The sequence below is a fragment of the Streptomyces sp. NPDC002845 genome (assembly GCF_053591955.1).
In genome coordinates, this window is record NZ_JBSFUU010000073.1 from 1 (window position 1) to 51616 (window position 51616).

At 69.9% G+C, this 51616-nt stretch carries 54 protein-coding genes and 1 pseudogene; 33 read left to right on the top strand and 22 right to left on the bottom strand.

The features are described from left to right. Together ACWD3C_RS36820 and ACWD3C_RS36825 are read left to right on the top strand one after the other, a co-directional pair. On the top strand, window positions 1-733 hold a 733-nt coding region (locus ACWD3C_RS36820; RefSeq protein WP_451150995.1), incomplete at its 5' end, for an IS701 family transposase. Window positions 734-959: 226 nt separating this feature from the next. Further along, the gene (locus ACWD3C_RS36825; RefSeq protein WP_451150997.1) at window positions 960-1127 is read left to right on the top strand and encodes a hypothetical protein; all 168 of its coding nucleotides are present in this window, start codon (window positions 960-962) and stop codon (window positions 1125-1127) included. A gap of 57 nt (window positions 1128-1184) precedes the next feature. Here ACWD3C_RS36825 and ACWD3C_RS36830 read toward each other — a convergent pair whose 3' ends face one another. Both ACWD3C_RS36830 and ACWD3C_RS36835 read right to left on the bottom strand, forming a co-directional pair. Then, complete coding sequence (locus tag ACWD3C_RS36830; protein ID WP_451150999.1) at window positions 1185-1670, bottom strand: hypothetical protein; 486 nt, start codon at window positions 1668-1670, stop codon at window positions 1185-1187. After that, the gene (locus tag ACWD3C_RS36835; RefSeq protein ID WP_451151001.1) at window positions 1667-2143 is read right to left on the bottom strand and encodes an ATP-binding protein; all 477 of its coding nucleotides are present in this window, start codon (window positions 2141-2143) and stop codon (window positions 1667-1669) included. The genes ACWD3C_RS36830 and ACWD3C_RS36835 overlap by 4 nt, the downstream gene beginning before the upstream one ends. Window positions 2144-2308: 165 nt before the next feature. Here ACWD3C_RS36835 and ACWD3C_RS36840 point away from each other — a divergent pair, with 165 nt between their 5' ends. From ACWD3C_RS36840 to ACWD3C_RS36850, 3 genes are all read left to right on the top strand, one after another. Continuing rightward, window positions 2309-3175 (top strand): helix-turn-helix domain-containing protein, encoded by an 867-nt coding sequence (locus tag ACWD3C_RS36840; protein WP_451151003.1) that lies wholly within the window; start codon window positions 2309-2311, stop codon window positions 3173-3175. After that, a complete protein-coding gene (locus tag ACWD3C_RS36845) occupies window positions 3172-3381 on the top strand; it encodes a DUF397 domain-containing protein (protein WP_451151005.1) in 210 nt (69 codons plus the stop codon). The genes ACWD3C_RS36840 and ACWD3C_RS36845 overlap by 4 nt, the downstream gene beginning before the upstream one ends. 131 nt (window positions 3382-3512) lie before the next feature. Then, the gene (locus tag ACWD3C_RS36850) at window positions 3513-4739 is read left to right on the top strand and encodes a cytochrome P450 (protein WP_451151007.1); all 1227 of its coding nucleotides are present in this window, start codon (window positions 3513-3515) and stop codon (window positions 4737-4739) included. 167 nt (window positions 4740-4906) lie between these two features. Here ACWD3C_RS36850 and ACWD3C_RS36855 read toward each other — a convergent pair whose 3' ends face one another. Genes ACWD3C_RS36855 through ACWD3C_RS36865 form a run of 3 tightly spaced genes read right to left on the bottom strand, consistent with a single transcriptional unit; the run spans window position 4907 to window position 7909 of the window. Next, window positions 4907-5266 carry a hypothetical protein gene (locus ACWD3C_RS36855; RefSeq protein ID WP_451151009.1) on the bottom strand — a complete coding sequence of 120 codons (360 nt, stop codon included), beginning with the start codon at window positions 5264-5266 and terminating at the stop codon, window positions 4907-4909. A 49-nt stretch (window positions 5267-5315) separates the two neighbouring features. Then, the gene (locus ACWD3C_RS36860; RefSeq protein WP_451151011.1) at window positions 5316-6977 is read right to left on the bottom strand and encodes an ABC transporter permease; all 1662 of its coding nucleotides are present in this window, start codon (window positions 6975-6977) and stop codon (window positions 5316-5318) included. After that, a complete protein-coding gene (locus tag ACWD3C_RS36865; protein WP_451151013.1) occupies window positions 6974-7909 on the bottom strand; it encodes an ATP-binding cassette domain-containing protein in 936 nt (311 codons plus the stop codon). Before ACWD3C_RS36865 ends, ACWD3C_RS36860 begins: the two co-directional genes overlap by 4 nt. Window positions 7910-8012: 103 nt before the next feature. Here ACWD3C_RS36865 and ACWD3C_RS36870 point away from each other — a divergent pair, with 103 nt between their 5' ends. After that, complete coding sequence (locus tag ACWD3C_RS36870) at window positions 8013-8510, top strand: GbsR/MarR family transcriptional regulator (RefSeq protein WP_451151015.1); 498 nt, start codon at window positions 8013-8015, stop codon at window positions 8508-8510. A gap of 224 nt (window positions 8511-8734) precedes the next feature. Continuing rightward, on the top strand, window positions 8735-9364 hold the full coding sequence (locus ACWD3C_RS36875) for a Uma2 family endonuclease (RefSeq protein WP_451151017.1): 630 nt from the start codon (window positions 8735-8737) through the stop codon (window positions 9362-9364). 1 nt (window position 9365) lies between these two features. Here ACWD3C_RS36875 and ACWD3C_RS36880 read toward each other — a convergent pair whose 3' ends face one another. Further along, on the bottom strand, window positions 9366-10226 hold the full coding sequence (locus ACWD3C_RS36880) for a diacylglycerol kinase (protein ID WP_451151019.1): 861 nt from the start codon (window positions 10224-10226) through the stop codon (window positions 9366-9368). A gap of 218 nt (window positions 10227-10444) precedes the next feature. Here ACWD3C_RS36880 and ACWD3C_RS36885 point away from each other — a divergent pair, with 218 nt between their 5' ends. Together ACWD3C_RS36885 and ACWD3C_RS36890 are read left to right on the top strand one after the other, a co-directional pair. Next, a complete protein-coding gene (locus tag ACWD3C_RS36885; RefSeq protein WP_451151021.1) occupies window positions 10445-11728 on the top strand; it encodes an adenylosuccinate synthase in 1284 nt (427 codons plus the stop codon). A gap of 236 nt (window positions 11729-11964) precedes the next feature. Next, window positions 11965-12255: a hypothetical protein gene (locus ACWD3C_RS36890; RefSeq protein ID WP_451151093.1), complete on the top strand. Its 291-nt coding sequence runs from the start codon at window positions 11965-11967 to the stop codon at window positions 12253-12255. Window positions 12256-12267: 12 nt separating this feature from the next. Here the strand turns inward: ACWD3C_RS36890 and ACWD3C_RS36895 are convergent, their stop codons facing one another. The 4 genes from ACWD3C_RS36895 to ACWD3C_RS36910 form a co-directional block, all read right to left on the bottom strand. Then, a complete protein-coding gene (locus tag ACWD3C_RS36895; RefSeq protein ID WP_451151023.1) occupies window positions 12268-14139 on the bottom strand; it encodes a serine/threonine-protein kinase in 1872 nt (623 codons plus the stop codon). A gap of 129 nt (window positions 14140-14268) precedes the next feature. Further along, window positions 14269-14919: a hypothetical protein gene (locus tag ACWD3C_RS36900; RefSeq protein WP_451151025.1), complete on the bottom strand. Its 651-nt coding sequence runs from the start codon at window positions 14917-14919 to the stop codon at window positions 14269-14271. A gap of 284 nt (window positions 14920-15203) precedes the next feature. After that, a complete protein-coding gene (locus tag ACWD3C_RS36905) occupies window positions 15204-15905 on the bottom strand; it encodes a GntR family transcriptional regulator (protein WP_451151027.1) in 702 nt (233 codons plus the stop codon). A gap of 190 nt (window positions 15906-16095) precedes the next feature. Next, a complete protein-coding gene (locus ACWD3C_RS36910; protein ID WP_451151029.1) occupies window positions 16096-17451 on the bottom strand; it encodes an aminotransferase class III-fold pyridoxal phosphate-dependent enzyme in 1356 nt (451 codons plus the stop codon). Between the two features lie 208 nt (window positions 17452-17659). Between ACWD3C_RS36910 and ACWD3C_RS36915 the strand changes: the two genes are divergently transcribed. The 3 genes from ACWD3C_RS36915 (at window position 17660) to ACWD3C_RS36925 (ending at window position 20789) form a co-directional block, all read left to right on the top strand. Further along, on the top strand, window positions 17660-18307 hold the full coding sequence (locus ACWD3C_RS36915; RefSeq protein WP_451151031.1) for a DJ-1/PfpI family protein: 648 nt from the start codon (window positions 17660-17662) through the stop codon (window positions 18305-18307). Continuing rightward, complete coding sequence (locus tag ACWD3C_RS36920; RefSeq protein ID WP_451151033.1) at window positions 18304-18801, top strand: MarR family winged helix-turn-helix transcriptional regulator; 498 nt, start codon at window positions 18304-18306, stop codon at window positions 18799-18801. Before ACWD3C_RS36915 ends, ACWD3C_RS36920 begins: the two co-directional genes overlap by 4 nt. Window positions 18802-18887: 86 nt before the next feature. After that, window positions 18888-20789, top strand: a complete 1902-nt coding sequence (locus tag ACWD3C_RS36925; protein WP_451151035.1) for a serine/threonine-protein kinase — start codon at window positions 18888-18890, stop codon at window positions 20787-20789. Window positions 20790-21028: 239 nt separating this feature from the next. On the opposite strand, the gene ACWD3C_RS36930 is transcribed toward ACWD3C_RS36925, so the two are convergent. After that, on the bottom strand, window positions 21029-21814 hold the full coding sequence (locus ACWD3C_RS36930; protein ID WP_451151095.1) for an SLATT domain-containing protein: 786 nt from the start codon (window positions 21812-21814) through the stop codon (window positions 21029-21031). Between the two features lie 339 nt (window positions 21815-22153). Here ACWD3C_RS36930 and ACWD3C_RS36935 point away from each other — a divergent pair, with 339 nt between their 5' ends. From ACWD3C_RS36935 to ACWD3C_RS36955, 5 genes are all read left to right on the top strand, one after another. Beyond that, the gene (locus ACWD3C_RS36935; RefSeq protein WP_451151037.1) at window positions 22154-22513 is read left to right on the top strand and encodes a YbaB/EbfC family nucleoid-associated protein; all 360 of its coding nucleotides are present in this window, start codon (window positions 22154-22156) and stop codon (window positions 22511-22513) included. A 59-nt stretch (window positions 22514-22572) separates the two neighbouring features. Continuing rightward, a complete protein-coding gene (gene recR, locus ACWD3C_RS36940; protein WP_451151039.1) occupies window positions 22573-23172 on the top strand; it encodes a recombination mediator RecR in 600 nt (199 codons plus the stop codon). After that, window positions 23165-23824 carry a DUF5063 domain-containing protein gene (locus tag ACWD3C_RS36945; protein WP_451151041.1) on the top strand — a complete coding sequence of 220 codons (660 nt, stop codon included), beginning with the start codon at window positions 23165-23167 and terminating at the stop codon, window positions 23822-23824. The genes recR and ACWD3C_RS36945 overlap by 8 nt, the downstream gene beginning before the upstream one ends. A 463-nt stretch (window positions 23825-24287) precedes the next feature. Beyond that, a complete protein-coding gene (locus tag ACWD3C_RS36950; protein ID WP_451151043.1) occupies window positions 24288-24731 on the top strand; it encodes a hypothetical protein in 444 nt (147 codons plus the stop codon). An 18-nt stretch (window positions 24732-24749) separates the two neighbouring features. Then, on the top strand, window positions 24750-24908 hold the full coding sequence (locus tag ACWD3C_RS36955) for a hypothetical protein (RefSeq protein ID WP_451151045.1): 159 nt from the start codon (window positions 24750-24752) through the stop codon (window positions 24906-24908). 81 nt (window positions 24909-24989) lie between these two features. Here ACWD3C_RS36955 and ACWD3C_RS36960 read toward each other — a convergent pair whose 3' ends face one another. Both ACWD3C_RS36960 and ACWD3C_RS36965 read right to left on the bottom strand, forming a co-directional pair. Continuing rightward, window positions 24990-25553 (bottom strand): N-acetyltransferase, encoded by a 564-nt coding sequence (locus ACWD3C_RS36960; RefSeq protein ID WP_451151047.1) that lies wholly within the window; start codon window positions 25551-25553, stop codon window positions 24990-24992. Next, a complete protein-coding gene (locus tag ACWD3C_RS36965; protein ID WP_451151049.1) occupies window positions 25550-26422 on the bottom strand; it encodes a Tat pathway signal protein in 873 nt (290 codons plus the stop codon). Before ACWD3C_RS36965 ends, ACWD3C_RS36960 begins: the two co-directional genes overlap by 4 nt. 552 nt (window positions 26423-26974) lie before the next feature. Between ACWD3C_RS36965 and ACWD3C_RS36970 the strand changes: the two genes are divergently transcribed. The 8 genes from ACWD3C_RS36970 (at window position 26975) to ACWD3C_RS37005 (ending at window position 32442) form a co-directional block, all read left to right on the top strand. Next, a complete protein-coding gene (locus tag ACWD3C_RS36970; protein WP_451151051.1) occupies window positions 26975-27562 on the top strand; it encodes a hypothetical protein in 588 nt (195 codons plus the stop codon). After that, a complete protein-coding gene (locus ACWD3C_RS36975) occupies window positions 27559-27984 on the top strand; it encodes a DUF6415 family natural product biosynthesis protein (RefSeq protein ID WP_451151053.1) in 426 nt (141 codons plus the stop codon). The genes ACWD3C_RS36970 and ACWD3C_RS36975 overlap by 4 nt, the downstream gene beginning before the upstream one ends. Continuing rightward, window positions 27981-28313, top strand: coding sequence for a helix-turn-helix domain-containing protein (locus tag ACWD3C_RS36980; RefSeq protein WP_451151055.1), 333 nt, complete (start codon window positions 27981-27983; stop codon window positions 28311-28313). The genes ACWD3C_RS36975 and ACWD3C_RS36980 overlap by 4 nt, the downstream gene beginning before the upstream one ends. 377 nt (window positions 28314-28690) lie before the next feature. Beyond that, window positions 28691-29662 (top strand): hypothetical protein, encoded by a 972-nt coding sequence (locus ACWD3C_RS36985; RefSeq protein WP_451151057.1) that lies wholly within the window; start codon window positions 28691-28693, stop codon window positions 29660-29662. A gap of 29 nt (window positions 29663-29691) precedes the next feature. Then, window positions 29692-29988: a CopG family ribbon-helix-helix protein gene (locus ACWD3C_RS36990; protein ID WP_451151059.1), complete on the top strand. Its 297-nt coding sequence runs from the start codon at window positions 29692-29694 to the stop codon at window positions 29986-29988. A 50-nt stretch (window positions 29989-30038) separates the two neighbouring features. Beyond that, window positions 30039-30617 carry a Uma2 family endonuclease gene (locus ACWD3C_RS36995; RefSeq protein ID WP_451151061.1) on the top strand — a complete coding sequence of 193 codons (579 nt, stop codon included), beginning with the start codon at window positions 30039-30041 and terminating at the stop codon, window positions 30615-30617. Window positions 30618-30702: 85 nt separating this feature from the next. After that, window positions 30703-31638, top strand: coding sequence for a M56 family metallopeptidase (locus ACWD3C_RS37000; protein WP_451151063.1), 936 nt, complete (start codon window positions 30703-30705; stop codon window positions 31636-31638). Window positions 31639-31917: 279 nt separating this feature from the next. Next, window positions 31918-32442 carry an SgcJ/EcaC family oxidoreductase gene (locus tag ACWD3C_RS37005; protein ID WP_451151065.1) on the top strand — a complete coding sequence of 175 codons (525 nt, stop codon included), beginning with the start codon at window positions 31918-31920 and terminating at the stop codon, window positions 32440-32442. Here the strand turns inward: ACWD3C_RS37005 and ACWD3C_RS37010 are convergent. Both ACWD3C_RS37010 and ACWD3C_RS37015 read right to left on the bottom strand, forming a co-directional pair. Then, on the bottom strand, window positions 32408-33769 hold the full coding sequence (locus tag ACWD3C_RS37010) for a HAMP domain-containing sensor histidine kinase (RefSeq protein WP_451151067.1): 1362 nt from the start codon (window positions 33767-33769) through the stop codon (window positions 32408-32410). The genes ACWD3C_RS37005 and ACWD3C_RS37010 overlap by 35 nt on opposite strands. 158 nt (window positions 33770-33927) lie before the next feature. After that, window positions 33928-34611 (bottom strand): annotated as a pseudogene (locus ACWD3C_RS37015) (response regulator transcription factor); the annotation flags it as partial. A gap of 339 nt (window positions 34612-34950) precedes the next feature. Between ACWD3C_RS37015 and ACWD3C_RS37020 the strand changes: the two are divergent. The 4 genes from ACWD3C_RS37020 to ACWD3C_RS37035 all read left to right on the top strand — a co-directional run bounded on the left by ACWD3C_RS37020 (window position 34951) and on the right by ACWD3C_RS37035 (window position 39716). Continuing rightward, a complete protein-coding gene (locus ACWD3C_RS37020; protein WP_451151069.1) occupies window positions 34951-36243 on the top strand; it encodes an aspartate kinase in 1293 nt (430 codons plus the stop codon). Beyond that, the gene (locus tag ACWD3C_RS37025) at window positions 36243-37313 is read left to right on the top strand and encodes an aspartate-semialdehyde dehydrogenase (RefSeq protein ID WP_451151071.1); all 1071 of its coding nucleotides are present in this window, start codon (window positions 36243-36245) and stop codon (window positions 37311-37313) included. Before ACWD3C_RS37020 ends, ACWD3C_RS37025 begins: the two co-directional genes overlap by 1 nt. A gap of 436 nt (window positions 37314-37749) precedes the next feature. Next, entirely contained in the window at window positions 37750-38364 is a 615-nt protein-coding gene (locus ACWD3C_RS37030; protein ID WP_451151073.1) for a SigE family RNA polymerase sigma factor, read from the top strand. 287 nt (window positions 38365-38651) lie between these two features. After that, the gene (locus tag ACWD3C_RS37035; protein WP_451151075.1) at window positions 38652-39716 is read left to right on the top strand and encodes a hypothetical protein; all 1065 of its coding nucleotides are present in this window, start codon (window positions 38652-38654) and stop codon (window positions 39714-39716) included. Here the strand turns inward: ACWD3C_RS37035 and ACWD3C_RS37040 are convergent. The 4 genes from ACWD3C_RS37040 to ACWD3C_RS37055 all read right to left on the bottom strand — a co-directional run bounded on the left by ACWD3C_RS37040 (window position 39686) and on the right by ACWD3C_RS37055 (window position 42961). Beyond that, window positions 39686-40513 carry an SURF1 family protein gene (locus ACWD3C_RS37040; protein WP_451151077.1) on the bottom strand — a complete coding sequence of 276 codons (828 nt, stop codon included), beginning with the start codon at window positions 40511-40513 and terminating at the stop codon, window positions 39686-39688. The genes ACWD3C_RS37035 and ACWD3C_RS37040 overlap by 31 nt on opposite strands. A 165-nt stretch (window positions 40514-40678) precedes the next feature. Next, the gene (gene sigJ / locus ACWD3C_RS37045; RefSeq protein WP_451151079.1) at window positions 40679-41632 is read right to left on the bottom strand and encodes an RNA polymerase sigma factor SigJ; all 954 of its coding nucleotides are present in this window, start codon (window positions 41630-41632) and stop codon (window positions 40679-40681) included. 64 nt (window positions 41633-41696) lie between these two features. After that, a complete protein-coding gene (locus ACWD3C_RS37050) occupies window positions 41697-42443 on the bottom strand; it encodes an SDR family oxidoreductase (protein ID WP_451151081.1) in 747 nt (248 codons plus the stop codon). 62 nt (window positions 42444-42505) lie between these two features. Beyond that, the gene (locus ACWD3C_RS37055; protein ID WP_451151083.1) at window positions 42506-42961 is read right to left on the bottom strand and encodes a hypothetical protein; all 456 of its coding nucleotides are present in this window, start codon (window positions 42959-42961) and stop codon (window positions 42506-42508) included. 164 nt (window positions 42962-43125) lie between these two features. On the opposite strand from ACWD3C_RS37055, the gene ACWD3C_RS37060 reads away from it, so the two are divergent. The 3 genes from ACWD3C_RS37060 to ACWD3C_RS37070 all read left to right on the top strand — a co-directional run bounded on the left by ACWD3C_RS37060 (window position 43126) and on the right by ACWD3C_RS37070 (window position 46837). After that, window positions 43126-44943, top strand: coding sequence for a S9 family peptidase (locus tag ACWD3C_RS37060; RefSeq protein ID WP_451151097.1), 1818 nt, complete (start codon window positions 43126-43128; stop codon window positions 44941-44943). 122 nt (window positions 44944-45065) lie between these two features. Continuing rightward, window positions 45066-46094 (top strand): permease, encoded by a 1029-nt coding sequence (locus ACWD3C_RS37065; RefSeq protein WP_451151085.1) that lies wholly within the window; start codon window positions 45066-45068, stop codon window positions 46092-46094. Continuing rightward, window positions 46091-46837, top strand: coding sequence for a TIGR03943 family putative permease subunit (locus ACWD3C_RS37070; RefSeq protein ID WP_451151087.1), 747 nt, complete (start codon window positions 46091-46093; stop codon window positions 46835-46837). The genes ACWD3C_RS37065 and ACWD3C_RS37070 overlap by 4 nt, the downstream gene beginning before the upstream one ends. On the opposite strand, the gene ACWD3C_RS37075 is transcribed toward ACWD3C_RS37070, so the two are convergent. Next, a complete protein-coding gene (locus ACWD3C_RS37075; protein WP_451151089.1) occupies window positions 46794-47129 on the bottom strand; it encodes a DUF397 domain-containing protein in 336 nt (111 codons plus the stop codon). The two genes, ACWD3C_RS37070 and ACWD3C_RS37075, sit on opposite strands and share 44 nt — an antisense overlap. Further along, complete coding sequence (locus ACWD3C_RS37080; RefSeq protein WP_451151099.1) at window positions 47126-47941, bottom strand: helix-turn-helix domain-containing protein; 816 nt, start codon at window positions 47939-47941, stop codon at window positions 47126-47128. Before ACWD3C_RS37080 ends, ACWD3C_RS37075 begins: the two co-directional genes overlap by 4 nt. A gap of 229 nt (window positions 47942-48170) precedes the next feature. Between ACWD3C_RS37080 and ACWD3C_RS37085 the strand changes: the two genes are divergently transcribed. Continuing rightward, window positions 48171-48644, top strand: coding sequence for an ATP-binding protein (locus tag ACWD3C_RS37085; protein ID WP_451151091.1), 474 nt, complete (start codon window positions 48171-48173; stop codon window positions 48642-48644). 13 nt (window positions 48645-48657) lie between these two features. Here ACWD3C_RS37085 and fxsT read toward each other — a convergent pair whose 3' ends face one another. Continuing rightward, window positions 48658-51420: an FxSxx-COOH system tetratricopeptide repeat protein gene (fxsT, locus tag ACWD3C_RS37090; RefSeq protein ID WP_451151101.1), complete on the bottom strand. Its 2763-nt coding sequence runs from the start codon at window positions 51418-51420 to the stop codon at window positions 48658-48660. Window positions 51421-51616: the final 196 nt, after the last annotated feature.

Here is a 51616-nt window from a genome sequence, read left to right on the forward strand (position 1 = left end):
CCGGGAGCGCTGCCGGAGTGCGCGCATCCCCGACACCGTGGCCTTCGCCACCAAGCCCCGCCTGGCCGAGCGGATGATCGCCCGGATCCTGCCCGGCCTGCCCGAAGGGCTGATGTGGGTGGCCGCCGACGAGGTCTACGGACGCGACGGCTCCTTCCGCGCCTTCCTGGAGGAACACCGGCTGCCCTACGCGGTCAATGTGCAGGCCAACCAGACCGTGCTGCCGCGGCCCGGCTGGCGGCACGCCGCCCGGCTGGTGGAGCGCACCGCCGGCGAGGACGAGTGGGTCGAGCTGCCGGCCGGCCCTTCCCAGCTCGGCTCACGCCTGTGGCAGTGGTGGGTGCGCCGGATTCCCGACCCCGACACGGAGACCGGCGGCGGGGCCTGGGTGAGGTGGTTCATCGCGCGGCGCCGCCCCGAGGCGCCCGGCGAGCGCGACTACTACCTCGCCTGGGGCCCGCCCGGGACACCGGTGGAGGAACTCGTCACCGTGCCCGGCGCCCGCTGGCGCGTCGAGGAAGCAATCAAGCTGGCCAAGTCTGCCTGTGGCCTGGCCGACTACGAGGTGCGCTCCTTCCACGGCTGGTACCGGCACATCACCCTGGCCCAGCTGGCCGCCGCGTTCCTTGCCGTCCAGGACGCGGCGGCCCTGCGCGAGCAGGGCCCCCTCGCCTCGGAGCACTTCCGCCAGGAGGCAGCACAGTCCGCCGACCACACAGGGGGACGAAGCTGACCCCACCGGCCCCGTCCCGCCCTTGCGCTTCACCGCCTACGAGATCCGCCGCCTCGTGCGAGTTCTCAGCTGGCCATGGGTTTCTCCGGTAGTACCGATCAACCGTCACAAGATCTGCCGCTGTAGTACTCGGCAGCTTGGCAGGGCCCGGACCACGACCGACGGCACCGTCGGCCGCAGAGTCCAGGACCTCTCCGGCAGCCTCGCCCAGCCGGAGGGAAGGCAGATGCTGAAAAGGCAGTACTGGGGAGTCACCACGCTCTTCGTCACCGTGGCGTTCAGCTACATCGGTTATCGCCTCAACGACCGGCATCCCAGCCTGCCGTGGATGATGGGAGGACTGGCGGCCGGGGCGGGCGCGACCGTTGTTCTGTATAGGGTCGGGAAGGAGTAGGCCCGACTCCTTGCGGTCCACACGGCACGGCAGCGGCGCGTGACGACCGAGCGGGGCTCAAGAGCCCGAGATCCCGCATCGTGCGCGGGACGCGGTTGGTGACATCGGGGCGAAGCGGGCCGACGGGGGAGCGGGGGCGGTACTTCTGTGGTCGGCCCAGAGGACCTGTCTGGTCAGGTGCTGTTCCTGGCCCGGGGTTTGGAGTACATAGAGGCGTACGACTTCGTCGCGGGCGTCGGGGTCTTCCCGCCACCAGGGACTGGGCGGGAGGCGCATGGCCAGCTGCCAGCACTCTTCCTCGGGCAGGGGCATGGCCGTCGGGTGGCCTGCCGAGGGGAATCGCTGTGTTCGTCGATACCAGCGCCGCCAGCGTGCCTCGTACAGGTTCGGCATGCTCCACACGTACGGGTCCGGCATGCGCGGTGCCCGGTCGGTGTCTCGGGTGTCCGGTGCCGTGTGGGTGTCGTGGGTGTCGTGCCGCCGTGGGCGGGGCGGCAACAGAGCGGACAGCTTGGCGGTCAGCCAGGTGGTGGCTTTGCTCATGTCACGTCCCCCTGTTGACTGTTGGTCCACCTGTCCGGCAGTGGAAAAGTCGCCCACGCGCACTTCGTGAACCGGCGCAGGTCGTACCCCCAGTGTTCGGCGAGCGCGGCGACCACGGTCAACCCTCGCCCGCCCTCGTCCTGTTGGACGGAGGCGCGCTGTTCCGGGACCTTCTCCTTGTCGGGGTCGGACACCTCAAGCAGCAGACGGTCACCCTGAATGGACACGGACACCTCGACCTGGGCGAACGTCACACGGCAGTGCCGTACGGCGTTGGTCACGTACTCGGTCGTCACGACGACGACGTCGGTGGAGAGTTCGCCGACGAGGCCCCAGTTCGCAAGGATCTTGCGGACCTGTGTGCGGGCGTCGGGGACGTGTCTCGTGTGCTTCGGGATGCGGAAGGTGGCTTGGCGGGGCTGGGCTGATGCTGGTTCGGGCATGGCGGTGCGTACCCCCTGACGCTCAGTCAAGTGCGCGCTCTGTGGTGGCGCGTGAGGATGAGGCTAAGCAGACATTCGCGACCTCCACAATGAGAACGTCTGCATGTATGCAGTCATGTGCCTCTATCGTGTGAATGTGATGTGGTGGCGGCGCCCGATATGGCACTGTGGCCGCCGACGGAGAAGGGAGAGCCCATGCCCGCAGGGGGACGGCCGACCGTGCGCAGCAGGCGCCTCGGCGTGGCGCTCAAGAGGTACCGGCTCGCCGCGAAGCTCGACCAGCCGCAAGCAGCCGAGGTGATCGCGACAAGTCAGGCCAGGATCAGCCGTATCGAGAGCGGCCACACGAGCGCTCGCGTCATCGACGTCAGGCTTCTGCTGGACGCCTACGGAGTGACGGACCAGGAGGTCCGGGACAGGCTTGAGGGGCTGGCCAAGCAGTCGAACCGGCGCGGTTGGTGGCTCGAACATGCCGAGCACCTGCGGCCGGACTACCTCGATCACATCGCGCTTGAGGACGAAGCGACCTACATCCGGGAATGGCAGCCGGTTCGGTTCCCCGGCCTCCTGCAAACCCCTGCCTACGCGGAAGCGGTCATCACGGCGGGACCCAACCACGTCGCCCCCGAACGGGTTGCCCATCTGGTGAAAGCGAGGGAGGGGCGACAGGCGAAGATTGATGAAGGCGGGACGGCGTACACCGCCATCCTCTGGGAAGTGGTCATCACGCACCCTTTGGCGAGCGCCGAGATTCACCGGGAACAGCTCTCATCCCTGCTTGAGGCAGGGATGAGGTCGAATGTGACGGTGCAAGTGCTGCCGTTCACGGCGGGAGCCCTGGCAGGCTTGTCCGCCTTCTCCTCCTTCAGCTTCGACTCGCAACCAACAGTCGAAGCGGTGACGCTGGAGAACTTGAGGGGTACGTCGGTCCTTGAGGGTGCGGAGGATCTCGCGGCTTACTCGAACGCGTTCGACCTACTACGATCGTCAGCACTGGCGCCGGACGCGAGCGCACGGCTCATCCGGCGCGTACTGCGGACCAGCGAGGAAGACGCATCGTGACCGAGCTCATAGGCCCCTTCCGGAAGTCGTCGTATTCCGGGCAGGAGGGCAACTGTGTAGAGGTGGCCCCCACGGTCGTGGGCGGTCGTGCCATACGCGACAGCAAGGACCAGGCAGGCCCGATCCTCCTCTTCGCCCCCGGGGGCTGGCAGGCCTTCCTCGCGGGAACCAAGTCAGGGGAGCTCGGCCACTCGACGGGGGTCTGAGAGGGCCGGTGCCGAGGGGCGTACGCCGCCGAGCAGGATCGTGCGGGTGCGGTGACTTCCCCATGAGGCATGAGAGGTCTGGAGCCGGACACCCCTGGTCAGCCAGGGGCGTATCGGGTTAGCGTCCGTCCATGGCAGCCCCTTCCGACACCGCCCTCGCCTTCGACCCGTGGGACCCCGACTTCGTGGCCGACCCGTACCCCGCGTACGAGGAGCTGCGGGCGCGGGGCCGGGTGCACTACTACGAGCCCACGAACCAGTGGCTGGTGCCGCACCACGCGGATGTGTCGGCGCTGCTGCGGGACCGGCGGCTGGGGCGGGCGTACCAGCACCGTTTCACGCACGAGGAGTTCGGGCGGACGGCGCCTCCGGCGGAGCACGAGCCGTTCCACACGCTCAACGACCACGGGATGCTCGACCTGGAACCGCCGGACCACACGCGGATCCGGCGGCTGGTGTCGAAGGCGTTCACGCCGCGTACGGTCGAGCAGCTGGTGCCGTATGTGCGGCGGCTGGCGGGTGAGCTGGCGAACGGGCTGGTCGAGGCGGGCGGCGGGGATCTGCTGACCGATGTCGCCGAGCCGCTGCCGGTCGCGGTGATCGCCGAGATGCTGGGCATCCCCGAGTCCGACCGGGCTCAGTTGCGGCCCTGGTCGGGGGACATCTGCGGGATGTACGAGCTGAACCCGTCGGAGGAGACGGCTAAGCGGGCGGTGCGGGCGTCGGTGGAGTTCTCGGCGTATCTGCGGGAGCTGATCGCGGCGCGGCGCGCGGAGCCGGGGGAGGACCTGATCTCGGGGCTGATCGCCGCGCACGACGAGGACGACCGGCTGACCGAGCAGGAGATGATCTCGACCTGTGTGCTGCTGCTGAACGCGGGGCACGAGGCGACGGTCAACGCGACCGTGAACGGCTGGTGGGCGTTGTTCCGCAACCCGGACCAGCTGGCGGCGCTGCGTGCGGACCACTCGCTGGTTCCCTCCGCCGTGGAGGAGCTGATGCGGTATGACAGCCCGTTGCAGCTCTTTGAGCGGTGGGTGCTGGATGACGTGGAGATCGACGGGACGACGATTCCGCGGGGGGCGGAGATCGCGATGCTTTTCGGTTCCGCCAACCATGACCCGGCGGTCTTCGCCGACCCGCGGCGCATGGATCTGGGCCGCGTGGAGAATCCGCACATCTCCTTCGGGGCGGGGATCCACTACTGCCTCGGTGCGCCGCTGGCTCGTATCGAGCTGACGGCGTCCTTGACGGCGCTGCTGGAGCGGGCGCCGGCGCTTGGGCTGGTGGAGGAGCCCAAGCGGAAGCCGAACTTTGTGATCAGGGGGTTGGAGAGGCTGCCTGTGCGGGTGGGGTAACGGGGGTTGGGTTTCGCCCCCGCCGCCCCTACCCGTCCCATCTCCCAGGGGCTCTGCCCCTTCGACCCCGTCGGTAGGGGGTGGGTGGTGGGGGTGTCGGCGGGCTGCGGGTTGTTTGTGGCTTGTCGCGCAGTTCCCCGCGCCCCTGAAGGGGCGCGGACCGGGCGCTACTGAGGGCCTGGTCCCGGTGGGTTCGCCCAGTTGTGCAGCGCCCAGGCCGAGAGCACGAGGGCGGCGAGCGCCGCGGCCATCGGTACGAGGAGCCGGACGGCCTGTGGCTCCCGGTCGCGCAACGGGCGCCCCGCCGCCGTCCATACCACCACCGGTAGCAGGGCGCCCGTGGTCAGGACGAGGGGCAGTTCGGTCCACAGGGCGTTCAGGTCCATGCCCTCGTTCTCGAAGCCGCCGCCCAGCTTCACCTTCGTACGCCGGGAAGTGCCCCACACGTACAGCGCGGTCAGCAGCCCGACCAGCGACAGCAGGCAGCCCCCGCACCCCACGGACTTCTCTGACTCCGTACGCCTCATGATCGGCAGGACGCATCCTGACGACCATGAGGTTCCGTGCCCCGTGGAGCTACTTCGTCTCCAGATCCCGGCGGCGCAGGCCCGCAAGGCCCAGCCAGACCAGGCCCGCGGCGACGAGGGTCAGGAGCAGCAGCGGGGTCCAGGACATGTCGGCGGCGGGGAGCCGCGGGACGTGGCCGAAGGGGGAGAGGTTGTTCATCCAGTCGGGGAACTGGAGGAGCTGCCCGAGGTAGCCGACGACGAACGCGTACACGGGCACGATCCAGGCGGCCGAACTCGCCCGCGGGAGCCACCCGAAGAGCACCATGGTGAAGCCGACGGTGACCCACAGGGCGGGGGCGTAGGCGAGGGCCGCGCCGACCAGCTTCAGCAGCAGTCCGCCGTCACCGGTCGAGCCCGCCCCCGCGATGCCGAAGCCGAGGCCGGCCAGCAGCAGTACCAGCGTGCCGCCTCCCATGGCGACGGCCAGGTGGCTGCCCGCCCAGCGGGAGCGCGAGAGCCCGGTGGCGAGCAGCGGCTCGGCCCGGCCCGCGGTCTCCTCGGAGCGTGGCCGCAGCGCCGCCATCACCACGTACACCGCGGCGACGACCGTGATGACCACCATGACCATCGAGGCGAACGACTCCGCGACGCTGGCGCCGCCGATGCGGTCCAGGGCTTCCTGGATCTGCTCGATGTCCTGCAGCATGTCCTCGGCGTCCCCGAGGATCGACCCGTACATAGCGCCCATCAGGAACAGGCCCGCGGCGAAGCCGACCAGCATGCCGCGGTGCAGCCGCAGCGCGAAGCCGAGCGGAGTGCCGAGCGCCTCGGAGGCGACCGGGCTGCCGAGCTTCTCCGGCCTGAGGCCCGCGCCGACGTCCCGCCGGGTGGAGAGCACGAACCCGGTGGCCGCGCACGCCACGGCGAGGGCGAGGCAGAGCAGCAGCGGCCACCAGCGGTTGTCGACGTAGACGTACGTACGCTGCACCCAGCCGATCGGCGACAGCCAGGACAGGGCGCCGTTCTCACCCGTGTCGCCGGCGGCGCGCAGCACATAGGCGACGCCGATGGCCGTGAGGGCCATGCCGGAGGCGCCGCGTGTGTGCGCGGTGATCTGGACGGTGATCGCGGCGACGGCGGCGAAGACGATGCCGGCGGCCGCGTGGGTCATGCCGTAGAGCAGCGAGCCGCCCGTGTCCATGCCCTCCAGGCCCAGGCCCGACAGGCCGAGGGCCAGCAGGAGCGCCAGGCCGAGGTTGGCGATGACCGCGACGGAAAGGGCGGCCGCGAGGTGGGCGTGGCGGCCCACGACGGTGGAGCGCACCAGTTCGGCGCGGCCGGTCTCCTCCTCGGCGCGGGTGTGCCGGGTGATGATCAGGACGCTCATCAGGCCGACGAGTACGGCCATGAAGCCGATCATCTGGTGGCCGAGCATCGAGCCGAAGTTGTAGTCGGTGAGGTACTCCCGGGGGCCGGACATGGCGAGCCCGGCCGGGGTGTCCATGGTCTCGACGGCGTTGGCCCGGTCCTCGGGGTCGGGGTACAGGGTCTTGTAGTTGCTCGCGGTGGAGAGCGTGCCGAGGAACAGCGCCAGGATCCACACCGGGATCCGGATGCGGTCCCGGCGCAGGGCGAAGCGGATCAGGGTACGGGTGCCGGCCAGGGCGTTGCCGCCGGCCACGGGGCCGGTCGGCGCGGGTGCCTTGGCCGTGGCGGTCGCGGTGGTCATCGCACGTCTCCATTGACCTCTGCGTGTCCGTTGGCGGCCAGCTCGTCGCCGTAGTGGCGGAGCATGAGCTCCTCCAGCGTCGGCGGGTGGCTGACGAGGCTGCGGATGCCGAACTCGGTGAGCTTGCGCACCGCGCCGTCGACCTGGGCGCCGTCGACGGCGAAGCGGACCCGGCCCGCCCCCTCGTCGACGGTCTGCAGGTCGTGGATGCCGGGCAGCACGTCCAGGCCGGTCGCGGGGCGCTCGGTCTCCACCTCGATGGTGGTGCGGGTCAGGTGCCGCATCTCGGTGAGCGTGCCGGACTGGACGATCTGCCCGAGCCGGATGATGCTCACGCGGTCGGCGAGCTTCTCCACCTGGGCCAGGATGTGGCTGGAGAGCAGGACGGTCTTCCCGGCCGACTTCGCCTCGAAGATGACGTCCTGGAAGACGACCTCCATCAGCGGGTCCAGGCCGGCGGTCGGCTCGTCGAGGAGCAGCAGTTCGGCGTCCGAGGCGAGTGCGGCGACGATGGCGACCTTCTGCCGGTTGCCCTTGGAGTACGCCCGGCCCTTCTTGGTCGGGTCCAGGTCGAAGCGCTCGATGAGCTGGTCGCGGCGCCCCCGGTCCAGTCCCCCGCGCAGCCGCGAGAGCAGGTCGATGGCCTCGCCCCCGGTGAGGTTGGGCCACAGTTCGACGTCTCCGGGGACGTACGCGAGGTGCCGGTGCAGCTCCACGGCGTCCGCCCACGGATCGCGGCCCAGCACCTGGGCGGCGCCGGAATCAGCGCGCAACAGGCCCAGCAGGACCCGGATCGTGGTGGACTTCCCGGCGCCGTTGGGGCCGAGGAAGCCGTGGACCTCACCGGGCTCGACCTCCAGGTCGAGCCCGTCCAGCGCGTGTGTCCGTCCGAAGGACTTGTGCAGTCCGGAGACGGTGATGGCCTTGGTCATGATTCCGAACGTACGCTGTCTTCAGAAATTTGTGAAGTTAAGGAAGCGTATAAACCGCCGGTAGGCTCGACAGTGGCGCCTGACCAGGGGAGATGATCCAGAGATGACGGAATCGAGGACCGCGGGGCGAGACCCGGAGGCCGTCTCCCGCTTTGTGGAACACTTCGCGGCCCAACTCGTCGAGGCTGGCGTGCAGCGGATGGCGGCCCGGGTCTTCGCCGCGCTGCTCGCGTCCGACACCGGCGCCATGACCTCCGTCGAACTGGGCGAGCAGCTGAAGATCAGCCCCGCCGCCGTCTCCGGGGCGGTGCGCTATCTGTCGCAGCTGCGCCTGGTGTCGCGCGAGCGGGAGCCCGGCTCGCGCCGGGAGCGGTACCGGGTGCACAACGACCAGTGGTACGAGTCGCTCGCCAATCGCAACGCGATACTCAAGCGCTGGGAGGACTCCCTGCGCGAGGGCGTCGACGGCCTGGGCGCCGACACCCCGGCGGGCCGCCGCCTCGCCGAGACGCTCGCCTTCTTCGAGTTCATGCAGACCGAGGTCGAGGGCATGATGGAGCGCTGGCGCGTCCACCGCGAGAGGGACTTCGGGCGGGGGTAGCGCCGGCGGCGGGGAGCTGAAGGGAGGCGGAGAGATCGTCAGCCAGACCATTGTGGCGAGCTGACTGACGGGCCCCTCGGTGCCGTCGGCGTCAAACGTTCGTCGCCCGTACCTTTGGATGCTGCCACGAAGCTGGCGGGGCTGAAGGACGGGATCGACAGCGGAGGTGTACGCGAGCCACTACTCTGAGTGGCGGTTGGTCCGCATCAGAGGGAGGGCGCATCATGACACTCATGGCAGAGCGACCGGTGATAAGCGGCACCAAGCCCCGCAGCGGCTTCGAAGAGCTTCTGGACCTCCTCGACGAGCTGCACGTGCCCGACGGCTACAAGGCCGAGATCATCAGGGGGAGCATCGTCGTGTCGCCGTGGTCCAAGGGGTACTACCTCGACGTAATGGAGTCGGTGTGTGATCAGCTGCGCGAACACCTCCCCGAAGAGCACCGGATCAGTTACGGCCCGTTCCTGTACGCGTTTCCGGGCTGCGAGCGTGCCTACGGCCCTGATATCCACGCAGCCCACCGGCGTGTACGGCGGACGACCAGCAACCGGTTGGACGGTGAGGCCCTATCGTTCGTCGCCGAACTGACCTCGAACTCCACCAGGGACGAAGGCCTCACCGACAAGGTCGAGACCTACGGGAAGGCCGGTGTCCCGGTCTACCTGGTCCTCGACATGCAGCAGGAGCAGGCCATCGTCTTCGGGTCCCCGTCCGCCAAGGGGTATGAGGTCCGCTTCACCAAACCCTTCGGCGAGAAGCTCTACATCCCGGACCCGTTCGGCTGCACCCTCGACACCGACGGCTTCCACTTCCAGTCCCCTGAAGAGGAGCCCGACGAGCAGGCCGACGACTGACTCACGACGACAAGGGCAACGTCAACCCCAGCGCCCCCTCCCAAACAGTCCACGTCCGCCGCCGCACCGGCCCGGCGACCACCGCGTCCGCCCGGTAGCGGAAGTCCGCGCCTGACACGGTGACGCGGTGCCCGACGGCCCGTAGTGGCCCCGCCTCCGCGCCCACCGACACCGGCCGGACCTCGACCTCCGCACCCCCTGCCGGGCCGCCCGGAGTCACCGACACGGCCTCCACCGGCTGGTCGAGGTCGACGAGGGTCACGTCGTCCACCTCGACCCGCAGCCGTGAGGGGCCGGGCCCGGGTGAGGAGGGGGCGCGGGTGCGGGAGGGGCGGGGGGAGAGGGTGCGGACGAGGGACTGGCAGGTGCGGAGCCAGGAGTGGTGGGGCTCGCCTCGGCCGGTCTCCTCGGCCGGCTCCGGAGTCGCCGCCGGTATCCCCGGGATGCGCAGCGCGCCCAGCACCACCCCGTCGCTGTCGTCGACCAGGAGGTCCAGCCGGCGTACGGCGCCGTCGAGGGCCGCCCGGGCGGCGGCCACCGCGCCCGTCGGCACGCCCAGGGTGTGGGCGAGGCCTATGGCGGGGCCCACCGGGACGACGGACAGTGCGCAGGCGGCCAGCTCCCGCTGACGGTGGAGGAGGGACACCGCCCGCATCAGCGCCCGGTCGTCGCCCACGACCACCGGACGCCGCGAGCCGCGCCGCGACAGCGCCCGCGCGAATTCCTCGGGCCCCTCGGGAAGACAGACCTTCGTACTCGCCGCACCCCCGCTGAGCACGTCTTTCGCGATCCGGACCGCCTCACCGTCCGTACGACGGGCCAGGGGGTCGATGACCACCAGAAGCTGGTCGGGAGTCGCCACCTCGGTCCTGCCTCGCTTCCTCGGGTAGCATCTTTGTGCAAGAGCCCCTTGCGCTATTGCGCCAGGGGCTTCGTCTATTCCGGGGCATCCGGGTCCGACGGGTTCGCGGCCGACGGCGGCCGCTGGTGGCCGACGTGGGTCGCCGGTGTACGCGGCACACACAGTGTCCCGTTCACCCCTGACCTTGGACATGCCCCGCCCGGAAGGGGTGTACGCGCGTGCCCGCACTTGTGCTGCTCGGTGCTCAGTGGGGTGACGAAGGTAAGGGAAAGGCCACCGACCTGCTCGGTGGTTCGGTCGACTACGTGGTCCGTTACCAAGGCGGTAACAACGCCGGACACACGGTAGTCGTGGGCGACCAGAAGTACGCTCTCCACCTCCTCCCTTCCGGAATCCTGTCTCCCGGCTGTACGCCGGTCATCGGCAACGGCGTCGTCGTCGACCCGTCGGTCCTGCTCTCCGAGCTGAGCGGTCTGAACGAGCGCGGCGTTGACACGTCCAAGCTCCTGATCAGCGGAAACGCTCACATCATCACGCCGTACAACGTCACCGTCGACAAGGTGACGGAACGCTTCCTCGGCAAGCGGAAGATCGGCACGACGGGGCGCGGCATCGGCCCGACGTACGCCGACAAGATCAACCGCGTGGGCATCCGGGTCCAGGACCTGTACGACGAGTCGATCCTGACGCAGAAGGTCGAGGCGGCCCTCGACGTCAAGAACCAGATCCTGACCAAGCTCTACAACCGCCGCGCGATCGTCGTGGACCAGGTCGTCGAGGAGCTGCTGGGCTACGCCGAGCAGATCAAGCCGTACGTCGCCGACACGCTCCTGATCCTCAACCAGGCGCTGGACGACGACAAGGTCGTGCTCTTCGAGGGCGGCCAGGGCACGCTTCTGGACATCGACCACGGGACCTACCCCTTCGTCACGTCCAGCAACCCCACCGCGGGCGGGGCATGTACGGGCGCGGGCGTCGGCCCGACGAAGATCAGCCGCGTCATCGGCATCCTGAAGGCGTACACGACCCGCGTCGGCGCGGGCCCGTTCCCCACGGAGCTGTTCGACGAGGACGGCGAGGCTCTGCGCCGTATCGGCGGCGAGCGCGGTGTGACGACGGGCCGCGACCGCCGCTGCGGCTGGTTCGACGCGGTGATCGCCCGCTACGCGACCCGCGTGAACGGCCTGACCGACTTCTTCCTCACCAAGCTCGACGTCCTGACGGGCTGGGAGGAGATCCCGGTCTGCGTCGCGTACGAGATCGACGGCAAGCGCGTCGAGGAACTGCCGTACTCCCAGTCCGACTTCCACCACGCGAAGCCGGTCTACGAGATGCTCCCCGGCTGGTCGGAGGACATCAGCAAGGCCAAGACCTTCGCCGACCTCCCGAAGAACGCCCAGTCGTATGTGAAGGCGCTGGAGGAGATGTCCGGCGCTCCGATCTCCGCGATCGGCGTGGGTCCGGGGCGGGACGAGACGATCGAGATCAACTCGTTCCTCTGATTGTTCCTCTGGTCGTTCCTTTGAGCCGGAACGCGTGTTCAACTGATCGGCCGGTACAGGGACATGGAGAGGGCCGCCGCCTCGCGGCGGCCCTCTCGCGAGCTGCTCCCGCGTACCCACGACGCACTCCCAGAAGTGGGCGCACCTCGCATAACGGTCATAGGCTGAAAGGGCAAACACAAGCAAGGCCCACGTGCGTCGCCGGCGAAGAGCCGGCGAAGGAGAAGGTGAGCCCGATGCGCGTCCTGCTCAAGGCGACCCTGGACACGGAGAAGGGGAACGAGGCGATCCGAAGCGGGAAGATGCCGGAGCTGATCAAGGAGGCCCTGGACCGGATCAAGCCCGAGGCCGCCTACTTCGGGCCCTTGGGCGGCCGGCGTACCGTCCTCCTGTTCCTCGACATGAAGGACAGCTCCGATCTGCCCGTCACCGGTGAGCCGTTCTTCAGCCAGTTCAACGCCGAGGTCGAGGTCACCCCGGTCATGAACGGCGAGGACCTCCAGAACGGCCTGGCCAAGCTGCGCTGACCGGATCGACCGTCACTCGGCCCGCACCAGCGCTCCCGGTTCGCTGCCGGGGTCGTACATCTGGTAGACGAGGAGCCCTCCGTCGTCGGACGGCTCGATGACCTGGCTGCCGTATGCCGCGCTCTCACAGGCGTCGGCGCCGCCGCTGTCGTCGTCGAAGTTGACCTGTTGCGGGCCGTAGCCGAGGCCGTCGTTGATCGTGGCGAGGGTCTGCGTGTAGTCGCAGTCGTCGTCGGGGCTGCCGCCCGTCACGATGAACTGGCCGCCGACACCGCCCTGTTCGATGGTGAGGAACTCGCCCGTGCGGTTGAGCTCCAGATCGATGAACTCCCACCTGCCCAGATACTCGCCGGGGATGGGCGCGTCCCCGTCGGCTGCCCGGGTGAGGGTGAGGGGCGTACCGTCGCCCGCCCACTGCACGGTGTCGTCGGACCGCAGTGCGACGGTCTGCCCGGACGGTGGCGCACCGCACTCCTCCCGGTCCTCGCCGTCGATGGTCTGCTCGGTGACCCAGCGCGCCTCGCCGAGCGTGATCGTGTCGCCGTCGACCGACCGCAGGGAACTGCGGGCTTCGCACAGCGAGAAGTAGCCGAGCCGGGTGTAGGTGGCGACGGGCTGTCGCAGCGCACCCGGCCTGAGTTCGATCCGCACGCGCGGTGTCCTGACCATCCCGTCGTCGGTGCTCTCCCTGCCCTCCCACGCCCCGACCAGCACGGACGGCATCCGCCCGGTGGCAGCGGCCTGAGCGCCGGACGCGGACCCGGACCCGGATGAGGACGCGGAAGGGGCGGCCGGTCCCTTCGTCTCCGGCTGCTCCGTCCCGTCGGTGCCCCCGCCCGACCGCAGTACGACGACCGCGGCCACCGCCGCGAGCACGGTCAGCACGGCACCGAGGACGGCCGACCGCCGCAGGCTCCGGGAGGCGGGTCGTACGGTCACCGGCGTATCTACGGGCGTGGGGGAGGGGGCGTCGACAAGCGTGGGCTCCGGCCCGTCCGTGTCCAGCAGTCGTACGGCGTCGCTGCCGAGCTCGGCCAGCAGTTCGCCCGGCAGCCAGGGCTCGGACGACTCGGTCCGCGTACGTTCGACGAGTTCCGCCACGCCGGGGCGGTCGCCCGGGGCCTTGGCCAGGCAGTCCCGTATCAGGTCCAGCAGTTCCTCGGGCAGCTCGTCGAGGTCGGGCTCGTCCTGTGCGATGCGGAACATCAGGGCGTGCAGACCGATCTCCGAGGTGCCGAAGGGCAGCCGCCCGGTCGCCGCGTACACCAGCACCGAGCCCAGCGAGAACACGTCGCTCGCCTGCGTGACCTTCTCGCCCCGGATCTGCTCGGGCGACATGAACCCCGGCGACCCGATCACCGCGCCGGTCTGGGTGAGCCCGCCGGCCGTCGCGGTGTCGAGGGCGCGGGCGATGCCGAAGTCGATGACCCGGGGGCCGTCCACCGTGAGCAGTACGTTCGAGGGCTTGAGGTCGCGGTGGACGAGCCCGGCGTCGTGGACCGACGCCAGCGCGAGGGCGAGGCGGTGCCCGAGGGCGCGTACGGACGCCGGCGGCAACGGCCCGTACCCGTCGGCGACGACGGAGTCCAGGGAGGGGCCGGGTACGTATCCGGTGGCCACCCAGGGCACCTCGGCCTCGGTGTCGGCGTCCAGCACGGGCGCGGTCCACTCGCCGCCGACCCTCCGCGCGGCCGCCACCTCCCGCGCGAAACGCTCCCGGAACTCCGCCTGCCGGGCCAGCTCGGCCTGCACCAGCTTGACCGCCACGGTCCGCCCACCCGGCGACCGCCCGAGATACACCCGCCCCATTCCGCCGGCCCCGAGGCGTCCGAGGAGCCGGTACGCGCCTATGTGGGACGGGTCGTCAGGGGCCAGAGGCTGCATGGCACCGGATCTTCGCACAGCGCTGCGTGTACGTCCGCACTTTGGCAGAGTCGCTGGTCAGGGCGGTCTTGTCGGCGGTCGGTGAGCGCCGACCGCCGCCGTGGGCAGACGCGTGTGGACGGCACGGCCTCAGCTGAACACGATCATCGAGCCCTGCGCCAGGCTGCGGGTCGCCGCCGCGTGCAGTCCCAGCCAGACGTGCCGTTCGCGGGCGAAGGGGCTCGGGTCGTACGGGGCGGGGACGGCCGGTTCCTCCAACTCCGTGGGGGCGGTGGGGGGTTCCGGGGCCACCGGGGGATTCGCCGGGTCGATGCCGATCGAGGGGGCGACGAACTCCAGTTCGCGGAGCAGGGTCTGGGACGAGCCCAGCGGGCCGCCGCCGGCGAGGAGTTCATCGTTGGAGAGGGGGTGCGGGAACTCGACCGGGACGTAGGCGCCCGCGTGGTCGTAGTGCCAGACCAGGTGCGACTGCTGGGCCGTGGAGTCGAACATCTCCAGGAGCTGTTCGTAGTCGCCGCCCAGTGCGTCGACCGGGGTCACCGCGAGGCCGCAGACCTGGAGCAGATACGCCCGCCGCAGGAAGTGCAGCGCGTCGTAGTCGAAGCCCGCGACCGGGGCCACGTCACCGGACAGGCCCGGCATGTACTGGTACACCGGCACCGGAGGGAGTCCGGCCTCGCCCAGGACCTTGTCGTAGAGAGCGAGTTCCTCTGCGAAGGGGTTGTCGGGCGTGTGGCACAGCACATCGACGAGCGGGACCAACCACAGGTCACAGGCCAACAGAGAGCTCCTCGCGTAGCACGGTGGTGAAGGCAGGGTAATTGCTGGAGTACGTACTCAGTCCCCCTCGTACGGGCTCCCTACCCATGGCGTGGAGGGGATGGCTGAGCTTGGCCGTGCTTGTGCCGCGCTTGCGCTGTTCATCTGGCCGCTCGTCTGGCCGTTCGTCCGGCCGCTCATCTGGCCGTTCGTCCGGCTGCTCATCTGGCCGTTCGTCCGGCCGTTCGTCTGGCCGCTCGTCCGGCTGCTCATCTGGCCGCTCATCTGGCCGTTCGTCCGGCCGTTCATCCGCTCGCCAGGCGTTCGACGAGGGCGAGGGAGTGGGTGTTGTACGCGGCGACGATCTGCTGGGCGTAGTCCGTGTCGCGGCGGGCGAGGGCGTCGACGAGCTCCGTGTGCCCCGACCACAGGTGGCCCTTGAGGTCGGTCGCCCTGCGCAGGTACTGCACCGCGCAGACCCAGGACTGCACGCGCAGCCGGTGCAGGAAGTCGGTGAGGTACGGGTTGCCGAACAGGGCGCCCAGTTCGCGCCAGAAGCGGAGGTCGTAGCCGATCAGGACGTTCAGGTCACCGGCCGTGGCCGCGCGTTCGGCCTCCTCGCCGCGGCGGCGGACGCCGGCGAGGGCGGCGGCCGTGCGGGTGTCGTCGGCCTTCGTGCCGAGGTGATGGAACATGCCGTCCGTGACCATCGAGCGGGCCTCGATCATCTTCGCGTAGTCGGCGAGGGAGTACTCGTGCACCTGGAAGCCGCGGTGTTGTACGGCGTCCAGGAGGCCCTGGGCCGACAGGTCGACCAAGGCCTCGCGGACCGGGGTCGCGGAGACGCCGTACTGCTCGGCGATCTCCTTCACCGTGAACTCCTGGCCCGGTTGCAGGCGGCCGGCCAGCACCTCGTCGCGGAGCGCGTCCGCGAGCTGCTGCCGCAGGGTGCTACGGGTTACGGCGCCGTTGCCGTTGCGGCTCGGGCCGCCGCCGGTGCCGGGCATGGTGGTCTTGTTCCCCCTGTCCGCGTGCGCGTTTTCCTCCGGGCACGTCACCTTACGCGGTGGGGGTGGGGTGGGGGTGGGGCGTCTCGGCGGCGGGGGCTGACCTGGGGATGGGACGGGTAGGGCGGCGGGGGCGAGGAAACCCTCGGGCTCACCCCCACCGCCGCACGTCACCCCACGTCACTCCACATCACCCCACGTACTCGTCCGCCACCCCCAACGCCGCGTCCAACGCCGCCAGCCCCTCCTTCGCCTCCGCCTCGGTGATGTTGCACGGCGGAACGACGTGGGTGCGGTTCATGTTGATGAACGGCCACAACCCGTGCGCCTTCGCGGCGGCGCCGAACGCCGCCATGGCCGCGTTGGCCTCCCCGGCCGCGTTGTAGGGAACCAGCGGCTCCCGGGTCTCCCGGTCCTTGACCAGGTCGAGGGCCCAGAACATGCCGACCCCACGGACCTCACCCACGCAGGGGTGCCGAGAGGCCAGCTCACGCAACCCGGGCTCGATGACCTGGGAGCCGATGGCGGCCGCGTTCTCGACGACTCCCTCCTCCGCCATCACGCCGATCGTGGCGACCGCCGCCGCACAGGCCAGCGGATGCCCGGAGTACGTCAGGCCCCCCGGATACGCCCGCTTCCCGAACGTCTCGGCGATCTTCCCGGAGATGGCGACACCACCGAGCGGCACATACCCGGAGTTCACCCCCTTCGCGAAGGTCATCAGGTCCGGCACGACGTCGAAGAGATCCGCCGCGAACCACTCCCCCGTCCGCCCGAACCCCGCCATGACCTCGTCCAGGATGAACACGATCCCGTACTTGTCGCACAGCTCCCGCACCCCGGCCAGATAACCCGGCGGCGGAATCATGATCCCCGCCGTACCCGGAATCGTCTCCAGGACGATCGCGGCGATGGTCGACGGGCCCTCGAAGGCGATCGTCGTCTCCAGGTGCTCAAGCGCCCGCTCGCACTCCTGCTCCTCGGTCTCGGCGTAGAACCGCGACCGGTAGAGGAAGGGCGCCCAGAAGTGCACCACCCCGGCCGAAGCGCCGTCCGACGGCCAGCGCCGCGGGTCACCGGTGAGGTTCACGGCCTGCTGCGTACCACCGTGGTACGAGCGGTACGCCGACAGCACCTTGGGTCGCCCCGTGTGCAGCCGCGCCATACGCACGGCGTGCTCGACGGCGTCGGCACCCCCGTTGGTGAAGAAGATCTTGTCCAGGTCACCCGGCGTACGCTCGGCGATCAGCCGCGCCGCCTCCGACCGCGCCTCGACCGCGAACGCGGGTGCGAACGTCGTCATGCTCGCCGCCTGCTCCTGGATCGCGGCGACGACCTTGGGGTGCTGGTAGCCGATGTTCGTGTAGACGAGGCCGCTGGTGAAGTCCAGGTAGCGGTTGCCGTCGTAGTCCCAGAAGTACGACCCCTCCGCACCGGCGACGGCGAGCGGGTCGATGAGCTCCTGCGCGGACCAGGAGTGGAAGACATGCGCACGGTCCGCGGCCTTCACGGCAGCGCCGACCTGGGGGTTTGGCTGAGGGGTCATGCCGGTGAGCGTAGGTGACCGGGGCGCGTGCGCGACATCGGCGTCCTGTCTGCGGTCGGCGCGCGAACGCGACAGTCTGTCGCGTGGAACGGGTTCCCGGCACGGGCAGGCCCCCGTCATCCTCCCCTGACGCGCCTTCATTGACAGTATGCTGGCAAAGTGACAGCATGTTGTCATAATCATTCGGCGTGCCCGAGGGGAACCAACCATGAACGACAGCCGCCGCAAGCCCGTCCACCTCGCCGTCTACGACACCTACGCCGACTGGGAAACCGGCCACACCACCGCCTGGCTGGCCCGCGCCGGGTACGAGATCGTGACCGTAGGCCCCACCCGCGAGCCGGTCCGCACCATCGCCGGCGTCCGTATCCAGCCGGACATGGCCCTCGACGAACTCCGCCCCGAGGACAGCGCGCTGCTGATCCTCACGGGCGCCGACCTCTGGACTGAGACATCAGCCGCTACCGCGGCGGGCAGCGATGACCTGGCCCCCTTCGCCCGCAAGGCCCGCGCCTTCCTCGACGCCGACGCCCCCGTTCCCGTCGCCGCGATCTGCGGGGCCACGGCCGGTCTGGCCCGCGAGGGGCTGCTCGACGACCGCGAGCACACCAGCGCCGTCTCCTTCTATCTCGCGGCCACCGGCTACAAGGGCGCGGACCACTACACGGAAGCGGACGCGGTCACCGACAGCAGCGGCACCCTCGTCACCGCCGGCCCGACCGAACCCGTCGCCTTCGCCCGCGAGGTCTTCCGGCTCCTCGGCGTTTACGAGGGCGAGGTCCTCGACGCCTGGTACCGCCTCTTCCACGACTCGGACCCGGAGGCGTACGCCGTTCTTGAGGCGGCCACTCAGTGAGCCGCGAGCGTCAGGACCTGCTCAGCCGGACCGCGCTCACCGTCTTCCGGCTCAACGGCCAGTTCCTCGCCGCCGCCGACGAGATGGCGCGCCCGGCGGGCCTGACCGCGGCCTGGTGGCAGGTCCTCGGCGCGGTGCTGCGCGACCCGCTCCCCGTCTCCGGCATCGCCCGCGTCATGGGCATCACCCGCCAGAGCGTCCAGCGCATCGCCGACCTCCTCGTCGGCCAGGGCCTCGCCGAGTACGTCCCCAACCCGGCCCACCGCCGCGCCAAGCTCCTCACCCCGACCCCGGCCGGCCGCGCCGCCGTCGCCAGGATCGACCCGGGGCACGCGGCCCTCGCCGACCGCCTCGCCGAGACCCTGGGCGAGGACGAGTTCGAGGAGGCCGTACGGGTGTTGGAGCGCCTGTCCGCCGTACTGGAATCGCTGGAATCGCCGGAATCGCTGGATTCCCCCGCGCCGGATTCGCCGGAGCCTGTTACGGAGTTGTAGAGGCGGCCCGACTCGCCTCCCCTGCCCCCGCACTACGATCGGCCTGAATTCCGTCTGTTGCACACGGCGGGGGAAGGGGTGCGGGGGTGGGAAAGCTGGAGGCCGGGGATCCGCAGCAGATCGGGGCGTACCGGCTGATCGGGCGGCTGGGTGCCGGTGGGATGGGGCATGTGTATCTGGCCCGGTCCGAGCGGGGGCGTACGGCCGCCGTCAAGGTCGTACGGCGGGAACTGGCCGCGCAGGACGAGTTCCGGGCGCGGTTCCGGCAGGAGGTGCGGGCCGCGCGGCGCGTGGGCGGGTACTGGACCGCGCCGGTGCTGGACGCCGACACCGAGGCCGTCGTTCCGTGGGTCGCCACCGGGTATGTCGCCGGGCCCAGCCTCCAGGCCGTCGTCGGGCACGACCACGGGGCGCTGCCCGAGCGGTCCGTGCGGACCCTCGCCGCCGGGCTCGCGCACGCGCTGCGGGACATCCACGCGGCCGGGCTCATCCACCGGGACCTCAAGCCGTCCAACGTGCTCGTGACCATCGACGGACCCCGGGTGATCGACTTCGGGATCGCCCGAGCCCTGGAGACCGTCACCGACGGCGGACTCACGCGGACCGGCGCGCTCGTCGGCTCGCCCGGGTTCATGGCGCCCGAGCAGGTCCGGGGCGACCGGATCACTCCCGCCTGCGACGTCTTCTGCCTGGGATCCGTCCTCGCGTACGCCGCCACCGGCCACCTCCCCTTCGGCTCCGCCGACTCCGGTGCGCACGCCCTGATGTTCCGCATCGCGCAGGAGGAGCCCGACCTCGGCCGCCTGCCCGAGGGCCTCGCCGATCTCGTACGCGACTGTCTGCGCAAGGACCCCGCCGCCCGCCCCACGCTCGGCCAGATCCTGGCGCGGACCGGAGCCGAGGACACCGTCCTGGACGGGCGGTCCCGGGACCCGTGGCTGCCGAGCGCGCTGGTGGCCCAACTCGGGCGGCACGCGGTGAAGTTGCTGGATACGGAGGACCCGGAGGGGCCGGGGGGAGAGACGGGAGCGGCCGGGGGAGCGGCTCAAGGTGCCCCCGCAGCCCCCGCAGCCTCCCCGGAGCATGCTCCCGCCGCCCCCGAGGAACGTTCAACCCCCGTCGACCGGCTGCCGACACAAACCGTGGGACCAGGGCACCCGCCCCCACCCCCACCCACCGTTCCGCCCACCATCCCGCCCGCCGTCGCTCCCCACCCCGCGTACGGCGGCCCTCCGCAGCCACACCCCCAGCCCGCGGCGTACGGCGGCTACCCTCAGGGACAGGGACAGGGACAGGGACAGGGACAGGGACCGGGACCGGGATACGGGCCGTACGGTACGGCCGTCGCCCCTCCGCACACGGACGTCGTCCCGTACCCCCAACCCCAACCCCCGCGCGGGACCGGCGGCCGCTCCACGGTCGTGCTCATCGTCGTCGCCCTGGTCGTCGCGCTCGGTGCGGGCGGCTCGGTGTACGCGCTGATGCAGAGGGGCGACGCGGGCGGCACCGGGGGCGACGGCAAGGCGTCCAACGCGTCGCCGCCCGCCGTGGCGTCCACGGCCCCAGGGGCCCCGGAATCCCTGGGCCCCACGACCGCCGAGCCCAGCCCGTCCACCAGCGAACCGCGGGCCCCCGGCGACGGCGGCGCGATCCCCGCCCGGTTCCTCGGCACATGGGACGCCACCATCGACAACGGCACCGGGCGCAACCCCCGCCGTCTGGTCATCCAGCAGGGCGGGGCCGGGGACACGGTGCTGTCGCTCACGGCGGACGGGCCGGGGTACCACTGCGTGTTCCAGGCGGAGCTGGCCGAGGAGCCGGCCGACGGCGGCCCGCTGGCGATCGGCCCGTCCGCGGTCACCGTCGGCGAACCGGCCACCTCCTGCACCCCGGGCGGGGCCACCGAGGTCACGATCCTCCCCGACGGCAGTCTGCGCCGCGTGAACGCGGAGTCGGGGGAGTCGCTGACGTACACGAGGACGAACTGAACGAGGCGGGCTGGGCGAGGACCTGGGGCACCGAGCCCGACCTCGCGGGCTACGAGGTCGTCTGGCGCGAGACCACGGCCCCCGAGTGAACCCCCGTCCTCCCCACCGGGATGTCGGCGGACTGCGGGTTGTTTGTGGCTTTTCGCGCAGTTCCCCGCACCCCTGACGGGGTCGAAGGGGCGGAGTCCCTGGAGGACGGGACGGGTAGGGGCGGCGGGGGCGAAAAACACCCCCACCCCTCACCGCGGCTCCGGCGGCCGCTGCCGAGGCATGTTCGGCCGCGCCCCCGGCGGCATGGGCAGCCGCCCATTGGACCCGGCGTCCTGCCGGGGCACCCCCGCCCCCAACGCCCCCACCGCATGCAACCCCACCGGCACAGGCCCGCTCCGGAACTCGACCATCCAGTCCGCCGTCTCCGCCCGCACCAACTCGGTGACGTCCTCGGAGAACCGCCGCAGCACCCCGAGACACCGCTCCGCGGCCTCCCCCGCCGTCCCCTCCGTCGGCCCCAGAACCTCCCGCACACTCTCCGACGCCCAGTCGAACTGCAGCACCTGAAGCCGCCGCTGCACAGCCTGAGCCGTGGCGACATCCCTCATCCACCCGGAGGTGACCCCGAAGAACCGGTCCCCCGCCACACACGCGACACCCACCAGCAGCGCCAGATACCCCCAGGGAGCCACCCCGCCCATCACCCCGGCGAGGTCGAGCAGCGGAAGCGCGGCCCCGGCGAAGACCCCGACCGCCGCCCCCACCCGCAACGCCCGCGCCCCCCGCCGCTTCCACACCCGCCCGGCGAGATACCACGCCGCCGTCTGCAGCGCCCGCGCCTCCACCCACCGGTACAGCTCGTCCAGCCGTTCCGCCGGCTCCGCCCAGTCCCCCGTAGGAAACGCCCGCCCGGTCAGATCGCCCAGCCCGGTCAGATCGTCACCGGCCCACCCACCCGCGCCGTCCCCCCACCCGTCCCACCCGTCCCGGGACGGGAACGTTCCCTCTGGTCCCTCCGGTCCCTCGGGCCGCATCTCCGGCTGGTGGCTCACCCGGCACTCCCTACTGCTGACTGTCCACTACTGCTGACTGCCCAGCTCGTCCAGCACACTGCCCGCCGCCGCCGAATGTCACACCCCGCGACGCCCCGCGACACCGTGTGACGGTGCCGCCCCCTTTCCTACCTCCCAATGGGTGGCACGGACGGAGTTTTCGTCGTTTTTCACCCCGGACGAGGCGCTTGATCAGGTCTTGATCAGGTATAGGCTCCGGCCGGTCTCACCCGAAAGAGTGCTTGGGCGACGGACGCGCCGACCACGTAGGCTCATGCCAGACGGGAACACACCCCGAATTCGGAAAGAGGCGAGCTGATCGTGATCCCCGGTGGTGGCCAGCCCAACATGCAACAGCTGCTCCAGCAGGCCCAGAAGATGCAACAGGACCTCGCGAACGCTCAGGAGGAGCTAGGCAGGACCGAGGTCGACGGGCAGGCGGGCGGCGGCCTGGTGAAGGCCACGGTGACAGGCTCCGGCGAATTGCGCGCCCTGAAGATCGACCCGAAGGCGGTCGACCCCGAGGCTGCATCCGTTGAAGAGACGGTCGAGACCCTCGCGGACCTGATCGTCGCGGCGGTCCATGCGGCCAACGAGAACGCCCAGCAGCTCCAGCAGCAGAAGCTCGGCCCCCTCGCCCAGGGCCTGGGCGGCAGCGGCATCCCGGGCCTGCCTTTCTAAGCCGGGCCCCGGCCAACTACCGTACGCACTGAAGGAACCCCGGGAAGGACGGCAGTCCGTTGTACGAAGGCGTGGTCCAGGACCTCATCGACGAGCTGGGGCGGCTGCCCGGCGTCGGTCCCAAGAGCGCGCAGCGGATCGCCTTCCACATCCTCCAGGCGGAACCGACGGACGTACGCCGCCTCGCCCAGGCCCTGATGGAGGTCAAGGCGAAGGTCCGCTTCTGCGCGACCTGCGGGAACGTCGCGCAGGAGGAGCACTGCAACATCTGCCGCGACACCCGCCGCGACCCCTCCGTCATCTGCGTGGTGGAGGAGCCGAAGGATGTCGTCGCCATCGAGCGCACCCGGGAGTTCCGCGGTCGTTACCACGTGCTCGGCGGCGCGATCAGCCCGATCGAGGGCGTGGGCCCCGACGACCTGCGCATACGAGAACTCCTCGCGCGCCTGGCCGACGGCACGGTCACCGAGCTGATCCTGGCCACGGACCCGAATCTGGAAGGCGAGGCCACGGCCACGTACCTCGCCCGCATGATCAAGCCCATGGGCCTCAAGGTCACCCGCCTGGCCAGCGGCCTCCCGGTGGGTGGCGACCTGGAATACGCGGACGAGGTGACCCTCGGCCGCGCCTTCGAGGGGAGACGACTTCTAGATGTCTGACGCCACGCTGCACGCGACCAACCAGGACCCGGACGACTTCGCGGTCCAGATCGCGGACCAGGTCGAGAGTTTCCTCGTAGCGGTGACCGAGGTGGCGAAGGGCGACGAGCCGGACTCGGCGGTCCCCTTCCTCCTCCTGGAGGTCTCCCAGCTCCTCCTGGCCGGCGGTCGCCTGGGCGCCCACGAGGACATCGTCCCCGAGGAGCGCTACGAGCCCGACCTCGGCCCCGAGCCGGACGTGGACGGGCTCCGCGAGAACCTGGCCCGCCTGCTGGACCCGGTCGACGTCTACTCGGAGGTCTTCGACCCGTACGAGCCGCGGGGCGCCCGCGTCCCGGCCCGTATCTCCGACGACCTCGCCGACGTCATCACCGACCTCCGCCACGGCATGGCCCACTACCGCTCGGGCCGCACCACCGAGGCCCTGTGGTGGTGGCAGTTCTCGTACTTCTCCAACTGGGGCACCACCGCCTCCGCCACCCTCCGCGCCCTCCAGTCCGTCGTGGCCCACGTCCGCCTGAACCAGCCCCTGGCCGAACTCGACGGCCTCGACACCGACCAGGGTATGGGCGACGAGACCCTTGAGTTCGAGGCGGGCAAGGTCATGGCGGAGGAGATCGCCGGGCCGCTGGGGCTACGAGAGGTCAAGTAGCCCCCGCGCCCCCGCCTCACGTCGTGTCCCAAGCGACACCTCGACGTTGCCCTCCCGCTGCACGCCGCCCGTTACGGTGACCGGACTTTCGACAAGCCGAAACGGATATACGGCTCAAACGGTCAACGGGGGGCAACGAACCGTGCAACACACCCAAGCCCGAGGAAGAGCCACAGCGGCGGTCGCGTCGACGGTCGCGACGACCCTGGCCACACTGCTCCTCACGGCCTGTGGCCCGGACAGCGAAGCCACCACCGCGGCACCACCGACCGAGAAGGCATCCACGACCGCTGCCCCCTCCACCCCGACGCCGCCCCCGAGCCCCACAGAGGCCGAACGGCAGACACCAACCCCCACCCCTACACCCACATCCCCACCCCCACCCACCCCCACACTCAAGGCGCCCCCACCCCCCTCTCCCTCCCGGACGACCCGCCCCGCACCTGTCCCGACCACCATCAGCATGTTCGCCTCCACCGAAGGCGGCCGGATCACCCTCGAACGAGGCGGCGCGGCACAGGAGTTCACGGTCTCGATCCGCAACGGCAACACCCGCGCGTACCCGCACCTCCACGTGGCCCTCCAGATGGAGATCATGGTGGACGAGACGGCCCCCTCGGACTCCAACGGCCTCGTCCTGGAACGCCGCGCCCCGGCCACCGGCGCCTGGCAGCGCACCGACCTGCGCGTGGCCAACGACGTCTTCCCGCCCCACCTCTACCCCGACGGCACCCCTCTGCCCCGCGAGGCCTCCCGCATCGACCACTACCGCCTACGCGCCCTCGGCGAGGGCCCCCGCGGCTCGACTCCCCTGCTCATCCGCCTCATCGACACGAGCGCCCCCGAAACCGCCTCCTACGACGAGGCCGTACCCCGCAGTACGTCCCTGATGGTCACGGTGACCTGACGGCCCGGCCGCGGCCACGTGTTCCCGTCCAGCGCCGTAGTTCCGATTCGAGACCCGGCGACCGGCTTTCCGGCTGCCGGGTACGGCGTCTTCGACGGCACTGCCTTCGAGGCCTACCCCGGCATGGGGGACGCCACCGCCGACTACATGGAATCCCTGTTCGGTGACGACGACTGAGGAGCGCCCTCGCCGTCCTCTTCGGCAGGGCGGGGCGCTTCGTCCCGCCCGGGTGCTCCACGGCAACGTCTCGGCCTCCGGCTACTGGCGGAGGGGGTCCCGCAGCATCGTGGCGAAGACTGGCGAGTCGTCGAAGGGTTGCTGACTGCCGATCTGCTTGTAACCCCAGGACTCGTACACGGTCTTGAGACGCCCATCGGACAACGCCGGATTGACCAGCAGAGTGACGCGCTGCTCCTGGCGCTGCGACAGCAGCTCCTCGTGCAGTGCGCGAGCGGCGCCCTTGCCGTGGGCGCCCCGCCACGGCCGTCGTACGAGAATCTCGTTGAGGGCCAGGGTCCTCTTGCCGTCTTCCTTCACATACTCCTCGGGGAGCGGTTCCCTCTCCGCTGACCACCATGCGGTGTTCTCACCAAGCGGCACAGCGAAGACGTACCCGATCGGTTCCTCACCGTGGTACCCGACAACGGCCTCCCAGCCGACACGCGACGAGTACGCGGTCAACCGTTCGTCGAACCGATCGCGGCGGTAGAAGGGGCGATCCATCAGCCCGAACTCTCCGCGCACCTCAACGTGGATGTCGAGGATGAGCTGCCGTACTTCTTCGACGTCGCCGGTCCTGCGGTAGGTGATCGTGCCGTTCATGCGACAGCCCTCCGGTGTCCGAGCCACGCAGTGGTCTCGGAACTGCGTGGTGCTACGGCCATGAGTCGGTTGGTGAAGGTGTCCAGGAGCATGTGCACGCGGCCGTGTCCAGCCATCCGAGCTGGGACGGTCTTAGCCGCGGTGACGGCTGGCTCGATGTCGCCTTGGCCGAGTTGGGCGAGGGCCAGATTGGCGTACGTCAGGGCACGGTTGCGCTCAAGGTCGGGGCGTAGCCCGGCGAGGCATCGGTGTGCGTGACGCTCTGCTTCCTGCCACCTTCCGAGTCGCAGGTGGGCGAATGTGGCCAAGCTGTCCAGTTCGGCCTGGTCGTAGAAGCCCATCCACGGGGGGCGGTGCTTCGTCTGGTCGGCGCGGTCGAAGCTGGCTTGAGCGAGTCCGATCGCGCGCAGGGCGCTGCGGTCGTCACCCTGGTCGGCGTGGAAGGTTGCGAGTCGTGCCAGTGCCAGCGAGGCGTACAGCGGGTCACTGCGGGTGATGGACGTGGCCCGAGCGGCTTCACCCGTGGCGATGGCATCGGCGGGGCGGCCAAGATGCCGGTACATGATCCCGGCGTGGCCCCACACTCGGAAGAGCACGTGGCGGTTGTTGGCCAGGCCCGCGAGGGTGACGGCCTGGTTGAGGCAGGGCTCAGCCTCCTCCAGGCGGCGACCATCGATGGCGGCCCACATGGCGCTCGCTGTGAACGCTGCCGCGACGCCGTACAGCTCGGACCGGATACGGGCGGACGCTGTGTGCGAGTTCTGTAGATCCACCGTCTCCGCGGCGAGCGCGGCGGCATGCTCCTGGAGTTCCTGCGTCCCCCCGTACTTGTTGTCCATGCTGACGACGGCCGCCAACTTGGCGTTCATCCGGTCCACGTCGGCAGATCCGAGTCGGCGGTGCGTGGTGGAAGGCGCGGTGAGTGAAGCTCCAGCGGCGGTGGCCGCGGCAAGGAAAGTGCGGCGATACAAGGGGTCGTCCTCGGGTGCTGGGGAAGGGCTTGAGTTCTTACTCCCCCGAGGAACGAAGCCTAACTCTGCGGCTGGGAGACCCGTGACCGTTTCAAGCGCTGTCCTCAACAAGGCGTTGGGTGACCGGTGTTCGCCGTTGAGCAGCTTGAAAATGTGCCTCTCGTGGACTGTCCCGTAACGGCCCGTCAGGTCGTCGATTGCTGTGTTGACCAGGGATGTCAGCTCCCTGACGAGCATTCCGTGCTTCTGCATCCACGATGCGAGTGCGTCGTTCCGTGTCCACGGCATGACAGAACGTTAAGGGCTGCCGTCGAAGCCGAGAGCAAAGGGATCGTCAAAACGGCAGGGTGCCTGCGAGTAACTCCCGGTCCATACGGCATCCACAACAGCACTGGTTCGGCGGTTGTCTGAGTACCAGGACGAGCACAACCGTGGACCAGGGAGTCCCCTATGCCTTCCAGAGACGCAGGATCGACCAGCCCTCCAGAGGCACGCGCCCCCGTGGAGGCAGGGGCGGGTGTGCTCGTGCACTCCCGCAAGGACCGTGAAATCGCGGTCGGTACCTGGCTCCTGGCGGCGGTGCAGGACATGAAGCAGGCCCGGACCGAGTGGCAGGAGAGCGGAATCGCGCTCCTGCGGTGTGGTGGCCTCTTCGGCGCGATCCGGGTCTCGGCCGACCTGGTGCGTGCAGCGGCCGGCACGGACAACACCAGGGAGATCGACGCCTTCCTCGCGGAGGCATTGCTGGGCGGTCCGGTGTTCCTGGACCTGTATGCCCAGCGGTACTACGTCCTCGTACCGGTGAGCGCCGGGAAGCAGGACACGTGGGCTGCCCGGCGGGACCCCGAGGTGGAATTCCTCGGGCGCGGCTGCTTCCTCGGTGTGCCGCGGCCGGACAGCACCGAGCCGGAGGGCGTGCGCTCGTACTGGTGCGTCCCAATGGACGGCCCCGGCAACCTCGCCGTTCCGGACGCGGTGTCCCAGCTCCTCGCCGTTGCCCGGTTCCGGCGCGCGAAGGCGGAGAGGGGAAGCCGATGAGTAATGAGGACGATCCGATCGACGCGGACAAGATCCGGGAGACGTACACGGTCGGCCTCGACGTGTGGGGCATCCGCCCGCCGGCCACCAAGAAGACGACCCTCCTCCGTGAGCTGCTGACGGGCCACGTGCAGCTCCTCCTCCCGGAGGTCACGAACCTCGCGGCCCGCATGCGGGGCCACACCAGGGGGACGGCGGTCCACGTGATCGTGCGCGCGCATCACCTCCTTGAGGAGGGCCCGGGACCTGCCCCGGCCGCCAACCAGTCCGCTCCCCGTGGCGGACGGGCGGGGCTCTTTCGTGTCCGGACGCGACCGCCGGACGCGATCGCCAGGGGCGTCCACGGCTGCGGACACCCCGGCGCCGCCGTCTCACACACATCTCGCAGACTGTGGCAGGCAGGAGAGGACAGTGCCCGATGAGTCAGTACAGCACCTGGGGTGACGTCAAGAGGCGTATGCGTGAGGCCCGGCCCGATGTCTCCGACACGGAGTGGACCGAGCGCAAGCGTGCGGCCCGAGTTGCCACGGAGGCGTACGTGCTGGGGCACCGTCTGCGGGAGATCCGGAAGGATCAGGGGCTGACGCAGGCTCAGGTGGCCGAGCTGGTGAGCATCTCCCAGGCCCGGGTCTCCCAGATCGAGCGAGGCGAGATCCACAACCTGGAGACGATGCGTACGTACGGGGAGGCGCTCGGAGCCAGGGGCACGGTGACCATTGAGTACGAGGACCGGACCGTCGGCGCTGCCTGACCGAGCCTTCGGAGTCTCCGCAGGTCGGCCCGGAGCTTGAGTTCCGAGACCCGGGCTTCGGGCTTCGAGCTCTTCCCTGGTTTTTCTGGTCTTTTCTGGGTTCTGGGATGGTTGAAAACCAACCCAACCAACCATGTCTGTACGTGAGTTGAGGGTGCGTAACCCGAAAGGGTGACGTTCCGTGATCGGCTTGCGTCGGAACGTAAAGTCACTCTAGGTTCGCGGCAATAGATCGGCCCCGGTCGGTGCGCCAACACCGGCTCCGGGGCCTGGACCTACGGATCGAAAGCGACTCGATCGTGGCTTGCACATACCCTAGCCCTGCCCTGCCGTCCCCGTCCCACCCCGTGGCCCAAACGGGTTACGGAAAGCGCTCCGTGGGTGACGAAAGCCCGCACGCGGACGCGGACTTCGCACATCTGAGCCCCCGCGATCGCGAGATCGCCGTCTTCATCGATCACCTCGAAGACGGCCGCGCGATGGGCTACAAGGTGCTCGCCCTGGAGCACCCCTGCTACGGCCAGCAGGCATGCCGCACGTCTCTCGGCCGGATCATCGACGTCGGCCACATGCGGTGGATCAGGGAGCACATCACCGTCGAGGACAACTCGATGCGATGGGTGACGCGGACGTACTGGTCACGTACCCGCAGGTCGGCGGAGTGGTGGGCGAACTTCGCGCGTGAGCGCAAGGGCAGGGACGTCACCGCCGACTACGCGCCGGGCCTGGCTCGTGCCGAGGAACCGGCCCCGGAAACCGAGGGCCAACGCCAAGAAGAACCCTCCGAGCCGCCCGCCGAGCAACCCTGCGACCAGCCCTCGGAGCCGCAGCCCAGCGCCGCGTACCTCGCTCTCGCCGAACTCCGTTCCGCGGACCCCCGTATGCCCCTGTCCGACGCGGACTGCCACTCCCTCGAAAGCCTCGCCGCCGAGTGGCTGTCCCGTGGCGCGACGCCGCGGGACATCACCCGAGCCTTGACCGACGGGCTCCCGGCCGATGTCACCAACCCGGGCGGACTCGCCCGCAACCGATTGGAGAAGAAGATGCCCCCGAAGAAGGTGAAGGTGCGGCAGAAGGCGTCCGCCTCCCGTGCGCGTGTCGGCCGCGTGATCATGGCCTGCGGCACCTGCGACGCGGACGAGCGGACCGTGAAGATCGTCAACGGGCTGTGCCGCGAGTGCCGTGTGGAACTCGGGCTGGACGGGCCTGACGGGAAGCCCGCCCCGGCCGTCCCGGAGACGTTCCGGCCGGGCCCGGTCTCCGCCGCCGACGTGGTGGACGTCGCCCGCTGGGCTGCCGAGGTGCGGGCGGCGGGTGGACTGCGGTCCAAGGCCGGGAGGGCGGGGTGACCGAGTCCACTGGGACCGGGTGCCTGTCTGTGAACCTCGGCGTTGACCTCGCCGCACGCCTGCGAGCGTACGCGGAGGCTGATCGGCGAACGGCCGACGCGGTGGTGGCGGACGCGGTGGAGGAGTACCTCGCCACCCACCCGAACCACGAGCAACTGCGCGCCGCCGGGCTCGCGGCCATGCGGCAGTACGAGGCGGAGTACGGGCCCTTCACCGAGGCGGAGTGGGCGGAGGCCGATGCTTGGATCGACCGGCTCTTCGGCCCCGGAAATGACGAGCATGGCGGCTCTCTCGCCGGAGGGCCGCCGGACGGGAGCGACGTATGAGCGTGCAGGACGTGCCGGTCAGGGCACCATGGAGTCGAGGAGGCGACGCCATGACCCCCAGGACCGAGCACGGGCCGCAGATGTCCGTCGAGGAATTCGAGCAACTGGAACGCCATGCCCCGGAGACCGTGAGGCTGGAGTTCATCAATGGGAAGGTCCAGGTCAAGCCCGTGCCGGACGGCAACCACAGCGAGATCTACATGTGGCTCCTGGAGCGATGCATGCAGTTGCGTCCTGACCTTCGGCTCTACCCTGAGCGGGGCCTCAAGACCGAGGCCTACCGCAAGGGGCGAGCCCGGGCGGACGCGACTCTGGTACCTAGAGGCGGCCTCAAGGGGCACGGCGAGTGGTCGAACGCGAACAATGTGCTGATGGCGGTGGAGATCACGTCGTACGACTCCGACACCCACCAGCGCGACCGAGTCGAAAAGCCCGACGGCTACGCGGCCGTCGGCATCCCCGTCTACCTCCTCATCGACCGCGACAACTGCTCGGTCGTGGTGTTCAACCAGCCCGAGGACGGCTGCTACCGGCACGAGGAAAAGCTTCCCTTCGGCGCCACCGTCAAGCTCCCCGACCCCGTGAACATCACCCTCGACACCGAGCCGCTCAAGGAGTTCGTGGACTGAGACACGTCCGCCGGAGTGGTGACGGCCGGTAACCTGTACGGCGCACTGCCGCCCGAGCCGCCGAGAAGGAACCGGAGCCAGTCGCGTGACCGTACTCCTGCTCCTGTTGATCGTCGTTGCCCTGACCGCCACGGTGCTGGGACCCCGGGCCCTGACGCGGGCGGTGTGGCCGGAGAGGGAGCCCGTGGTCGCGTTGTGGGCGTGGCAGTGCCTGGTCGGGGCGGTGTTGCTGTGCTGCTTCTCCGCCCTCGTGCTGGGGGCGGCGGCCGTGTTCGAGACCGTGCGGGGGCGGGTGTTCGCCCCGGCGCCGGAGTCCGTGACCGCCGCGTACGACCTCGCGGCGGCGCCGCCCTGGACGGCCGTACTGACGCTGCTGCTGGCCTGTGGGGCGGCCTGGACGGGGGCGATGCTCGCGCGGGAGGTCGTGGACGCGCGGCGTATCCGGCAGCTTCGGCACGCGCAGCTGCGGGAGCGGGCGCCCGAGCTTCCGGGGGACCTGCCGACGCCGCGCGGGCCGCTGCTCGTGCTGGAGGACGAGTATCCGGACGCCTGGCTGATGTCGGGCTCCGCGCCCCAACTCGTCGTCACCACGGGTGCGTTGCAGCGGTTGACCGACGGTCAGCTGGACGCCGTACTCGCCCATGAACTGGGCCACGCCCGCGCCCGGCACGACTGGCTGCTGCGCCTGTCCACGGCCCTCGCCACCGGCTTCCCGCGCATCCCCCTCTTCGCCCACTTCGCCGACCAGACCCACCGCCTGGTCGAACTGGCCGCCGACGACACGGCGTCCCGCCGCTGCGGCCACCTGACGACGGCCCTCGCGCTCATCGAACTCAACCAGCACCGCGGCGTGTTGACCTGCTCGAACACCCGCCGCCTCCTCGGCGACCGCGTCGAACGCCTCCTCGAACCCCCGCCCCGCCTCACCCCGGCCCACCGCGCGGCCACCACCACGGCCGCGTCGCTCGCCCTGCTGCTGCCCCTCCTGATCACCTTCGGGCCGGCGCTCACGGTGCTCTAGAAGGCGATGACGGCGGTCGGGATGGGCGTCGTATCGCCCGGGGCGGGAGTCGGCCTTCTGTGAGGGCCCGAGTACAACAGTGAGTAACTCTCTTGCTGCGTTCCGTAAGTTGGAGCAGTCCATTCCCTGTCCTGTACGTCGGCTGCACGGACGCTAACCGTTGGAAAGCGAGTCTGGAGTCACTTCCCCCACAGGAGCACCACGGAGCACCACGGAGCACCACGGAGCACCGAGGAGTACCGGGAGGAAGCAACTCACCTCACCCGCAATGGAGATGCGATGACTCGTCGTTCCATAACCAAGCGTGCAGCCATCGTCACCGCCGCTGCCCTCGTGACCCTCGGCGGCGTGGCCACCGGAGTCGGTGTCGCCGGTACCGACCAGGCGGCGAAGCCGGCCGGCAAGAGCTGGTCGAAGCCGACCGAGAAGGAGATCGCCGGCCTCTTCGACCGCTGGAACGCCGCGCTGCAGACCGGCGACGCCGGCAAGGTCGCGGACCTGTACGCGAAGGACGCCGTTCTTCTTCCGACCGTCTCGAACGAGGTCCGCACCGACCGCGCCGGGATCGTCGACTACTTCGAGCACTTCCAGGAGGACGACCCGGTCGGCGAGAAGGTCCAGACGATTGTCAACGTCCTCGACCGGAACTCCGCGATCGACGCGGGCGTGTACAAGTTCACGCTCACCGACCACGAGACCGGCGAGAAGCGTGTCGTCGAGGCCCGCTACACCTACGAGTACGAGAAGCGGAACGGCGAGTGGAAGATCGTCAACCACCACTCCTCTGCGATGCCCGAAGGCTGAGCACCACGCACAGCCCGCCCCCGGGCGCGTCCGTGAGGGCCACGGTCCCGCCGTCGTCGGTCACCAACTGCCTGACGACGGCGAGGCCCAGGCCCGAACCGGAGCGCCCGGTGAGGCCCTGGCCGCGCCAGAAGCGGTCGAAGGCGCGGGACTTCTCGATGTCCGACATACCGGGTCCCTCGTCCAGCACCGAGACCACCACCTCGTCGCCCCGGGGTTCCACCCGCACGGTGATCGTCGCGCCGTCCGGCGAGACCTCCAGGGCGTTGGAGAGGACGTTGTCCAGGACCTGGTCCAGATGACCGGGGCTGGCCAGCACAAGCAGCCGGCCGCCGGCACCCCCCCTGAGCGCGATGGTGACTCCGCGCTCGTCGGCGGCCGGCCTCCACACGGCGAGGCGTTCCTCGATGACGTCACGGAGAGAGAGCGGCTCCGCGGCCGTCACCTTCGCCTCGGCCCTTGCCAGCACCAGCAGGTCGTTCACCAGGCGGCTCATCCGGACCACCTCGGCCGTGGCCTGTTCGACGTCCTCCTTGACGAAGTCGTCGTCCACTCCGTCCGCGATGTTGTCCAGCGACAGGCGCAGCGCGGTCAGCGGCGTACGGAGCTGGTGCGACGCGTCCGCGACGAAGATCCGCTGGGCCGCTATCAGCGTGTCGAGGCGTTCCGCGCCCTGGTTGAGCGTGCGCGCCAGGGTCTGTGTCTCCTGGGGGCCCGTCACGGGGGAACGGGCCGTCAGGTCACCGTCGCTGAACTTGCTCGCCATGTCGTTGAGCTGGCGCAGGGGGCGCGTCAGGCGGCGGGCCGCCACGGCACCGATGAGCGCGGCCACGGCGAGGACGAGCACCGCGAGGATCACCCGGAAGCCCCAGATCGTCCACAGCCGCTGGGTGAGCCCGTCGGTCGAGAAGACGATCCGTACGGCGCCGACGACGTTCTTGCCGGAGTCGTACGCGGGGACCGTGATCACCAGGTTCGGCCCCCAGATGAAGGGGGAGCCCCAGTCGGTCGTGGGCTTGCCCCGCTCCAGAGCCGCGGTCAGCGCCGCGTCCTGCTCCGGCTCCGGCAGCCTCGCCGGGCAGCCCTCGGTGGGGGTCACCTGGACGCGGCCGTGCGTCTCGTACGCCTCGGCCATCTCCTCCAGGGCCTGGCAGGAGGCGGCCTTGTCGTTGCCCAGGAGCAGCGCCATGGTGTCGGCCTCGCGCCGGACGGACTCCGAGGTGTCGTCGCGCAGCTGGTCGGTGAGCGAGAAGGCCACCGGCCCGGTGAACAGGCCGATGGCGACCGCGGTGAGCAGGACGTAGCTGCGGATGAGCTGGCGGATCATGAGCCGGACGACTCCGATCCGGAAGGCGATGAACTGGAAGGGGACGACCCGGAAGGCGACGACCCGGAAGGCGACGATCCGGAAGACGGCCGCTGCTCAGAGTCCTTCACGGCAGCGTCCTTCACGGTGGCGTCCTTCACAGCCGGGTCCTTCACAGCCGTGTCCTTCACGATCTCCAGCCGGAAGCCCACCCCCCGTACCGCCTCGATCGTGATCACCCCCGCCAGCTTCCGCCGCAGTGCCGCCACATGGACGTCGAGGGTCTTCGTCGGACCGAACCAGTTCGCGTCCCACACCGCTTCCATGATCTGCTCGCGCGACATCAGCGCGCCCGGCTCCTCGGTGAGGAAGGCCAGGAGGTCGTACTCCTTGGGCGCGAGGGTCAGTTCCCCGCCGTCCAGGTGTACGCGGGCGGCCTTGCGGTCGATGGTGAGGCGGGGGCCGTAGCGGTCGGGGCCACCGGGCGCGGCCGGTGTTTCGGCGGTGCGCGGCTGCGCGCGGCGCATCACCGCCCTTATGCGCGCGATGACCTCCCGTACACCGAAGGGTTTGGAGACGTAGTCGTCGGCGCCCAGTTCCAGGCCGACGACCCGGTCCGTCTCGTCGCTCCTCGCGCTGATCACGATGATCGGTACGTCGCCGCGGCCGCGGAGGGCCTTGCAGACGTCGAGGCCGTCGGTGTCGGGCAGGCCGAGATCGAGGAGGACCACGTCGTAGGGGTCCTCGTGGGCGAGGGCGGCTTCGCCCGTGGTGACCCAGGCCACCTCGAAGCCGTAGCGCAGCAGCCCGCGCCGGAGCGACTGGGCGACCGGCTCGTCGTCTTCCACCAGCAGTACACGCACGGGAGTGACCTTAGTGCTTGAAAGTTGAGCGTCAGGTGTACCAGGCGTTGAGCTTTCGGGTGTGCGGAGGCATTACGTGTGACACGGAGCACTTTCCGAGTGTTTCGACGGCGGTGCGGGCAGATGCCATCCCGGTGCGGCCGAAGGCGTCGGGTGAATTCCGGCGGCTCCGGGGGAGAAAACCCGGAGAAAGGCCGGGGTGATCACTTGGTGAGCGGGACATCTCACCATGCGATACCTCGGAAGGAGGTTTCGGCCGCTCGATAGACTGAGCCGACCGCGGTACATACACGTATGTGTGGACTGCGGAAACACAGACTGACTGAGCGAGGAGCGCACGTGGGCCTTGTCGTGCAGAAGTACGGAGGCTCCTCCGTAGCCGATGCCGAGGGCATCAAGCGCGTCGCCAAGAGGATCGTGGAAGCGAAGAAGAACGGCCACCAGGTGGTCGTGGTCGTTTCCGCGATGGGCGACACGACGGACGAGCTGATCGATCTCGCCGGGCAGGTGTCTCCGATGCCTGCCGGGCGTGAGTTCGACATGCTGCTGACCGCCGGAGAGCGGATCTCCATGGCGCTGCTGGCCATGGCGATCAAAAACCTGGGGCACGAGGCCCAGAGTTTCACCGGCAGCCAGGCAGGCGTCATCACCGACTCGGTCCACAACAAAGCCCGGATCATCGATGTCACGCCGGGCCGTATCCGGACGGCGCTCGACGAGGGCAACATCGCGATCGTCGCCGGGTTCCAGGGCGTCTCGCAGGACAAGAAGGACATCACCACGCTCGGTCGCGGTGGTTCCGACACCACGGCCGTCGCGCTGGCGGCCGCCCTCGACGCCGAGGTCTGCGAGATCTACACCGACGTCGACGGCGTCTTCACCGCCGACCCGCGGGTCGTGAAGAAGGCCCGGAAGATCGACTGGATCTCGTTCGAGGACATGCTGGAGCTGGCCAGCTCCGGGTCCAAGGTGCTGCTCCACCGCTGTGTGGAGTACGCCCGCCGCTACAACATCCCGATCCACGTCCGGTCCAGCTTCAGCGGACTGCAGGGCACGTGGGTCAGCAGTGAGCCAGTCGTTCAAAAGACACAGCAGCAAGGGGACCAGAAGGTGGAGCAGGCCATCATCTCCGGTGTCGCGCACGACACCTCCGAGGCCAAGGTCACGGTCGTCGGCGTACCGGACAAGCCGGGCGAGGCTGCCGTCATCTTCCGCGCCATCGCCGACGCCGAGATCAACATCGACATGGTCGTGCAGAACGTGTCCGCCGTGACCACCGGTCTGACGGACATCTCCTTCACCCTCCCCAAGACCGAGGGCCGCAAGGCCATCGACGCCCTGGAGAAGGCGAAGACCGCGATCGGCTTCGAGTCGCTGCGCTACGACGACCAGATCGGCAAGATCTCGCTGGTCGGCGCCGGGATGAAGACCAACCCGGGTGTCACGGCCTCCTTCTTCGAGGCGCTGTCCGACGCCGGGGTCAACATCGAGCTGATCTCGACCTCCGAGATCCGTATCTCGGTCGTCACGCGCGCCGACGACGTCAACGAGGCCGTCCGCGCCGTGCACACCGCCTTCGGGCTCGACTCGGACAGCGACGAGGCCGTCGTGTACGGGGGCACCGGACGCTGATGGCATCGGATGCCGGGGGCGCTGCGCGACCGACGCTCGCCGTTGTGGGAGCGACCGGGGCCGTCGGCACCGTCATGCTCCAGATCCTGTCCCACCGCGCGGACATCTGGGGCGAGATCCGTCTGATCGCCTCGCCGCGCTCGGCCGGCCGCAAGCTGACCGTGCGCGGCGAGGAGGTCGAGGTGGTCGCCCTCGCCGAGGAGGCCTTCGACGGCGTCGACGTCGCCATGTTCGACGTACCGGACGAGGTCTCTCTGGAATGGGCGCCGGTCGCCGCCGCCCGGGGCGCGGTCGTCGTGGACAACTCGGGCGCCTTCCGGATGAACCCGGACGTGCCGCTCGTCGTCCCCGAGGTCAACCCGCACGTGGCTCGCCGCCGCCCGCGCGGGATCATCGCCAACCCCAACTGCACCACCCTCTCCATGATCGTGGCGCTGGGCGCGCTGCACGCCGAGTTCGGGCTGCGCGAGCTGGTCGTCTCCTCGTACCAGGCGGTCAGCGGCGCGGGCCGCGCGGGCGTGGAGACCCTGCGGCAGCAGATGGCCCTGGTCGCCGGTACGGAGCTGGGGACCAAGCCCGGTGACGTACGGCGGGCCGTGGGCGACAACACCGGGCCGTTCCCGGAGCCGGTGGCGCTCAACGTGGTGCCGTGGGCCGGGTCGCTGCGCGAGGACGGCTGGTCCTCGGAGGAGATGAAGGTACGGGACGAGTCCCGCAAGATCCTGGGGCTCCCCGAACTGCCGGTCGCCGTCACCTGCGTACGCGTGCCCGTCGTCACCACGCACTCGCTGACCGTCCACGCCCGGTTCGAGGGCGCGGTCACCGTCGCCAAGGCACGCGAGATCCTCGCCACGGCGCCCGGAGTCGTCCTCGTCGACGATCCGGCCGCCGGGGAGTTCCCCACCCCTGCCGACGTGGTGGGCACCGACCCGACCTGGGTCGGACGCGTACGCCGGGCGCTCGACGACCCGACGGCCCTCGAACTCTTCGTGTGCGGGGACAACCTGCGCAAGGGGGCGGCCCTCAACACGGCCCAGATCGCGGAGCTGGTGGCGGCAGAGCTGTCCTGAGCGGCCGGGAGCTGTCGTGAGCGGCCGGTAACGTGGGCCACTTGAATCACGCCATCCCCGCGTTCGAAGATTTCCTCCCCGTCCTTCGCAACCGTGCGCAGGGCGGGGAGCGTCTTTGCGAACGCCCTTCGGGGGGTCGGACGCCGGGACCGTGATACGTCTGGGCATATCTGGACACAGGGGGAGAGCTGGTACGCATGAGACCAAGTGGCACACCGTTCGGTGCGTCGTCGAGCGCGTCGGCAGAGGTACCGGCGGGGGTGCCGGCTGCGGTACCGGCCGGGGTGCCGACGGGTTTGCGGTCTGACGCAAAAGTCATGGCTGTCGCGTACAACCCCCATGGGGGGACACGTGTCCAACTGGCGTGGCAGAAGTACTCGACTTCACCGCGGTACAGGCGAGAGGCACCGCCCTTCGCCCACCCCGCCGTCCCCGCATGTCCGGCGCGCCCGGCGGCATGCCGGTGATCGCCCCCATGCCCGCAGCGCGGCCCGCCCGCATCCCCAGCCAGCGCGACGGAGTCGAGGGCTTCGACGACGCGACGGCGGCCGGTACGGCCGGTACGACGGTCGACCACCTGACCGAGACCTACCGCACCCACTACCGCTCGCTCCTCGGCCTCGCCGCGCTCCTCCTCGACGACACCGCGTCCTGCGAGGACGTCGTCCAGGAGGCCTTCATACGTGTGCACTCTGCGCGCAAGCGCGTCCGTGACCCGGAGAAGACGCTCGCGTACTTGCGTCAGACCGTCGTCAACCTGTCCCGCTCCGCGCTGCGACGCCGCATCCTGGGGCTCAAGCTCCTCTCCAAGCCGATGCCCGACATGGCGAGCGCGGAGGAGGGCGCGTACGACCAACTGGAGCGCGACTCCCTCATCAAGGCGATGAAGGGACTCCAGCGCCGCCAGCGCGAGGTCCTCGTCCTGCGCTACTTCGCCGACATGACCGAGGCCCAGGTCGCCGAGACGCTCGGCATATCGCTCGGCTCGGTCAAGGCGTACGGCTCCCGCGGCATCGCGGCGCTCCGCGTCGCGATGGAGGCGCCGGCATGAGCGGGCGCGATCCGATTGACGGGCGGGGCTGGTACGGCGGCCGCGACCGGGGTGGGTACGACGGCCGAGACCGGGACGAGGGTCGTGAACCGGCCAACGGGCACGACGAGCAGGGTCGCTCCGACCGGTACCGCCGGTACGGTGGCCCGCGCGGTCACGACGAGATCCTCGCGCGACCCGGGCACGACGAACACCATGAACATCAGCACCACGAGCACCGTGGAAATCACGAGCACGGACAGAACCACACACACGGACAGAACCACACGCACGCTGGGAACGGAACTGTGAACGACGGCCCCGATCAACAGGGCCCCAAGGGCCGGGATTCCGAGGAGCTCGGCTCCGAGGAACTGGCGTTGCGGACCCTGCTGCGCCAGGCGGTCGAGGAGATCGAGCCCCGCGAGGGCACCCTGGAGCACCTTCGGCGCGCGGTGCCCGCCCGCCGGGCCCGCAGGCGGCAGGCCCTGGTCGGCCTGGCCGCCGCCGCGCTCTTCGTCGGTACGGCGGTTCCGGCCCTCGTCCACGTCTCGAACTCCACCGGCTCCGACGCCAACCCGTCCGCGGCCGGCCACGCCTCACAGGCCCAGGGCGGCGCGGGGGGCCAGCCCAAGGTCGAGGACGACAAGGTGAGTTCGGGAGGCGGCGACTCCGGCGCGTCCCAGCCCTCCGGCGGGACCGGCGACACGGAACAGGACGTCAAGGAGACGGGCGGCGCGAGCGACGGCACCACCGGCGGGCCCGTGGCGACACCCTCCGCCGAGAGCACCACCCCGGCCTGTACGCCGGAGCAGCTCGGCGGAGCCTCCGGCACCGTCGGCTCCCCGGACTCCGCCGGCGCGGTGTACGGCACGTTCCGCGTGGTCAACGTCTCCGCCGCCATCTGTACGGTCACCAGCGCGGGCACCGTGGCCGTGGCCGCGCAGGGCGCCGCCGACCAGGCCAAGATCGGCGTGGCGAGCCATGTCGAGGGAGACGAGGCCGCCGGGCTGCCCGACCCCTCCCTCCAGGTCGCCGAGCTGGTGCTGCAACCGGGGGCCGCGTACGAGGTGAAGTTCGCCTGGGTGCCCTCGGAGACCTGCCCCACCGACGGCGGCCCCCCGAACGACCCCGAACCCTCGCCGACCCCGACTCCCACGGCCACCACCCCGACCAGCGAGACCGGCGGCGGCACCACCTCGGAGGGCACCACCGGTGCCACTCCCCAGCTCGTCCGGGAGGAGGACGGCCTCGCCGACGGCAGCGTCGTGGTGTCCCACACGGCGGAGGGCGGCATGCCCACCACCACGGCCACCGTGAGCAACGCGTGCGCGGGGACGATCTACTGGACGGGGCTGCTGGCCTCTGCCTGAGCGTTACTGGCTTGGCGTGAAGGCCCTTCGTCCACATCCTCCGGGACGATCCCCAGCTCGGCGTCCCGGGCGAACTCCACCTCGCGGCGGAGCAGCCGGAACCACATGAAGACCACGAACCCCGCGAAGACGAACCACTCCCCGGTGTAGCCGAGGTTCTGGAACGCCTTCAGGTCCAGCCCGGTGCCCTGCGCCACCGCCGCGGGCACCGCCTTCATCCCCGAGTCCGCCTCGATGAGCGTGATCCAGCCGTCGTACACGTCGTACGGCACGAGGTTGACGAGCCCCGCCGCGCTGATCGCCCCGGTCTGACCCTCGGGCAGCCCACCGGCCGCGCTCACCCCGTTCGACCCCGGACTCTCGGACGCCTGCAGCGCACCGGTCACGGTGACCTCACCGGCGGGCGGGGCGGGAGCCGTGCCCGAGTCCGCGGCACCGGCAACCCACCCTCGTACGACGGGCAGGGCCTTGCCGCCCTCGGTCCGCAGCAGCGTCAGCACATAGAACCCGCGCTCGCCGTCCAGCTCCCGGTCCGGCACGAGCAACTGATCGGCGTACCGCCCGGTCGCCGTGGCCGGCTTCCCCGACGTCTCCTTGTCGACGGGCAGCAACTCGCCGAGCGGCCGCGCCGCCTCCGTCCGGGCCGCCTCGGCCTGTGCGCCCGCCTCCCGATGGCCCTCCACCCGGTCCTCGAACCGCCCCAGCTGCCACGACCCCATGAACACACAGAACGGAATCGCCAACAGCACGAAGACGTTGATCCCCCACCATCGGGGCGTCAGCAGGAACCGGTACACGACTTCAACGGTACGGGGCCGCTGCGCGGGGCTGGGCAGAGGGTCCGGGAAGGGGATGGGTGGTGCGGTTTGTTGCGGGGTGCGGGTTGTGTGTGGCTGGTCGCGCCCCGCGGCGGAGCCGCTGATGTCACCGCCCGCGCCCCTGAAGGGGCGCGGGGACAGGCGTCAGGTCCGTGCTGTCCAGGCCTGCAGTTTGTCGGGGTTCAGCATCATCCACATGTGGGTGATCAGACCGTCCTCCACACCGGTCGCGATGACCGCGACGGTCGTGCCGTCCTCGCTGCGCGCGGCCAGTCCGGACCGGCCGTTGACCACTTCCTCGGCCAACTCCAGGCCGGTTCCCTTGCGCAGCAGCCCCGCCACCAGCCTGGCGACCTTGTCCCTGCCGACGACCGGGCGGAGGCCCGCGCGCACCTTGCCGCCGCCGTCCGAATGCGCCTGGACCGCGGGGTCGAGCAGCGCGGCGAGGGCGGCGAGGTCGCCGGTCTCACACGCCTCGCGGAAGGCGGAGACGACACGGCGGTGCCGGTCGGCCGAGTTCGTACGCGGGCGCGCGGCACCCAGACGCCGCCGGGCCGAGGAGGCGAGCTGACGGCAGGCGGCCGGGGTGCGCCCGACCGTGTCGGCGATGTCGTCGAAGGGCACGCCGAACACGTCGTGCAGGACGAAGGCGACGCGCTCGGCGGGCGTCATCGCCTCCAGCACGACGAGCATGCCCATACTGATCGACTCGTCCAGAGTCACCCGGTCCGCCGGATCCTCCGGGCCGCCGCGGATGCCGCCGGTGCTGGTCCATACCGGACTGTCCCGTACCGGCTCGGGCAGCCATTCGCCGACGTAGCGTTCCCGGCGGGCCCGCGCCGAGGTGAGCTGGTCCAGGCAGATCCGGCCGGCCACGCGGGTCAGCCAGGCGAGCGGCGACCGTACGGCCTGCTGTTCCTCGTCGGACAGGGCGTACCAGCGGGAGTACGTCTCCTGGACGGCGTCCTCCGCGTCCTGCACGGTGCCGAGCATCCGGTAGCAGAGGTTGATCAGCGTGCGCCGTTCGGCGAGGAGGGACTGGAGCGTGGCGTCCGGGTCGCCGGGGGTATCCGGGGCAGGGGCGTCGGGTGGGGTCATGGTTGTTCCTGGGGTGGGAGCAGGGAAGGAGGGCGGTCGGTCGGACTGTGGTGGGACTGCGGTGTTACCCGCTCGCTTCGTCGAGCCACTGGTCGAAAGTCTGCACGCCACGCGGCCCGGCCCCGGTCGGAAGCAGGGCATCGCCCGTCATCGCCGCGCCGGTGGCGCCCGGGAACCTGACCGGGATCGGCCACCGGCGCCGCCCCTGGGCGCGCAGCAGGCGGCGCGCCATGTCGACGAGCTGCTCCTCCTTCGGGCCGGCGAGTTCCGGAGCCGTCTGCTGTGCGGGGCCGGTCGCCACCTCGACCAGATGGCGGGCCACTTCACGGGCGGCGACGGGCAGGCAGCGCATCCGGGGCACGACAGCCAGAGGCCCGGGTACCTGACCGAGCACCTGCTGGGCGAACTCGTGGAACTGGGTGGCGCGCAGTACCGTCCATGGAATCCGGCCGTCCTGGACGATCTGTTCCTGGCGGAGCTTGGCCCGGTAGTAGCCGTAGCCCGGAACACGGTCGAGGCCCACGATCGACAGCGTCACGTGGTGTCCGACGCCCGCCTTCTCCTCGGCGGCCAGCAGGTTGCGCCCGGCGGTCTCGAAGAACGGGGTGGCGACCTTCTCCCTGATACTCGTCACGTTGGTCACATCGATGACCGCGTCCACGCCGGTGAGGGCCGCGTCCAGGCCTCTGCCGGTGAGGAGATCCACGCCGTGGCTCCGGGCCACGGTCACGGGTTCGTGTCCGGCGGCGGTGACGGCGTCGACGACATGGTGTCCGACGAGTCCGGTTCCGCCCGCGACTGCGATGCGCATGATGTTCGCTCCTCGGCTTTCAGCTTTCAGCTTCAACGGTTCGGCCTGCGGTGGTTCAGTCGTCAGTCGTCAGTCGTGGTCGCGTCGCGGGAGGGTCGCCGCGGCGCGTGGGGGCGGGGCACGGGAATCGACAGCGCGGCCGAGATCAGCACCAGGGCGCCCAGGCCGGCCACATTCAAGGTCTTGTCCGTCGTGCCGTACACGTGCAGATGCCGCACGTGGTAGGCGAGGTGCAGGACATTGAAGACCAGCCATGCCGCACCGGTCGCCTGCACAAGGCGGTCGCTGTACGGCTTGCGCAGGGCGACGGCGGTCAGGAGGGCCAGCGCCAGGTACATGGCGCCCGTGTCCGTGGCGAGGTGCTCGTTGTACGGCCCCAACGGGGGCAGCCAGGTACGGCCGAAGCCGGGGAAGCCGTCGTACCAGCCCCGGGGGAAGAAGTAGGCCCAGACACCCACGTACAAGCCCGTCACGAGGAGCGCGACGAGCATGGTGTGCCGCAGCGGTTTCACTTTCATGCCCTCGTGACGACGCAGCCTCCGCATGTGTGAGGTGACGTGACGCACATCACGCGGGTGCGGCCACGGCTTCCCGGGGAGAGCGCGGCGTGGAGCCGTCCGGCGATCCGTGAAGCGACCCTTCGCCGATCGGGTTTCATAGAGTCATGAGCGACGCAGAAGCCATGCCCGACTGGGAGAAGCGGTTCCGTGCACCGCGCGTCTCCCTCCCCGACTGGGCGGAAGACGCCCCCGACCACTCGCTGTTCGTGTCGAACGCGACCGGCAAGTACGAGCTGTACGCGTGGGACCGGAAGACCGGTCACCAGCGGCAGGTCACCGACCGGCCGGACGGCACATCGGACGGGGTCCTCTCGCCCGACGGCGAGTGGATCTGGTGGTTCGACGACGGCATGGGTTCCTCCGTTCCGGACTCGCCGTCGTACGGCGACGAGTTCGGCGTATGGCGCCGCCAGCCCTTCCACGGCGGACCGGACGAAGAGGCGGCACCGGGCCTGGAGGCGTCGTACCCGGCGGGCCTGGCCATCGGGAGGGACGGCCGCATGGCGGTGGTGGGCCGCTCGACGGACGAGGACGGCTCCACGGTCCACCTGGCCCGGCTCGGCGGGGACCCCGTGGAGATCTACCGGCACCGCGAGTCCGCCGGCGTGGGCGACCTCTCCCACGACGGCACCCTGATCGCCATCGAGCACACCGAGCACGGCGACGCGATGCACTCGGCGCTGCGCGTACTGCACCCGGACGGCACGGCGGTCGCGGAACTCGACGACACCAAGGGCGGCACGGTCGAACTGGGCCTGGAGGTACTGGGCTTCGCACCCGTCGACGGGGACACGAGACTCCTCGTCGGCCATCAGCGCAACGGCCGCTGGGAACCCCTCGTGTGGGACGTCGCGACGGGCGAGGAGACCGACCTCGGCCTCGCGGACAAGCTCGCGGGCGACCTGAGCGCCGAGTGGTACCCGGACGGCTCCGCCCTCCTCGTCGCCCACAGCTTCGAAGCCCGCAGCGAGCTGTACCGCTACGACCTGGCGACACGCGAGCTGCGCCGGGTCGACACCCCCAAGGGCACGGTGTCGGGCGCGACGGCCCGGCCGGACGGCAGCGTGGAGTACCTGTGGTCGTCGGCCGCCGAACCGCCGGTGGTCCGCTCGACCACGGGCAAGGTGGTGCTCGATCCGCCGGGGCTGAAGTGCCCGGGGTCGCACCCCGTGGAGGACGTGTGGGTGGACAGCCCCGGCGGCCGCGTCCACGCCCTCGTGCAGCGGCCGCGGGGAGCCGAGGGCCCGTACCCCACGCTCTTCGACATCCACGGCGGCCCCACCTGGCACGACAGCGACGCGTTCGCGGCGGGCCCGGCCGCCTGGCTGGACCACGGGTACGCGGTGATCCGCATCAACTACCGCGGCTCCACCGGCTACGGCCGTGCCTGGACGGACGCACTCAAGCACCGGGTCGGCCTGATCGAGCTGGAGGACATCGCGGCGGTACGGGACTGGGCGGTGGACTCCGGCTTCGCGGACCCCGCCCGCCTGATCCTCACCGGCGGCTCCTGGGGCGGCTACCTCACCCTCCTCGGCCTCGGCACCCAGCCGGACGCCTGGAGCCTGGGCATCGCGGCCGTCCCCGTCGCCGACTACGTCACGGCGTACCACGACGAGATGGAAGCCCTGAAGGCCATGGACCGCACGCTCCTGGGAGGCACGCCCGAGGAGGTCCCCGAGCGTTTCGCGGCTTCGTCTCCCCTGACGTACGTCGACGACGTCAAGGCCCCGGTCTACATCTCGGCCGGCGTCAACGACCCCCGCTGCCCCATCCGCCAGATCGACAACTACGTCGACCGCCTCACCGCCCGCGCCGCGACCCACGAGGTCTACCGCTACGACGCCGGGCACGGCTCCCTCGTCGTGGACGAGCGCATCAAGCAGATCCGGCTCGAACTGGACTTCGCGGCACGGCACTTGGGGGTGGTGAGCGACTAGGCGGCACAGGGCCACTGGTGTCGGACTTCCGAGGAGATGAGCAGTCGGGCGTGGACGGCCGTACTGAGGGGGAGGGAAACGAACCAGCGAAGCCCGTGCACGTCGTCGGAGGTACGTCACCCGTGGCCATCACCAAGGAAGCCCCGCCCCGGGCGGAGGGGCGCGAGAGTGACGAGACGGACGAGGCGCGGGACGGCGGTGGCTGGCAGATCAGCTCCCCGCTCGCGCTGACCATGCTGCTCGTCCTGCTGGTGGCCTTGCAGGGGCCGATACGCGGGCTGCTGTCGACGCCGGTGATGGAGAGCTGGACGACGGTGTTCGTCGCGGTGATCGTCCAGGCGCTGCCCTTCCTGGTGCTGGGAGTGCTGCTGTCGGCGGTCCTCGCGGTGTTCGTACCGCCGTCGTTCTTCGCCCGCGCCCTGCCGAAGCGGCCCGCGCTGGCGGTGCCGGTGGCCGGGGCGGCGGGCGTCGTCCTCCCGGGGTGCGAGTGCGCGTCCGTGCCCGTGGCCGGGGCGTTGGTGCGGCGGGGCGTCACCCCGGCGGCGGCGCTGGCCTTCCTGCTGTCGGCCCCGGCCGTCAACCCGATCGTGCTCACGGCCACGGCCGTCGCCTTCCCGGGCAACCCGGAGATGGTGGTGGCCCGGCTCGTGGCGAGCCTGGTGGTGGCGTGCGGGATGGGATGGCTGTGGCAGCGGCTCGGGCGTACGGAGTGGCTGCGGCCGCCTGCCCGGCCTGCCGTCGACGGGGTGAGCAAGGGGGAGGCGTTCTGGAGCTCGGTGCGGCATGACGTGATGCACGCGGGCGGGTTCCTGGTGGTCGGCGCGATAGCGGCGGCGACCCTGAAGGCCGTGGTGCCGGCGCAGTGGCTGCAGTCCGCCGCCGACAACCCCGTCGTCTCCGTGCTCGCCCTCGCCGTTCTCGCCGTGCTGCTGTCGATCTGCTCGGAGGCGGACGCGTTCGTGGCGGCCTCCCTGTCCCAGTTCTCGTTGACGGCCCGGCTGACCTTCCTGGTCGTGGGGCCGATGGTCGACCTGAAACTGTTCGCCATGCAGGCGGGAACCTTCGGACGAGCGTTCGCCCTGCGCTTCGCGCCGGTGACGTTCGCGATGGCTGTGGTGGTGTCGGTGCTGACGGGGGCGGTGTTGCTGTGAATCGGCAGGCTCAGGCGGTTGTTCTGTTCCTGGTGGGCGGGGCTCTGCTGCGCGCGGGCTCCACGGATCTCTATCTGCGGTACGTGAAGGCCGGGTTGAGGCCGCTGGTGCTGGGCGCGGGGATCGTGCTCATCGCGGCGGCCGTGGCGACGGTCTGGTACGGGAGGAAGAGCAAGGGGGCCGGTAGGGCCGATGGGTGCAGTGGGGGCGGTGGGGGCGGTGGGGGGCACCATGAGCCGCGGGTGGCCTGGCTGCTGGTGCTGCCTCTCCTCGCGCTCATCCTGGTCGCGCCTCCGGCGCTGGGGTCGTACAGCGCGCTGAGGGCGGGGACCGCGTTGCAGGAGCAGCCCTGGGGTTACCCGGCCTTGCCTGCCTCTGAGAGCCATGTTCGGCTCAGCCTGGCCGACTACGCGGGGCGGGCTGTCTACGACCAGGACCGGTCCCTTGCTGACCACCGGATCACTACAGCGGGTCTCGTCGCCCTGGACGAGAACGGCACGCCGCACTTGGTGCGTATGACGCTGAACTGCTGTGCGGCGGACGCTCAGCCGGTCAAGGTGGGTCTGACCGGCGAGCTTCCGGCTGTGCTCCGGCCGGATACGTGGCTGGAGGTCACTGGCACGTATGTGGAGAAGCAGGCCAAGGATCCCGTCAACGGGGGCACGATTCCGTACTTCTCCGTTGCCGAGTTCCAGCCGGTCAAGGGGCCGAGGGATCCGTATGACGACAGCTGGAGCGGGTGACTTGCTGGAGGAAGCCGGTCCAGGTGGCGGGGGAGAGGGTGAGGTGGGGGCCGTGTTGGTTCTTTGAGTCGCGGATGTGGATGAGGGAGGGGCAGGTGGCGACTTCTACGCAGTCGCCGTCGCCGCTACTGCTGTAGCTGGACTTGTGCCAGGGGAGGGCTACCTCGACGCAGTCGCCCGAACCGCCACTGCTGTAGCTGGACTTGCGCCAGGAAAGGGCGACCTCGACGCAGTCATCGCCATCACCGCCGCTGTAACTGCTCTTGAACCAAGCCAGTTCGGTGGTGCTCATAGCTCTCCTCGCATCCGCTGCAACAGGCTCACGGAGTCTTCAAGGGTAAGAGCCTGCGAACGCATCCTGGCATACCGCCTTTGCAGGACGCTGATCTCCTTCGAGTCGGAGACGAGCAGACCACCTCGCTGGCCCTCGCAGTAGGCGAACCACTTGTTCTCCGGAGTCTCCAGCAAGCGCATGGGACCGTCCAGACCTGCATGGCTCTCCCGAACCAACGGCATGATCTGGATCTCGACGTTTCGCAGCTCGGCGATCTCCAGCACGTGATCGATGAGCTCCCGCGTGACGTCCACCCCACCCGTCCGCCGCAGGAACAACTGCTCCTCCAGGATGAAGCTGAACGCCGTGTTCGGCCGCTCCCGCAACAGCCGTTGCCGTTTCGCGCGCGCCACCCACTGGGCCTCGATCTGTTCGTCATCAAGGGGCGGGAGTCGGTTCCTGAACAACGTCCGCGCGTACGCCTCCGTCTGCAACAGCCCTGGAATCATCCGGCACTCGTACGTATACAACGTGATCGCCAGCTTCTCCAGCCGCGCCCACTTCCGGAACCAGGTCGCCAGCCCCGGTTCCCGTTCCAGAAACACCGCGGCGCCGCGCAGCGCCCCGGTGTTCCCCGTGGCCGACTCCGCCCGCTCGACGTACTTCGAGTCGGGCATGCGGCGCCCCAACTCGACGGAGGCGACGGTGTGCTTGGAGAAGCGGACAAGCTTGCTGAACTCCTCCCGGCTCATCCCCGCGTGCTCGCGCAGCGCCCGGTGTACCGCACCGAACGTCCGCAGACTGCCCGAGTACTCGGGCTCACCGCTCACCCGGAAGGAGGCCGGAACCGCCCCCTCTCCGCTGTCGCCCTCATCCGTACCGAACGTATCGTCGACCACTGTTGGCCACCTTCCGCGCACCGGCCCTGTCACACCACTCCCAACTCACCTATGGTTACGGGCTGTTATCGGTACTGTCCAGCATGTAACCGCGTACGCTCGCGCAGCGTACGCGGTGCGGACCTGGAGAACTGGTGGGCAGGCAGGCCACATTGGGCCCATGGAAGCCCCACCAGCCACCCAATGCCCAGTTACCGTATGTGTGTTCACCCAACGCTTCAGCTCCACCCCACTCGGCGCCCGCCTCGCCCGCCACCTCGCCCTGCACCAACTCCACGACTGGGGCATCGCCCACGGCACGAACGTCTCCGACACGGTCGGCGTGATCGTGGCGGAGCTGGCAGCCAACGCGGTGACCCACGGCCGCGTACCCGGCCGTGACTTCGAACTGACCCTCTCCCTCGTCACGGGCAGCGTCCGCGTCGAGGTCTCCGACACCCGCACGGAACGGCATCCGCCGGCGCCGGGTGACGTACGGCCCGCGGGCCCGCTCGACGAGTCCGGGCGCGGGCTCGTTCTTGTCGAGGCGCTCGCGGATCGGTGGGAGGTGGTGGATCGGGAGCCGCCGGGGAAGACGGTGCGGGCGGAGGTTGATGTGCCGCGGTGGTTGACGTTGTTCAGGGCTGCGCGGTGACTCTCGCCTCTGTCTAGCGGCGCTTTCGGCTGAAGCGCCGCTTGCCGCCTCCCTTGCGCTGGGCCATGAGTCGTTGTGCTTTGAAGCGTTGCCCCGAGGCGGTCAACGCGTTGACGAGGGACTTGGTCACCGCCACCGTGGCGGGGTGGTTGTCACCGAGGATGCGCCGTCGGCGGATACGTACATCTTCGAGCAACTGCACTGATTCCGGGTAGTTGCGGAGCAGATACAGGGTGCTGGCGAGGCCGTGGGCTGAGTCGAGTGTGCGGGGGTGGTCGTTGCCGAGGGTGCGTTGCTGGCGGGTGAGGGTGTCCTCGTGTATGCGGCGTGCTTCGGTCAGTTCGCCGAGTTCGCGGAGCGTATTGCCGAGGCCGTGGGCGGAGTGGAGGGTTTCGGGGTGGTCGTTGCCGAGGGTGCGTTGCTGGCGGGTGAGGGTGTCCTCGTGTATGCGGCGTGCTTCGGTCAGTTCGCCGAGTTCGCGGAGGGTGTCGGCGAGGCTGCGGGCGGAGTGGAGGGTTTCGGGGTGGTCGTTGCCGAGGGTGCGTTGTCGGCGGGTGAGGGTGTCCTCGTGTATGCGGCGTGCTTCGGTCAGTTCGCCGAGTTCGCGGAGCGTATTGCCGAGGTTGTGGGCGGAGTGGAGGGTCTGGGGGTGGTCGTTGCCGAGGATGCGTTGCTGGCGGGTGAGGGTGTCCTCCTGCATGCGGCGTGCTTCGGTAAGCTCGCCCAGGTGGTACAGGCTGCCGGCGAGGTTGTAGGCGGAGTGGAGGGTTTCGGGGTGGTCGTCGCCAAGGGTCCGTCGTCGGCGGGCGAGAGTGTCCTCGTACATGCGATGAGCTTCCGCCAGTTCGCCTAAGTAGCTCAGAATGACACCCAGATCGTTGGCTGAATCCAGAGTGGCAGGGTGGTCGTCGCCGAGGGTCAGCCGTCGACGGGCGAAGGCGTCCTCGATGATGGTTCTGGCTCCGCTGAGGTCACCGAGGCCAGAGGTCGCATGACCGAGGTACTGCATACACCTGAGCATGTCTTCGTGCTCAGGCCCGAGCGTGTCGGCCCATGACTGCCCCAGGGAAGTCGTCAGCTGGTGTGCGCTACGCACCCGGCCGCTCTCGATGAGGAACAGGACTGCCTTGAGCAGGGTAGCCCGTAGTTCGGGACGGTTCGTGAGGATGTCCTGCGTGGCGGTGAGGTGGGAGGCGAGTGCGGCCCACGCGGGCCAGGCGTCCGGGGTGTCCGGGGCACCCGGATCGACGCTGCCAAGGATGGCGGCCACGTCGCTCTCGACTTTCCGGACCTGTTCCGGGGTGGTCTGATCGCGCAAGACGGCTTGCGTAAGGCGGTGGATCTGAAACGTCTCGTGATCCAGGCGGGCGAGTCCGAAGCGACTCAGCGGTTGCAGGGCGGCTCGGGGCCACATGAGGTCGTCCGGGGCACCGGGAATGGAGCTCAGCAGCGGCCGAGCCGTCTCCAGCCAGCCGATGGGAATAGGTTCGGGGCCGAAGAAGGCACCGAGGCGTAGCAGGGCCAGAGCCTCGGGGTGGTCGTCATGCAGTCGGCTGGTGGCAATGTTGACCGAGGCAGCAAGCGGGGCCGTATACCCCGGAGCCTCGCCCTCCTTCAGGATCCTGGCGGAACTGGTCGCGAGGAGCTGACGGTAGCGGTTGACGGTCATACCGCTGCCAATGACACCGGCGGCCTGGGTCAGGGCCAGCGGAAGGTCGCCGAGGTCCTGCGCCAGTACGTCCGCGTTGTCGGAGTCGATGCCTCGGATGCGGGCCTTGAGAAAGGCGACGGCGTCGGAGCGGGCGAACACGTCCAGGTCCGTACGGCTGGCGACGCCGCTCCAATTGGGATTGCGCGAGGTGATCAAGGCGTGGCCGGGACCTTCGGGCAGCCAGGGTTCGATCTGCTCCGGATCTTCGGCGTTGTCCAGAATGATCAGCCAATTCCGCAGCGTGCCCAGATGGTTGACCAGGGCCCGAGCGTTGTGCTCCGACCCGGCGTTTGGTTTGGCGATGCCGAGCCGGTCCGCCAACTCGGTGTAGTAGACCGGCAGCTGATCGGCCTGCTCCGCATCGACCCACCACACCACGTCGTATTGCCCGGCGAACCGATGGGCGTACTCCAACGCGATCTGCGTCTTCCCGATGCCACCCATGCCGTGCAACGCCTGCACCACAGCATGACGGCCGCTCAGCAACCCCTCCCGAAGCCGGGCGATCTCGGCCTCGCGCCCCGAGAAGTCGGGGTTCCGGCGCCGTACGTTCCACACGTCCGGCCGCTCGGTGCCGCTGGGCAGCCGGGGCTTGGTGCCGTTCGGAGGTGCCACCGTCCCCGTTGCCGTACCGGGAAAAGGCGGCGGACCGGTTGGCCGGGCCCCGCCGTTGACCGCCTCCTGAAGTGCCTTGAGGGCGGCCTCCTCGTCCAGCCCGTGAAGGTCCTTGCGGAGCTTCGCGGCCAGTAGAGGAGGAACATCCGCGTTGGTCACCGGCTCCAGGGCCAGCGGGATCACCCGGTCCCGGCGGGCGACCGCGGCGGTCCACTCCTCCTTGGTCCACCGCTCGGGGTCGAAGTACGTCTTGCTGAACAGGACCACCATGGCGTCGGACGTTTCGAGGGCGTCGTCCATGTGGTCCACGAAGTCGTCGCCGATACGCCAGTCCCACACGTCCAGCGTCACCGCATGCCCGGCCTGCTCCAGATGCCAGCCCACCCATTCCGCCCAGGGGCGGTCCGGCCCCGCGTAACTGATGAAGAACCGCTGCCTGCTCTCGGCCATCGTGGCCCCCCGATTGACCATGTACTCGGTGTAACAAGGTAACCGCTCATCGGAGCTGAACCCCGTCCCCTGACGTCACCGAACCGTAAGACGCCCAAAGCCCAAGGCCGTGAAGTTACGGCTTCGGAGGCGCTGACAAGTACGCGCTGATCTGCGGTGACTCGGGACGTAAGAAGCGGAGCCCCGGTAGAACTGG

Bases quoted from the DNA above. Each gene is read 5' to 3' on its own strand.
- ACWD3C_RS36950 (WP_451151043.1), top strand. From the start codon at position 24,288: ATGTTCGCCTCCACCGAAGGCGGCCGGATCACCCTCGAACGAGGCGGC.
- ACWD3C_RS37075 (WP_451151089.1), bottom strand. From the start codon at position 47,129: ATGAGCACCACCGAACTGGCTTGGTTCAAGAGCAGTTACAGCGGCGGT.
- ACWD3C_RS36980 (WP_451151055.1), top strand. From the start codon at position 27,981: ATGAGTCAGTACAGCACCTGGGGTGACGTCAAGAGGCGTATGCGTGAG.
- ACWD3C_RS36930 (WP_451151095.1), bottom strand. From the start codon at position 21,814: ATGCGGCCCGAGGGACCGGAGGGACCAGAGGGAACGTTCCCGTCCCGG.
- ACWD3C_RS37030 (WP_451151073.1), top strand. From the start codon at position 37,750: ATGTCCGGCGCGCCCGGCGGCATGCCGGTGATCGCCCCCATGCCCGCA.
- ACWD3C_RS37050 (WP_451151081.1), bottom strand. From the start codon at position 42,443: ATGCGCATCGCAGTCGCGGGCGGAACCGGACTCGTCGGACACCATGTC.
- ACWD3C_RS36895 (WP_451151023.1), bottom strand. From the start codon at position 14,139: ATGCAGCCTCTGGCCCCTGACGACCCGTCCCACATAGGCGCGTACCGG.
- ACWD3C_RS36905 (WP_451151027.1), bottom strand. From the start codon at position 15,905: ATGCCCGGCACCGGCGGCGGCCCGAGCCGCAACGGCAACGGCGCCGTA.
- sigJ (WP_451151079.1), bottom strand. From the start codon at position 41,632: ATGACCCCACCCGACGCCCCTGCCCCGGATACCCCCGGCGACCCGGAC.
- ACWD3C_RS37010 (WP_451151067.1), bottom strand. From the start codon at position 33,769: ATGATCCGCCAGCTCATCCGCAGCTACGTCCTGCTCACCGCGGTCGCC.
- ACWD3C_RS36875 (WP_451151017.1), top strand. From the start codon at position 8,735: ATGACACTCATGGCAGAGCGACCGGTGATAAGCGGCACCAAGCCCCGC.
- ACWD3C_RS36865 (WP_451151013.1), bottom strand. From the start codon at position 7,909: ATGACCAAGGCCATCACCGTCTCCGGACTGCACAAGTCCTTCGGACGG.
- ACWD3C_RS36995 (WP_451151061.1), top strand. From the start codon at position 30,039: ATGACCCCCAGGACCGAGCACGGGCCGCAGATGTCCGTCGAGGAATTC.
- ACWD3C_RS36960 (WP_451151047.1), bottom strand. From the start codon at position 25,553: ATGAACGGCACGATCACCTACCGCAGGACCGGCGACGTCGAAGAAGTA.
- fxsT (WP_451151101.1), bottom strand. From the start codon at position 51,420: ATGGCCGAGAGCAGGCAGCGGTTCTTCATCAGTTACGCGGGGCCGGAC.
- ACWD3C_RS37060 (WP_451151097.1), top strand. From the start codon at position 43,126: ATGCCCGACTGGGAGAAGCGGTTCCGTGCACCGCGCGTCTCCCTCCCC.
- ACWD3C_RS36965 (WP_451151049.1), bottom strand. From the start codon at position 26,422: ATGAACGCCAAGTTGGCGGCCGTCGTCAGCATGGACAACAAGTACGGG.
- ACWD3C_RS36860 (WP_451151011.1), bottom strand. From the start codon at position 6,977: ATGACCACCGCGACCGCCACGGCCAAGGCACCCGCGCCGACCGGCCCC.
- ACWD3C_RS37025 (WP_451151071.1), top strand. From the start codon at position 36,243: ATGGCATCGGATGCCGGGGGCGCTGCGCGACCGACGCTCGCCGTTGTG.
- ACWD3C_RS36825 (WP_451150997.1), top strand. From the start codon at position 960: ATGCTGAAAAGGCAGTACTGGGGAGTCACCACGCTCTTCGTCACCGTG.
- ACWD3C_RS36890 (WP_451151093.1), top strand. From the start codon at position 11,965: ATGCGCGTCCTGCTCAAGGCGACCCTGGACACGGAGAAGGGGAACGAG.
- ACWD3C_RS36910 (WP_451151029.1), bottom strand. From the start codon at position 17,451: ATGACCCCTCAGCCAAACCCCCAGGTCGGCGCTGCCGTGAAGGCCGCG.
- ACWD3C_RS37005 (WP_451151065.1), top strand. From the start codon at position 31,918: ATGACTCGTCGTTCCATAACCAAGCGTGCAGCCATCGTCACCGCCGCT.
- ACWD3C_RS36870 (WP_451151015.1), top strand. From the start codon at position 8,013: ATGACGGAATCGAGGACCGCGGGGCGAGACCCGGAGGCCGTCTCCCGC.
- ACWD3C_RS36970 (WP_451151051.1), top strand. From the start codon at position 26,975: ATGCCTTCCAGAGACGCAGGATCGACCAGCCCTCCAGAGGCACGCGCC.
- ACWD3C_RS36975 (WP_451151053.1), top strand. From the start codon at position 27,559: ATGAGTAATGAGGACGATCCGATCGACGCGGACAAGATCCGGGAGACG.
- ACWD3C_RS37055 (WP_451151083.1), bottom strand. From the start codon at position 42,961: ATGAAAGTGAAACCGCTGCGGCACACCATGCTCGTCGCGCTCCTCGTG.
- ACWD3C_RS36830 (WP_451150999.1), bottom strand. From the start codon at position 1,670: ATGAGCAAAGCCACCACCTGGCTGACCGCCAAGCTGTCCGCTCTGTTG.
- ACWD3C_RS36850 (WP_451151007.1), top strand. From the start codon at position 3,513: ATGGCAGCCCCTTCCGACACCGCCCTCGCCTTCGACCCGTGGGACCCC.
- ACWD3C_RS37085 (WP_451151091.1), top strand. From the start codon at position 48,171: ATGGAAGCCCCACCAGCCACCCAATGCCCAGTTACCGTATGTGTGTTC.
- ACWD3C_RS36855 (WP_451151009.1), bottom strand. From the start codon at position 5,266: ATGAGGCGTACGGAGTCAGAGAAGTCCGTGGGGTGCGGGGGCTGCCTG.
- ACWD3C_RS36945 (WP_451151041.1), top strand. From the start codon at position 23,165: ATGTCTGACGCCACGCTGCACGCGACCAACCAGGACCCGGACGACTTC.
- ACWD3C_RS36840 (WP_451151003.1), top strand. From the start codon at position 2,309: ATGCCCGCAGGGGGACGGCCGACCGTGCGCAGCAGGCGCCTCGGCGTG.
- ACWD3C_RS36915 (WP_451151031.1), top strand. From the start codon at position 17,660: ATGAACGACAGCCGCCGCAAGCCCGTCCACCTCGCCGTCTACGACACC.